Annotated in this window: 49 protein-coding genes and 1 tRNA gene (1 of these 50 only partly in view); 27 read left to right on the forward strand and 23 right to left on the reverse strand. The window is 61.1% G+C overall.

The genetic code is table 11. The features are described 5' to 3' along the window. Window positions 1-368, reverse strand: the beginning of a protein-coding gene (locus tag ACVWYF_RS12510; protein ID WP_457068431.1) for a membrane-binding protein. Its footprint begins 574 nt before the window's first position; only the first 368 of its 942 coding nucleotides appear in the window; the start codon lies at window positions 366-368; its stop codon lies off the left edge, out of view. A gap of 379 nt (window positions 369-747) precedes the next feature. Between ACVWYF_RS12510 and ACVWYF_RS12515 the strand changes: the two genes are divergently transcribed. From ACVWYF_RS12515 to ACVWYF_RS12530, 4 genes are all read left to right on the forward strand, one after another. After that, window positions 748-1212, forward strand: a complete 465-nt coding sequence (locus ACVWYF_RS12515; RefSeq protein WP_457068433.1) for a hypothetical protein — start codon at window positions 748-750, stop codon at window positions 1210-1212. A gap of 31 nt (window positions 1213-1243) precedes the next feature. Next, window positions 1244-1759 (forward strand): MOSC domain-containing protein, encoded by a 516-nt coding sequence (locus tag ACVWYF_RS12520; RefSeq protein WP_457068435.1) that lies wholly within the window; start codon window positions 1244-1246, stop codon window positions 1757-1759. A gap of 83 nt (window positions 1760-1842) precedes the next feature. Next, entirely contained in the window at window positions 1843-3060 is a 1218-nt protein-coding gene (locus ACVWYF_RS12525; RefSeq protein WP_457068437.1) for a DUF4394 domain-containing protein, read from the forward strand. 284 nt (window positions 3061-3344) lie between these two features. Continuing rightward, window positions 3345-6239 carry a DUF4394 domain-containing protein gene (locus ACVWYF_RS12530; protein WP_457068439.1) on the forward strand — a complete coding sequence of 965 codons (2895 nt, stop codon included), beginning with the start codon at window positions 3345-3347 and terminating at the stop codon, window positions 6237-6239. A gap of 213 nt (window positions 6240-6452) precedes the next feature. On the opposite strand, the gene ACVWYF_RS12535 is transcribed toward ACVWYF_RS12530, so the two are convergent. Both ACVWYF_RS12535 and ACVWYF_RS12540 read right to left on the reverse strand, forming a co-directional pair. Then, complete coding sequence (locus ACVWYF_RS12535) at window positions 6453-7853, reverse strand: RtcB family protein (protein WP_457068441.1); 1401 nt, start codon at window positions 7851-7853, stop codon at window positions 6453-6455. A gap of 597 nt (window positions 7854-8450) precedes the next feature. After that, window positions 8451-9974 carry a TROVE domain-containing protein gene (locus ACVWYF_RS12540; protein WP_457068443.1) on the reverse strand — a complete coding sequence of 508 codons (1524 nt, stop codon included), beginning with the start codon at window positions 9972-9974 and terminating at the stop codon, window positions 8451-8453. Between the two features lie 752 nt (window positions 9975-10726). Between ACVWYF_RS12540 and ACVWYF_RS12545 the strand changes: the two genes are divergently transcribed. After that, on the forward strand, window positions 10727-11629 hold the full coding sequence (locus tag ACVWYF_RS12545; RefSeq protein ID WP_457068445.1) for a histone deacetylase family protein: 903 nt from the start codon (window positions 10727-10729) through the stop codon (window positions 11627-11629). A gap of 94 nt (window positions 11630-11723) precedes the next feature. Next, entirely contained in the window at window positions 11724-12737 is a 1014-nt protein-coding gene (locus ACVWYF_RS12550; RefSeq protein ID WP_457068447.1) for a J domain-containing protein, read from the forward strand. A 143-nt stretch (window positions 12738-12880) separates the two neighbouring features. Here ACVWYF_RS12550 and ACVWYF_RS12555 read toward each other — a convergent pair whose 3' ends face one another. The 4 genes from ACVWYF_RS12555 to ACVWYF_RS12570 form a co-directional block, all read right to left on the reverse strand. Next, entirely contained in the window at window positions 12881-13177 is a 297-nt protein-coding gene (locus ACVWYF_RS12555) for a putative quinol monooxygenase (protein WP_070730927.1), read from the reverse strand. Between the two features lie 71 nt (window positions 13178-13248). Next, window positions 13249-14172 (reverse strand): alpha/beta fold hydrolase, encoded by a 924-nt coding sequence (locus ACVWYF_RS12560; protein ID WP_457068449.1) that lies wholly within the window; start codon window positions 14170-14172, stop codon window positions 13249-13251. Between the two features lie 110 nt (window positions 14173-14282). Then, window positions 14283-14876, reverse strand: coding sequence for a TetR/AcrR family transcriptional regulator (locus ACVWYF_RS12565; protein WP_457068451.1), 594 nt, complete (start codon window positions 14874-14876; stop codon window positions 14283-14285). 124 nt (window positions 14877-15000) lie between these two features. Continuing rightward, the gene (locus ACVWYF_RS12570; RefSeq protein WP_457068453.1) at window positions 15001-15726 is read right to left on the reverse strand and encodes a PD-(D/E)XK nuclease-like domain-containing protein; all 726 of its coding nucleotides are present in this window, start codon (window positions 15724-15726) and stop codon (window positions 15001-15003) included. Between the two features lie 175 nt (window positions 15727-15901). Here ACVWYF_RS12570 and ACVWYF_RS12575 point away from each other — a divergent pair, with 175 nt between their 5' ends. Beyond that, window positions 15902-16324: an EamA family transporter gene (locus ACVWYF_RS12575; RefSeq protein ID WP_457068455.1), complete on the forward strand. Its 423-nt coding sequence runs from the start codon at window positions 15902-15904 to the stop codon at window positions 16322-16324. 74 nt (window positions 16325-16398) lie between these two features. Here ACVWYF_RS12575 and ACVWYF_RS12580 read toward each other — a convergent pair whose 3' ends face one another. The 4 genes from ACVWYF_RS12580 to argB form a co-directional block, all read right to left on the reverse strand. Further along, on the reverse strand, window positions 16399-18621 hold the full coding sequence (locus tag ACVWYF_RS12580; protein WP_457068457.1) for a TonB-dependent receptor: 2223 nt from the start codon (window positions 18619-18621) through the stop codon (window positions 16399-16401). 189 nt (window positions 18622-18810) lie between these two features. Beyond that, window positions 18811-20112, reverse strand: coding sequence for an argininosuccinate lyase (argH, locus tag ACVWYF_RS12585; RefSeq protein WP_457068459.1), 1302 nt, complete (start codon window positions 20110-20112; stop codon window positions 18811-18813). 15 nt (window positions 20113-20127) lie between these two features. Then, on the reverse strand, window positions 20128-21195 hold the full coding sequence (locus tag ACVWYF_RS12590) for a M20 family metallo-hydrolase (RefSeq protein WP_457068461.1): 1068 nt from the start codon (window positions 21193-21195) through the stop codon (window positions 20128-20130). Then, window positions 21183-21965: an acetylglutamate kinase gene (gene argB / locus ACVWYF_RS12595; RefSeq protein ID WP_457069707.1), complete on the reverse strand. Its 783-nt coding sequence runs from the start codon at window positions 21963-21965 to the stop codon at window positions 21183-21185. The genes ACVWYF_RS12590 and argB overlap by 13 nt, the downstream gene beginning before the upstream one ends. 426 nt (window positions 21966-22391) lie before the next feature. Between argB and ACVWYF_RS12600 the strand changes: the two genes are divergently transcribed. The 11 genes from ACVWYF_RS12600 to ACVWYF_RS12650 all read left to right on the forward strand — a co-directional run bounded on the left by ACVWYF_RS12600 (window position 22392) and on the right by ACVWYF_RS12650 (window position 33963). Further along, window positions 22392-22976, forward strand: a complete 585-nt coding sequence (locus ACVWYF_RS12600; protein ID WP_457068463.1) for a GNAT family N-acetyltransferase — start codon at window positions 22392-22394, stop codon at window positions 22974-22976. Window positions 22977-23059: 83 nt separating this feature from the next. Further along, entirely contained in the window at window positions 23060-24250 is a 1191-nt protein-coding gene (gene argG / locus ACVWYF_RS12605; protein ID WP_457068465.1) for an argininosuccinate synthase, read from the forward strand. After that, entirely contained in the window at window positions 24240-25220 is a 981-nt protein-coding gene (gene argC, locus ACVWYF_RS12610; protein ID WP_457068467.1) for an N-acetyl-gamma-glutamyl-phosphate reductase, read from the forward strand. Before argG ends, argC begins: the two co-directional genes overlap by 11 nt. A 527-nt stretch (window positions 25221-25747) precedes the next feature. Further along, window positions 25748-26890 carry an aspartate aminotransferase family protein gene (locus tag ACVWYF_RS12615; protein ID WP_457068469.1) on the forward strand — a complete coding sequence of 381 codons (1143 nt, stop codon included), beginning with the start codon at window positions 25748-25750 and terminating at the stop codon, window positions 26888-26890. A 122-nt stretch (window positions 26891-27012) separates the two neighbouring features. Continuing rightward, a complete protein-coding gene (carA, locus tag ACVWYF_RS12620) occupies window positions 27013-28092 on the forward strand; it encodes a glutamine-hydrolyzing carbamoyl-phosphate synthase small subunit (RefSeq protein WP_457068471.1) in 1080 nt (359 codons plus the stop codon). A gap of 93 nt (window positions 28093-28185) precedes the next feature. Continuing rightward, window positions 28186-28602: an Imm50 family immunity protein gene (locus ACVWYF_RS12625; protein ID WP_457068473.1), complete on the forward strand. Its 417-nt coding sequence runs from the start codon at window positions 28186-28188 to the stop codon at window positions 28600-28602. Window positions 28603-28647: 45 nt separating this feature from the next. Beyond that, on the forward strand, window positions 28648-28938 hold the full coding sequence (locus ACVWYF_RS12630) for a GIY-YIG nuclease family protein (protein ID WP_457068475.1): 291 nt from the start codon (window positions 28648-28650) through the stop codon (window positions 28936-28938). 94 nt (window positions 28939-29032) lie between these two features. Next, window positions 29033-32263, forward strand: a complete 3231-nt coding sequence (carB, locus tag ACVWYF_RS12635; RefSeq protein ID WP_457068477.1) for a carbamoyl-phosphate synthase (glutamine-hydrolyzing) large subunit — start codon at window positions 29033-29035, stop codon at window positions 32261-32263. Window positions 32264-32297: 34 nt separating this feature from the next. Beyond that, a complete protein-coding gene (locus ACVWYF_RS12640) occupies window positions 32298-32573 on the forward strand; it encodes a hypothetical protein (RefSeq protein ID WP_457068478.1) in 276 nt (91 codons plus the stop codon). Beyond that, window positions 32570-32974 carry a hypothetical protein gene (locus ACVWYF_RS12645; RefSeq protein WP_457068480.1) on the forward strand — a complete coding sequence of 135 codons (405 nt, stop codon included), beginning with the start codon at window positions 32570-32572 and terminating at the stop codon, window positions 32972-32974. Before ACVWYF_RS12640 ends, ACVWYF_RS12645 begins: the two co-directional genes overlap by 4 nt. Before the next feature lie 44 nt (window positions 32975-33018). Then, window positions 33019-33963 carry an N-acetylornithine carbamoyltransferase gene (locus ACVWYF_RS12650; protein WP_457068482.1) on the forward strand — a complete coding sequence of 315 codons (945 nt, stop codon included), beginning with the start codon at window positions 33019-33021 and terminating at the stop codon, window positions 33961-33963. A gap of 230 nt (window positions 33964-34193) precedes the next feature. Here the strand turns inward: ACVWYF_RS12650 and ACVWYF_RS12655 are convergent. Continuing rightward, a tRNA-Lys gene (locus tag ACVWYF_RS12655) sits at window positions 34194-34266 on the reverse strand. A 324-nt stretch (window positions 34267-34590) separates the two neighbouring features. On the opposite strand from ACVWYF_RS12655, the gene ACVWYF_RS12660 reads away from it, so the two are divergent. The 3 genes from ACVWYF_RS12660 (at window position 34591) to ACVWYF_RS12670 (ending at window position 36752) form a co-directional block, all read left to right on the forward strand. Next, window positions 34591-35109 carry a hypothetical protein gene (locus tag ACVWYF_RS12660; RefSeq protein WP_457068484.1) on the forward strand — a complete coding sequence of 173 codons (519 nt, stop codon included), beginning with the start codon at window positions 34591-34593 and terminating at the stop codon, window positions 35107-35109. 55 nt (window positions 35110-35164) lie between these two features. Beyond that, the gene (locus tag ACVWYF_RS12665; protein ID WP_457068486.1) at window positions 35165-35989 is read left to right on the forward strand and encodes an MOSC domain-containing protein; all 825 of its coding nucleotides are present in this window, start codon (window positions 35165-35167) and stop codon (window positions 35987-35989) included. Between the two features lie 73 nt (window positions 35990-36062). Continuing rightward, entirely contained in the window at window positions 36063-36752 is a 690-nt protein-coding gene (locus ACVWYF_RS12670; RefSeq protein ID WP_457068488.1) for a DUF2461 domain-containing protein, read from the forward strand. A gap of 170 nt (window positions 36753-36922) precedes the next feature. Here the strand turns inward: ACVWYF_RS12670 and ACVWYF_RS12675 are convergent, their stop codons facing one another. Next, a complete protein-coding gene (locus tag ACVWYF_RS12675; RefSeq protein WP_457068490.1) occupies window positions 36923-37546 on the reverse strand; it encodes a deoxynucleoside kinase in 624 nt (207 codons plus the stop codon). Window positions 37547-37672: 126 nt separating this feature from the next. Here ACVWYF_RS12675 and ACVWYF_RS12680 point away from each other — a divergent pair, with 126 nt between their 5' ends. Next, on the forward strand, window positions 37673-38098 hold the full coding sequence (locus ACVWYF_RS12680) for a hypothetical protein (RefSeq protein WP_457068492.1): 426 nt from the start codon (window positions 37673-37675) through the stop codon (window positions 38096-38098). Between the two features lie 91 nt (window positions 38099-38189). Here the strand turns inward: ACVWYF_RS12680 and ACVWYF_RS12685 are convergent, their stop codons facing one another. Continuing rightward, window positions 38190-38648 (reverse strand): hypothetical protein, encoded by a 459-nt coding sequence (locus ACVWYF_RS12685; protein WP_457068494.1) that lies wholly within the window; start codon window positions 38646-38648, stop codon window positions 38190-38192. 118 nt (window positions 38649-38766) lie between these two features. Here ACVWYF_RS12685 and ACVWYF_RS12690 point away from each other — a divergent pair, with 118 nt between their 5' ends. Further along, complete coding sequence (locus tag ACVWYF_RS12690) at window positions 38767-39294, forward strand: N-acetyltransferase family protein (protein WP_457068496.1); 528 nt, start codon at window positions 38767-38769, stop codon at window positions 39292-39294. 118 nt (window positions 39295-39412) lie between these two features. Beyond that, complete coding sequence (locus ACVWYF_RS12695) at window positions 39413-39643, forward strand: CDGSH iron-sulfur domain-containing protein (RefSeq protein ID WP_457068498.1); 231 nt, start codon at window positions 39413-39415, stop codon at window positions 39641-39643. A gap of 78 nt (window positions 39644-39721) precedes the next feature. On the opposite strand, the gene ACVWYF_RS12700 is transcribed toward ACVWYF_RS12695, so the two are convergent. The 5 genes from ACVWYF_RS12700 to ACVWYF_RS12720 form a co-directional block, all read right to left on the reverse strand. Continuing rightward, window positions 39722-42346 carry a T9SS type A sorting domain-containing protein gene (locus ACVWYF_RS12700; protein WP_457068500.1) on the reverse strand — a complete coding sequence of 875 codons (2625 nt, stop codon included), beginning with the start codon at window positions 42344-42346 and terminating at the stop codon, window positions 39722-39724. Window positions 42347-42408: 62 nt separating this feature from the next. Further along, a complete protein-coding gene (locus tag ACVWYF_RS12705; protein ID WP_457068502.1) occupies window positions 42409-45054 on the reverse strand; it encodes a hypothetical protein in 2646 nt (881 codons plus the stop codon). 108 nt (window positions 45055-45162) lie between these two features. Next, window positions 45163-45840, reverse strand: a complete 678-nt coding sequence (locus ACVWYF_RS12710) for a hypothetical protein (protein WP_457068504.1) — start codon at window positions 45838-45840, stop codon at window positions 45163-45165. Between the two features lie 288 nt (window positions 45841-46128). Continuing rightward, window positions 46129-47169, reverse strand: a complete 1041-nt coding sequence (locus ACVWYF_RS12715; protein ID WP_457068506.1) for a hypothetical protein — start codon at window positions 47167-47169, stop codon at window positions 46129-46131. A gap of 111 nt (window positions 47170-47280) precedes the next feature. Beyond that, window positions 47281-47535, reverse strand: coding sequence for an acyl-CoA-binding protein (locus tag ACVWYF_RS12720; protein WP_457068508.1), 255 nt, complete (start codon window positions 47533-47535; stop codon window positions 47281-47283). 73 nt (window positions 47536-47608) lie between these two features. Between ACVWYF_RS12720 and ACVWYF_RS12725 the strand changes: the two genes are divergently transcribed. Then, on the forward strand, window positions 47609-48907 hold the full coding sequence (locus ACVWYF_RS12725) for an amidohydrolase family protein (protein WP_457068510.1): 1299 nt from the start codon (window positions 47609-47611) through the stop codon (window positions 48905-48907). Between the two features lie 10 nt (window positions 48908-48917). Here the strand turns inward: ACVWYF_RS12725 and ACVWYF_RS12730 are convergent, their stop codons facing one another. Beyond that, complete coding sequence (locus ACVWYF_RS12730; protein ID WP_457068512.1) at window positions 48918-49499, reverse strand: hypothetical protein; 582 nt, start codon at window positions 49497-49499, stop codon at window positions 48918-48920. A 138-nt stretch (window positions 49500-49637) separates the two neighbouring features. Between ACVWYF_RS12730 and ACVWYF_RS12735 the strand changes: the two genes are divergently transcribed. Continuing rightward, the gene (locus tag ACVWYF_RS12735; protein WP_457068514.1) at window positions 49638-50843 is read left to right on the forward strand and encodes a zinc dependent phospholipase C family protein; all 1206 of its coding nucleotides are present in this window, start codon (window positions 49638-49640) and stop codon (window positions 50841-50843) included. Between the two features lie 295 nt (window positions 50844-51138). Continuing rightward, window positions 51139-51879: a peptidylprolyl isomerase gene (locus ACVWYF_RS12740; RefSeq protein ID WP_457068516.1), complete on the forward strand. Its 741-nt coding sequence runs from the start codon at window positions 51139-51141 to the stop codon at window positions 51877-51879. 38 nt (window positions 51880-51917) lie between these two features. On the opposite strand, the gene ACVWYF_RS12745 is transcribed toward ACVWYF_RS12740, so the two are convergent. From ACVWYF_RS12745 to ACVWYF_RS12755, 3 genes are all read right to left on the reverse strand, one after another. Next, window positions 51918-52319 carry a BLUF domain-containing protein gene (locus tag ACVWYF_RS12745; RefSeq protein ID WP_457068518.1) on the reverse strand — a complete coding sequence of 134 codons (402 nt, stop codon included), beginning with the start codon at window positions 52317-52319 and terminating at the stop codon, window positions 51918-51920. A 185-nt stretch (window positions 52320-52504) separates the two neighbouring features. Beyond that, window positions 52505-54607 (reverse strand): M13 family metallopeptidase, encoded by a 2103-nt coding sequence (locus ACVWYF_RS12750; protein WP_457068520.1) that lies wholly within the window; start codon window positions 54605-54607, stop codon window positions 52505-52507. Window positions 54608-54760: 153 nt separating this feature from the next. After that, complete coding sequence (locus ACVWYF_RS12755) at window positions 54761-56833, reverse strand: M13 family metallopeptidase (RefSeq protein WP_457068522.1); 2073 nt, start codon at window positions 56831-56833, stop codon at window positions 54761-54763. Between the last annotated feature and the right edge of the window lie 49 nt (window positions 56834-56882).

Genomic DNA, 56882 nt, shown 5'->3' on the forward strand with positions numbered 1-56882 from the left:
TCCAGCTCATCGGCGGGCTGCGAGCCGCCGGCGCGCAGGGTGTGGCCGTTGAGGTGATGCCCCATTTCGTGGGCCAGAATGCTGATGCCAGCCCAGTCGGTGTGGCCGGCGCGGTTCACGGCGTTCAGAAAATCGGGGTTGTAGAGCAGGTAGCGCTGGCCGTCGTAGACCACGGCGGCGGCGTTGTCGACCTCGCGGGTGGCCCGCAGTTGGAAACGCGCCTTGAGGCCCACGGCATCGGTGATTTCGCGGATGACGTCGGTGGGCGCGGGGGCAGTTTGGGCCTGCGCGGGAGCGGCCAGGGCCAGCGGCAGCGCGAGCAGCAGCGGGGCCGCCAGGCGGCTGAGAAAACGGGGAAGGAAAGCCATATCGAAGAAGGGCAAGGAAGATGACTGTTAATTCAAACCTAAAGGCAAGCGCAATGCCAAAAGCAAGCGCAGAAACTCAGCAGTTGTCGCCAGCCACTACCAGCCGGAACAACGGCCGGGGCCGGATTTTAGCGCAGCAACAATCAAACGCATACTCTAGCAACGGCGGAGCGTTGCTTTGTCGCTTTTTTGCTGCCAACAACCCGCCCGCGAGCGGCGTCTGCCCGGCTATTGAAATAACGATTTTGCCCCGCTGGCAGTTCATTAAGTAAGAGTCGGGGCCGGGCCGAAAGGGTTGCGTGATTCTGGCCGCGCCCCGGCCCGCAGTAGCTTTGCGCCCCGGCCGCCGTAGCCCGGCCAATTTTTTCGTTTCGCGTTGATGAACCAAGCTCACCTGCACCTCATTGTCAACCATGTGCCCATCGTGGGCAGCCTTTTTGCCGCCGTGCTGCTGGGGGCGGGCGTGCTGAAGCACAACCTCGACCTGACCAGAGCCGGCCTGGTAGCGGTGCTGGCCGCCGGCCTGCTGTGCCTGCCGGCTCAGCTCACGGGCGAGGGCGCGGCGGCCATTGCCCAAAACCTGCCCCGCGTGAGCCGCGCCCTCATCCATAACCACGCGGAAGCGGCGGAGCTGGGTTTCTGGGTGCTGGAAGCGGCGGCGGCGCTGGCGTTGTTCGGACTGCTGCTGCTGAAAAGTGCTTCGCCCAAAGCCCGTCTGGTGGCCCTGCTGGCGCTGGTGGCCGCCGTGCTCAGCTTCGGCCTGCTGGCCCGCGCCGGCAACCTGGGCGGCCAGATTCGGCACACTGAAATCCGCGAGGGGTTTGGCACGCCCGACGAGTTATAATTTCCCCAAAACCAAGCCCCTACCCTTCCGCATGGCTTTTCCCTTTTTTGGCGACGATAAATCGACCGTGGCGCGCCTGCTGGCCACCCTTCCCCAAACCGGCACCCTGGCTTGGATTGGCCAGCGCCCGGTGCGCCGCGAGCCACTCGTATCAGTACCCGAGGCGGAGTTGAAAACCGACTCGCACCTGCTCGGCGACCACGCCCGGCCCAAAGCCGGCGGCAAGCGGCAGATTACGCTCATTCAGCACGAACACCTGGCGGCGGTGGCGGGCTACCTGGGGCTGGATGCGCCGCTGGACCCGGCCCGCCTGCGCCGCAACCTGGTGGTGCGCGGCCTCAACCTGCTGGCCCTGAAAAACCGCCAGATTCGCATCGGCGACGAAGTTATTCTCGACATCACCGGCGAATGCCACCCCTGCTCGCGCATGGAAGAGGAGCTGGGCCCGGGCGGCTACAACGCCATGCGCGGGCACGGCGGCCTCACGGCCCACATTGCGCAGGGCGGCCTCATTCGGGTGGGCGACGCGGTGCGGGTAGTGGCGTAGCCAGCGCGGTCCAGGGCCAATAACTTTCGGGCGCGGACAGCCGTTTGCAAGCCAGACACTTCACCCGTTATTCCTTGATTTTTATGGCTTCAACCTTACGTTCGTTTGCTGCGCTGGTCCGCTGCTCGGCGGGTATTTCGCTGGGCCTGGCGCTGCTGGCCGGCCCCGCCGCCCAAGCCCAGACGGTGTATGCACTTGGCACACTCACGGCTTCATACCTGGGGTCGCCGGCCGGGTCGCAGGGCTTGGTTACCATCAATGCGGCAAATGGCGTGGCCGTGGGCACGCCCGCTACCGTGGCTGGCGTGGCGGCCGGCCAGAGCCTGGTGGGCCTGGATTTCCGGCCCGCCAATGCCCAGCTCTACGCCCTGGGCTACGACACGGCCGCCTTGGCCCCCGCCCCCAACACCCAGCTCTACACCCTGGACCTGACCAGCGGGGCCGCCACGCCGGTGGGGGCGGCCGTGCGCCTGGAGTTGGGCCGCCGCACGGCCCGCATTGGCTTCGACTTCAACCCCGTAGCCGACCTGATTCGGGTGGTGAGCACCACCCGCGCCAACTACCGCCTCAGCCCCGTTACCGGCGCGCTGGCCGGCACCGATACCAACCTGGCCTACTCCAGCGGCACGCCGGCCACGCCCGGCATTGGCGCGGTGGCTTACACCAACGCCTTTCCCGGCGCAACCAGCACCACCCTCTACGCCTTTGATGAGCTGAATAATGGCTTGCTTTCCATCGTGAATCTGCCCAACGGCGGCGTGCTCACGGCCCCGGTTTCGGTGATGTTTCAGGTGCCGTCGGGCACCTACGGCATTGGGTCGCCGCAGGCCATTGACTTCGATATCTATGCCAATGCCAGCCTCAACCGCAACGAGGGGTTTCTGATGGAGGTAACGGCCGGCGGCAGCAGCAATTTCTACCGCTTCAACCTGAATACCGGCCTGGCTACGCTGGTGGGCAACACGGTACCAGCGGCGCTGCCCTTCGTTATCCGCGACATTGCGGTGGGCGTTGGGGCACCGCTGGCTACGGCCCCGGCCGCGCTGGCGCAGTTGGCGGCGGTGTACCCCAACCCGGCCCGGGGCACGGCCACCCTGCTCCTGCCCGCCGCCCTGCGCGGCAGCCAGCCCGCTTTCGTGGTGCTGGCCGACAACCTGGGCCGCCCGGTACTCACGCGCACCCTGCCAGCCGGCCCCGCCGAAACCCTGGATTTGCCCCTGGTGAACCTGGCTCCCGGCATTTATACCGTACTGGCCACCACTGCCGCCGGCCGCGTGGCCAAGCGCCTGGTGGTGGAGTAATCCTCCCCGCCCAACGGCCCGGCCACCGGTTAATGCCCCGCTAACGCATAGCCTGGGGCATTGCGACGGAAAACGTTTAGCAAGCACCTGTAAATTAGGATATAGATATGAAAAAATCATAACTATAACGATGCTGCCTGCACCGCTTTTTTTATTTTCCAAAAGCTAATCCAATAGTCTTGGGAGCCGTACACGGCCGCACATCAATGCCACGGTTTTTCTAAGTATCTTGAAGATGCTTTGGCAGCAGCGACCATTTGGTAATTATCCTTACAGTCAATATCATGCAAAAATTCCTACAACTTGTTGCCACCGTGCCCGCTCGCCTGGGCCGCTGGGGTTTTTTGAGTTCGTTCGGCCTAATGCTCATGGCTGTACCGGCCGCTACGCAGGCGCAAACGATTCTGGGCCTGGGCACCATCACGGGGCCGAACATTCGGAACGCGCCGGTGGGCTCGCAGGGGCTCATCCTCATCGACCCCAACAACGGCTCGACTCAGAACCTTGTGCCGGTGGCCATCACTGGCATTGCGGCCGGGCAAACGCTGATTGGCATGGACTACCGGCCGGTCGACAACCTGCTCTACGCGCTGGGCTACGACGCCAGCACCGCCGGCCCAAACACACAGCTGTACATTCTGAACCCCGGGCTTAACCAGGTGTTTCCGGTGGGCGCGCTGCAGCGGCTGGAGCTGGGCGGCCCCACCGAGAAGATTGGCTTCGATTTCAACCCCACGGTTGACCGCATCCGGGTGGTGAGTACCAACCGCGCTAACTACCGCCTCAACCCCACCACCGGGACCATTGCCAGCACCGATGGCCTGTTGGCATACGCTGGGGGTACGCCGGCTACAGCGGGCGTAAACGCAGTGGCTTACACTAACCCGTTTTTGGGCAGCATCAGCACCACGCTCTACGACTTCGACATCCGCAACAACGGCTTGCTTTCCATCCAGAATCCGCCCAACAACGGCACCCTAACTAACCCCGTGACGGTGATGCTGCAGGGCCCCGGCGGCACCTACGGCATTGGCAACGCCGCCGATTTCGGCCTGGATATCTACTTTAACCCCAGCACCGGGCTGAACGTGGGCTACCTCACCGAGGTGACGGAGCCCCGCGCCGACCGCGGCGGAGCCCGTGCCAGCAACACCTACCGCCTTAACCTGAACACCGGCTTGGCCACGCTGATAGGCAACACCGTGCCCGCCAGCCAGCTCTTCAACTTTGAGGTGCGTGACCTGGCCGTGGCCATTGCGCCCGTGCCCGTGATTACCTGGAACGGCTCGGTAAGCACCGACTGGCGCAACGCCGCCAACTGGACACCCAACGCAGTACCCGGCCCCCAGAACGACGTCATCATTCCCGGCGGGGTGCCCAACCAGCCCACCGTGACCCAGCCGCAGCAAACGCACGCCGTCACGCTCACCGGCGGCACCATCACGCTGGCCGACGGCAGCTTCCTGGTGGTGGGCGGCGACTTCACCAACAACGGCGGCAACCTGGCCGAAAGCGGCACGGGTACGGGCACCGTGGTGCTAAATCTGAACACTCCGCAAATCATTGGCGGCACCTCGGTCACTACCTTCCCTAATCTGATTATTGGCGTGGGCACGGCCAGCCTGGCGCCTACTGCTTCGCTGGCCGCCCCGGCCGCCGTGCGGCGCCTGCTCACGCTTTATGGCAATCTGACGGTGACCGGCCAGACGTTCACACTGCTCTCGGATGCCACGGCCACGGCGCAGGTGGTGAACACCGGCGGCATGGTGGTGGGCGCGGCTACGGTGCAGCGCTATATCACGCCCACCTTCAACGGCACGGGCTACCGCCACTACTCGCCGCCCGTGAGCGGCAGCACCGTGGATGACCTGACCACGGCCGGCTACACGCCGGTTATTAACCCGAGCTTCAACACCGTCGGCAAATCGGTGCGGCCCTTCCCCACGGTGTATAGCTACGACGAGACGCGCGTGAGCAGCAGCGGCAGCGCCGGCACCATTGATTTCGACAAGGGCTACCTGTCACCCGGCTCACTCTCGGATGCCCTCAACCCTACGCAGGGCTACACGGTGAACATCTCGGCGGCGGCCAACGTGGACTTTGTGGGCACCCTCAACAACGGCAACTACACGGCCGGCAGCCTCACCCGTGGCCCGTACACCGACAGCGGCTGGCACTTCCGCGGCAACCCCTACCCCGCCCCGCTCGACTGGCAGGCCATGATTAACGCCGGCCGCCTGACCAATGTTGAAAATGCTCTTTACGTCTTCAAAAGCAATGGCTTATACACTGGCACGTATGCCAGCTACATCAATGGGGTGAGCGCCAATGGCGGCACCAATATCCTGCCGTCGTCGCAGGGCTTTGTCATCCGCACCATTGCGGCCGGGCAGGTGGGCAGCATCGCCTTCACCAACGCCGAGCGCCTCACCACTTACAACAACACGCCCTTCCAGCGCGGCACCGCCGATACCCGTCCCCAGCTCACGCTGAGCCTGCACAACCTTGCCGCCGCCACCCAAACGGCCGTTTATTTCGAGCAGGGCGCTACCGTTGGGTACGATGCCGCCTTTGATGCCGTAGCGCTGCCCTCTTCCAACGGCCTGACCCTCGCCACCGATGCCGACGGCCAAACCGCCTCCATCAATGGCCTGCCCAACTTGGCCGGCACCGCCGATGTGCTGCTGCCCCTGTACCTGAGCGCGGCTACCACCGGCGCGTACACGCTCGGCGTTGACAACATGGCCAACCTGCCCGCCGGCTACCACGCCTACCTGCGCGATGCCCTCACCGGCACCTACACCGACCTGACCACTACCCCGGCCATCAGCCTGAATCTGACTGCCAATGCCGCCGCCGCAGGCCGCTATGCCGTGCTGTTCACCACGCAGGCCCGCGTGCTGGCTACTGCGCCCGCCGCCCTGGCCCGTCTGGCCAGCGTGTATCCCAACCCGGCCCACGGCTCGGCCACTCTGCTGCTGCCAATGGCCCTGCGCGGCACGACGGCCACGGCCGTCTCTGTAGTCGACAACCTGGGCCGCACGGTGCTCACCCGCATCCTGGCCGCCGGCACCGCCGAAACCCTGGATTTGCCTTTGACGGGCCTAGCCCCCGGCATCTACTCGGTGCAGGCCCGTACAGCAGCTGGCCTCGTGGCAAAGCGCCTGGTGGTACAATAAAGGCACTTTTCCCTTTGCTTTTGAGGATAAAAAACACAAAGCCCCGGCCGTTACGGCCGGGGCTTTGTGTTTTGGGGTAACCCTTTTACCCCGAATTTAAAAAAACCTCCCACCAAGGGCGAGAGGCTTTCCAAGCTATGAAAACAACTGTCCCCTGTAAGAGACACGCAGTTATGTACGCACGGCACCGGGCGTTTGGATTGCCGGGCGGCATTAAGCCCCGTCCATTCGCACGATTTTGGGGGTGAAGGAGCCGAGCACGTCCACCAGCTCGCGCTGGCTGGCCATCACGGCGCGGATGTCCTTGTAGGCCATCGGAGCTTCGTCCAGCCCGCCACCGATGAGCTCGATGCCGTGGTCGGCGAGGTACTTGCGCACCTGGCTTTCGCCCAGCTCGGCCTTGGCGCGGGTGCGCGACATGAGCCGGCCCGCCCCGTGCGAGGCCGAAGCCAGCGACCCGGCCCCGTTCCGCCCCCGCACGATGAAGCCGGGGGCCGTCATCGAACCGGGGATGATACCGAGCACGCCCGCGCCGGCCGGCGTGGCCCCTTTGCGGTGGGTGATGACCTCACGGCCATCGGCCAGCCGCTCTTTCCAGGCGAAGTTGTGGTGGTTTTCCACTTTCGCCAGGGGCTTTTCGCCGAGGGCTTTGGCCAGGCGACGGTGAATCTGCTCGTGGCAGGCCGAGGCGTAGTCGCCGGCCAGGGTCATGGCGGCCCAGTATTCCTGGCCGGCTTCGGTGTCGAGGCCGAGCCAAGCGAGGTGCTGGGCTTCGCCGGGCAGCTGGCACACGTCCTTGGCCAGCTTGGTGTAGCGTTCGGCAATACCCGCGCCCAGCCCCCGCGAGCCGGAGTGCGAGAGCACGCCCAAATATTGGCCCACGGGCACGCCCAGCTCGTTTTCCACTTCGGTGATTTCGACAATGCCGAATTCCACAAAGTGGTTGCCGGAACCGGAAGTTCCCACCTGCTCGGCCGCTTTGTCGAGCTTGTTCTTCAGAAAAGGGATTTCCTGAAATTCGGCTCGGTCAAGCACGGCATGGTCCAGGCGCTGGCCCCGCTCCCAGCCCCGGCCGGAGCCAAAGCGGGTGTTTTCGAGCAGCAGGCTGCGCAGCTCCTGGGTGCGCTGGGTAAGGTACTTGGGCGGCAAGTCATACACCGACAAGGCCATCCGGCAGCCGATGTCCACGCCCACGGCGTAGGGAATCACCGCGTTATCGGTGGCCAGCACGCCGCCGATGGGCAGGCCGTAGCCGTGGTGCGCGTCGGGCATGAGCGCACCGGCCACGGTCACGGGTAGTTTCATCGCAATTTCCATTTGATGAATGGCCCCCTGCTCGATGTGCTCGGCCCCGAATACGGCGTATTCTTTGCGCTCGACCAGGGCAATGTGCCGGTTGGGCGGGGGCAGTAGCGCGGCGGCCGTGTGGCTCCAGTCGAGGTGCGTGAGGTAGTCGGTGGGGTGGGCAATGAGTTGGCCCAGCAACGCCAGCTGGTCGGTTTGGGAGAGTTTCTTGAGGTGCTTGCGCTGCAATTGTGCCAGCGCGAGCCCAATGGCCCGGCCTTCGGGAAACCCGAGGTTTCGAAGGTCGTTGCCGCGTAGTATGTTGGCCATAAAAATGGTTTTTGCACGGGGCTGAGGCGCATATTTGGGCCTCAGTCGTTGATGAAAAGAAAAATAAAACGGGCCGGGCAACGGGGCGCATCGCCATCATTTGCTCTAACCAACTGAGCTACCATCGGCAAGCCGGCGGGCGGGTATTGAAGCCGCGACCCAATGAATCGAAGTAAGGAGGTGCTACGGCACCAGCGCGTTTTATTCAAAAAAACCGGAGCAACAAGCGGCCCGCGCAACGGGCCCGAAGGCCCGACGTGATAGGGTCGGAGTAGCGCGCACCTACGGCATCCGGCAGGTTGTTTAACATTCGGCTTTCTCCGAAAATTCGGGGCAACAGGCGGCGGGCGTATCAACCGCAGCCAAGGCTACGGAGGGGGATTCGAACCCGAGAAACTGCCCGTAGGGCAATTCTTTCACCAGCGAAGTAACGCCTGCCTACGGCACCCGAACTATACGGAGTTGGCCGAGGTGGGACGGGTCACAAAGCGGCCCCGTCCCGGTCGGCGACTGCCCTAATTGGGCAGCCGTCTTCCTCATGTCAGCAGCATTACGGCCGGGGATTCCGCTTTATTGCCCGGCCGGGCAGTTAAATGTTTACAAATCAATTTTCTCGATTTCGGTGAGGGCCGAGCCGCCGTTATCCAGCGCGCTCAGCACGTCGAATACCTTATCGGACCAGCCGGCGATAAGGGCCACGCCCGTTTCGGGGCGCACCTCCAGCGGCACGGTGCCGTGCCCGGCCAGGTCGAAGAGGTAGAGACGGGCGTGGGGGGCCACGGTGCGGCGGTACCCGGCCCATTCCTGAGCCAAGCTTCCACTGTCGCCGGTGCTGTGCCACAGCTGCACGTCGGTGAATAGCATCACCTTATCCACCACCTCGCGCCGTTCGCGCAAGTCCTTGATGACCAGATGCCCGTTGGTGGAGTAGCCCACCTCGCCTTCGCGGCGGTAGAACTCTTCCACGTTGCGCAACACCGGCCCACGGGGCAGGATGATGCGCTTCCACACATCACCAAACATGCCGGTGATGACGTTCTCGCAACGGCTCTGGAGCAGCATCCCCAGCACCAGGCTCACGTCGTAGAGCAGCACTTTGCTGCGCGGCGAAATGGCCTTTTGCATGGAGCTGGAGACGTCGCAGGCCACCACCACGCGGGTGTCGTGCCCAAAACCGCGCAGGTTCACAGCGCTGTGCGCAATGGCCGTTTCCAGCGCCGCCAGCACGCCGGCGACGTGGCTACTGGGCAAGGCTTTCACCTCGCGGTAAGCGGCCAGGAAACGGAACGGCAGCTGCTTGCTGCGCGCCACCGCAAACCGGTCGGCTAGGGTATCGCACACCCGCTCCATCGCCACCGCCGAAACGTTGGCTTCCAGAATATTGCGCAGGTTGCGCAACAGAGCCATGTAGCCGAGCCTGCCGCTGGTAATCAGCGCTTCCCAGGTGGTGCGAATGGCCGTTTGCCGGTCCGCATCGGTGGCGTAAGTCTCCTGCCCAACCGCCGACAGCTCGGTTTCCCAAGTGTAGGGCGTGGGCAGCTCGCCGCGTACCAATTGATTGAACAGGGCTTGCTGGGACTTGTCCTTGGCATTGGGATGCACCAGGAAAAGGGCATCGCGCAGGCGCACGGCCCCGTCGCGGTCGTACTTGGCCAGCTGATAGCCGTCGAAACGGTTGAAGCTGAGGGCTAGGCCTTTTTGCAACTGCTTGGACAGGCGATTGAGGATTTTAGTCCCACCGCGACCGTTGGCCTGGGCGTAAAAGGCCAGCAATTCGGTGATTTCATCGGGGCGCTGCACCACGCGGGCCACCAGGCGGCTCAGGAGGCTATCGCCCCGGTGCAGCTGGGCCAGTTCAACGCACAGCACCAGCGGCACCGAGCGCAGATTCAGCACTTCTCGGGCATAAATGGCTAATTGGGCCACGAATCGGGGGTTGTTTTTCGCCACCAGGTCGCGCAAACGCAGCAAGCGGGCATCGGCCGTTTCGTAGAACTGGTCGCTGAGCGCGGCGGTCGCTACGGCGGCGTACAGCTCCAGCTGGGGCGTGAGGGTGAAGGCGGGTGCGCCCTCGTGGTTGACGGTGGGCGCGCTGGTCCGGGAGAAGAAGTTGAAGCGCATATTGGGGGAATTTTGGGATGCGAAATGGATGATTTGAAATATTTGGCCAAGTCGAAATTAAATAGCTACCCAATTATTATTTTTGGGTAATTAATTTTCAATTTGAATTAGACGCACCTCTTTCGGTCAAATAAAAACAGGTTTTTATTTGGAAATTAATGGCACGAAAAAGCCCGGCTTTTGCGGGCCGGGCTTTTCTATTTCGCGTGACTTGCGCCGGGATTACCGACACATCCAACAAAGAAGAAAAGCACGACCCCACCGCTTATCCTGGCCGCAATCGGACCGGAATTGTTTCGGCGCTGGCTGGTAATTGGGGCGAATGAAAGGCATGGATTGAATGGGTAAGCGGTTGATACACCGACGAACAACAAAAAACCCGAGCTTGTGGGCTCGGGCGTGGCGGGTTTTAGCAAGAGCTAAAATCAGGCAAACGTACCGAGCGGAGACAGCCGTTCTGGCTGCATCTTATCCGAATTGCTGGTAAATGTGAAGTGGCGGTACATGGTTGTTTGCTTTTGGTGCGACAAAGGTTAGCTATTAATTTTAATTACGCAAATAATTTTTTAAAATAATTATCAATTACTTCTGCAAAGTTTAATTCAACAGAAATTAACCGCTTTTCATAGGCAATTAATTCTGCCGCCTGGCAATTCTCTATTCCCTTGTAATGACACCACAGGCACTGTTGGGGCCGTTGTTGCGTAAGCACAGAGCGGGCAGTGCTATTTGCAGCCTGCGCTTTTTTATTTATGCCCCGCCTTGCCACTTCCGACCACTATACCCTCGACCTGCCCGCCGGCCACCGCTTCCCCATCGCCAAATACGCCCTGATTCGGGAGCAGCTCCTGTGGCAGGGCATTGCCGAGCCTACCGATTTCTACGAGCCCGGCCTCTGCGCCGAGGAAGAAGTGCTGCGCGTGCATACGCCCGCCTACTGGCACCGCGTGCGCGACCTCCAGCTCACGCCCCGTGAGGTGCGCAACCTGGGCCTGCCGCAAAGCCCGCAGCTGGTGCGCCGCTCGCTGAGCAGCAGCGCGGGCACGCTGCAATCGGCTCTGAATGCGTTGCGCGACGGCATTGGCCTGAACCTGGCCGGCGGCACCCACCACGCCTTTGCCGACCGAGGCGAAGGATTTTGCGTGCTGAACGACCAGGCCATTGCCGCCGCGCACCTGCTGGCGCGCGGGCTGGCCCGGCATATTTTGATTGTGGATTTGGATGTGCATCAGGGCGATGGCACGGCTGCCATTTTCCGGGATGAGCCGCGCGTATTCACGTTTTCGATGCACGCCGGGGCCAATTATCCGCTGCGCAAGGAGCAGTCGGACCTGGATATTCCGCTGGCACTGGGCACCGGTGATGCGGAGTATCTGGCGCAGCTAGCGGCCACGCTGGAACCGCTGGTAGCGCGGGTGCGGCCCGATTTCATCTTTTACCAGGCGGGCGTAGATGTGCTGGCAACGGATAAATTGGGCAAGCTGGCGCTCACGCCGGCCGGCTGCCGGCAGCGCGACGAACTGGTACTGGGCCTATGCCGCGCCCGCCACCTGCCGGTGGCCGTGAGCATGGGCGGTGGCTACTCGGAAAAGCTGGCTGATATCGTGGACGCGCACTGCAACACGTTTCGAGTAGCCTTTGAGCTGTGGCCGTAGGGACGAGGTTTGCCCCGCCCGTTTGTTGAACGGCTGACGCTGGCCTCGTTCAACGACGGGCGGGGGCAGGCCCCGCCCCTACCTTTGTAATGAAATGAAAAAAGCCGATTCCGCACATCCCGACCGTATTACCGTCCCGGTGCTGACTACTGAGCAGCCCACGGGGACACTCGCGCAACAAGCGTTCCGGCAGGCTATTTTGGACGTGGAGAACCTGCGCGAGCGGCTGCGCGACCTGCGCGCCGAGCAGGCCGAGGCCCGGCGGCGCTACTGGCAGCAGGTGGGACCGGCAGCCACGGCCGTGGTGGCGGCCCGCCACGCGCTGTATGCACCGCTGGAGGAAGCCCTGCTGCTGAGCTACTTCAGCCGCTTGGAGGAAGCCCAGATTACTGGCGTGATTCTGGGCAATGCCCACAACCTGGAAGACCGGTTTGGAGAAGACGAGGCGGCCATTATCCGCAAATACGCTCCGGCCGGGCACCGTCCGGCAGCGGCCAAAACTGCCGCTGAGCGCCAAACGCCCCAGAATTTGCCCCCGGAATTCATCCCCGACCCTACCCTGCCGCCGCACGAGCAAGCCGCCGCCGCTGCCCGCGCCCGCCGCAAAACCAAGGCCCAGCGCCAGCAGGAGGCTGCCGCGCAGGCCGACCAAAAGCAGCTCGAAACCAACGCCAAAACCATTTACCGCCAGCTGGCCCGCACCCACCACCCCGACCTGGAGCGCGACCCCGCAAAGCAAGCCGACAAAACCGCCCAGATGCAGCGCATCACCGAGGCCTACGAGGCCGACGACCTCTATACGCTGCTACAATTGCTGGCCGAATCCGGCCCGACCGACGCGGCCGCCGACGACGTGCTGGCCCGCTACACCCGCGCCCTGCTCCAGCAGCAAACCCAGCTGAAACAGGAAATGAACGAGCTGAAATACGGCCCCAATGGCTTCGTCACGGCCTCGGGCAAAAAGCAGGAGCTGGAGCTGCGACAGCTCAAGCGCGACCTGCGGGCCGAGGCCGAGTACGTGGCGCACATCGGCCGGATGCTGCTGGACACCGATGGGCTGCGCGAAGTGCTGCGGCAGTTGGCGGCGGAGGGGATGGAGACGGTTTAGATTCGCCGCGAAATGGCTTGCGTCTTTACCTGTTTGCTGGCAAACCACTTCTTGATAAGTATAGCCATAAAAAGAGGAGGTCATGCCGTTATTCAGCATGACCTCCTCTTTAGTTATCTGAATACCGCAACAGCAGTGGTCACTTAGGCACCTTTCGAGGCCAGAATATCTACCATTTCGATATGGGGCGGGCTGGCCCACAAATCGGCGTGGGTACCAAGGGCGGCAGCTACCTGCCCGGCGAGGTGGGCTTTGCGACCAGCTTCATCGGGGAAAGTATCGAAAATACCGAACGTAGACGGGCCCAGGCGCAGGGCATACCAAGTGGTAGTGGCGGGCTCGGCTTCTACAATGGGCAGGGCCCCGGCCAGAAAATCGGCAACGGTCTGCTCATGACCGGGTTTCACTTCGAGGCGAACTAACAGCGCAACTTTTACCATGACAGGAGGAAAATGAGTGAAATATCCTTTACAACAAAAGCTACGTCATTTCGGCGGTGAAGGGCTGAAAACTACGCGATAAATCGCACCACGGATTGCACCACGTCGGCATCGCGCAGAATGCGGTTGTGGCCCAGGCCGCGCGTGGCGTGCAGCACCGCGCCCGGCCAGGCGGCCACAATCTGCCGGCTTTCGACGAAGGGAATGATTTCGTCGGCCTCGTCGTGCAGCACGAGCACCTTTTCGGCCCCAATGGCTGGCCCCGAGGCGGCAGCGGCAAAGGAATCGGCGGGCCGGCCGGTGCTCTGTTCAATGTGGGCCGCAAACCGCGCCACCAACTCGTGGGGCAGGCGCAGGAACTCGGCAAACCGCTCGGCCACCACCCGTGGCCCCACCGGCGCGCTAATGAGCACGAGGCGCGGCAGCGCGGCCCCGGCCGGCAGCCGTACCGGCAGCCCCGCCACCGAAGCCGCCCCAAACGAGTGCGCCACGATGGCCCGCACCGCACCCAGCGTATTCACCACCGCCTGCACGGCCCCGCCGAAATCGGTGAGCGTGGCCTGCCGGCCGCTTGATGCGCCGTGCGCGGGGCCGTCCAGGGCCACCACGCGGTAGCCGGCTGCCAGCAGCGGCGCTACCCAGGCCCGCCAGAAGCTGGCCCGGTGCTCCCAACCGTGTACCAATAATATGGCGGGCGCGGCGGCCGGCCCCCACTCATACACGGCCACAGTGCCGGTGGCGGCCGCCACGGTGCGGCGGCGGGCATCGGCCAGGGCGGGGGCTTCCCAGGCTTTGAGGGGTAGGCGGCGCGGCGTCACAAACAGCTTCCACGCCTGCCGAAACGCCAGCGCCGGGGCCACGGCCCATTTCAACCGCAGCTGCCAGCGCAGCCAGCGTAAGCCGGCCGGCGGCGAAGGGTAGCGAATTTTTGGAGCTACGGGCGGCGGGGCATCGGCCATGCACAGGGTATGAGCCGGAGAATAGGTATTGGTCATGGGTGAGAAAATGTAGCACATGCCTCTGCTTGTGCGGCGACTGGATAAACAACTAATTATTATACAGATAGTTAGTAGATAAGCTAAAGCGTGCGCTAAAGCTATTGGAACTAAGCCAGCAGCTCAAGCCGCAGCTGGCCTACTATGACCTGAAACGGGGTTTCGTCATGCACGCGGGCCACTTGCAACGCCCCGGCCAGCGTGGTGAGCACCTGCGCCGCCTTGGCCGCCGGGCTGCCCACGAAGCGCAGGGTACCCGTGGCCCGGCCCACGGCCAGCACCTGGGCCAGCCACTCGGTCAGCTCGCGGTTGAAGGTGCGCAGTTCGGCCTGCATGGGCGCGGGCAGGGTCCGAAAATCGGCCGCCAGGGCACCGAACAGGCACACGCGACGCTCGTGGCCAAGATGCGTGTCGTACACCGCCAGCAGGGCTTCGAACTGAGCAGCGGGTGGCAGGTCGGCCACGCGGGGCAGGTCGCGCCACTTGCGCAGGCGGCGCAGCTGCCGGGCCACAATGGCCGTGCCAAGGTCGTCCTTGCTCGGGTAGTGGTAATGAATGGCCGCCGGCTTCACCCCCAGCTCCTTGGCCAGATGCTGGTAGCTAAAGGCATTAAAGCCACGCTCCAGCAGCAGCTCTTCCGCTAGGTCGAGAATGCGGGTGCGGGTATCGGGGGGCAGCGTAGGAGGCGGGATTGGAGATAGCATGGTGGGACAAATATAGATTTTTTACTTACTAACTAGTAAGTAAGTTTTAAGTTGTCTGTATTTGAACAAAAAAATCCCCGCCTGAACCGGGCGGGGATTTAGACACAACAGCCTTTGGGCCAAGCTATTCGTCGTCCGAATGTTGTCCCAGCGCATCCACGGCAGCCTGCACGGCTTCGGCGCGGTAGGCGGGCGCGGTGCCGGGCGCTTTCAGCAGGCGCAGGAGGCGCTGGTATTTCTGGCGGCCCTCGGCCAGCATCTGCTCGCTCACCTCGATGGTGAAGACGCCGAAGGGCTCGTTTTTTTGCACACCTACCAATAGGAACCGCTCGGCGCGCAGGGCATCGGTGTAAAAGGCGGCCTGTCGGTCGTAGTCGTAGGCCGAGCACTGCCAGAGGAAGTGGTCGGCATCGCGGGCACCGGTGGTTTTAAAGTCGATAATGGTGAAGGGCTCGTCGGGATGAGCCACCACAAGGTCGGCGCGCAGCTTGCAGAGCGTATCGGTTTCGGGCTCGGTGAAGAGTACGCTCACTTCGGGCGTGCCGCGCTCCAGTAGGCTGGCCAGGTGAGTGTTGAGCTTCACGCCCTCCACCAGCCACCACACCAGCGTATCATTGAGGCCGGGCTGGCCGGGCACGTAGTCGGCGGGCTCCAGCAGGGCGGTATGGAAGGCGGTGCCAAAACTCAGGGCGCCTTCGTTGGCGCTGGTTTGAGGGCGGGGCGGGCGGCCATCAAGGGCATCGCGCAGGCGCGAGAGGTCGGAATTGGCAATGGCCGGCAGGGCGCGGTAGGTGTCGTAGTCGAGGCGCAGCAGGTCGGGCCGGCGGAAGGAGGAGGCAGATTCGGGCACAGGATTTGGGATGGGTCGAAAAGAGGATGGGTCGAAAAGGTAACAGAAAAATGCGCGAAATGGCTTCATCACCCGGCGATTTTGCCCGGCTCTCAGCGCTGGTGCGTCGGCTTACGTACCCCTGAAATCGACGGTCATCCGGACCGTCATTAGCGACAATTTCACTCCCTTCCTCATGGCTGCCTGGATTCCTTACGCCCTGCTCTCGGCCCTGTTTGCGGCCCTTACCGCCATTTTTGCCAAAATTGGCATCAAGGGCGTTGATTCGGATTTGGCCACGGCCATCCGCACGGTGGTAATTTTGCTGCTGGCCTGGGGCATCGCCATCGCGCGCGGGGCCACGGCCGGGCTGCCGGCCCTCACGGGGCGGACCTGGCTGTTTCTGGTACTGTCGGGGGTGGCCACGGGGGCCTCATGGCTGTGCTATTTCCGCGCCTTGAAGCTGGGACCAGTAACCAAAGTGGCCCCGGTCGATAAGCTGAGCGTGGCGCTGGCCATGCTGCTGGCGGTGGCGTTCCTGGGTGAAACCATTAGCCTGAAAGGGGCGCTGGGCGCGGGGCTGATTCTGGCCGGCACCGTAGTGCTGGTGTGGGCGTAGCTAGTGGTTAACGATTAATGGTTAATGGTTTTTCCATCAATCATCAACCACTAATCGTTAACCACTAATCATGTTCACATGCGCCACGTCAGCGACACGTTGAATACGCGGCCTTCCACGGGGGCCCACAGCTCGCGGAAAGCGGGGTTATCCAATGGGGCGAGCACTACTTTTTCCCGGCGCGTCTGGCGGTAGTCGAGCAGGTTTTCGCCGTTCAACGCCAGGGTGAAACGGCCCGTATGGTAGCGTAGCAGCGCCGCGAACAGCGGGTAGCCGGGAGTGGTGCGGCCATCGGACAGAAATTGCTGGCCGATGTAGGAGGCTTCGAGGCCAGCGCTGAACTGTTCGGTGAATTCAACCAGGCCCACCGCCGCAAATTTGTGCCGGGCGGCCAGCGGCAGGTGCTGGTTGGCGGCGTCGTACTGCCGGCGGGCATCGGTGAACACGTAGCCCAGGTAAAGCTCAGTTTCGTCGGCCCGCAGACGCACGTAGGTTTCGAGGCCACGCGTGGAAAGGGGCGCAGCCGCGTTTTGCCAAGTAAGGTAATTAGCCTGAAACGGCCCGGAGAACCCCAGCCCACTCAGCACCAGCGGATTGCTGAGGCGGGTGTAGAAGAAAGACTGGTTGAGGCTCAGCACCAGCGGCTCGTCAAACCCATCAAACGTGCGCTGGTAGTTCACGTCGCCGTTCAGGCCGAAGGAAGTTTCGGCGCTCACGCCTTGCAGGGCCTTCACCAGGGGATAATCCCGCTCGTCGAGGCTGTTGATGTAGGGCACCGGGGCGCGGTAGCCCAGGCCGCCGTTGAGGCGGGCCGTCACGGCCGCGCTGGCCCGGAACAGCAGCGCGAGGCGCGGCAGCAGGAAACTGCCGTACTGGTTGTGGTGGTCGAGGCGCAGGCCCGTTTGCAGGCTCAGGCGCGGGTTTAAGCGCCAGTCATCCTGCACAAATGCGCCCAGCGTGTGGTAGGTGTAGGGGCTGCGCAACGGCGTGGCGCTGCGGTTGAAGGACGCCAACTGCTCACCGTTGGCATTCAGGCCCACCACTACGGTATGGCGCGGGCCGGCCGCGTGCAGGTAGCTGGCCTCGGTGTAATAGGTGGTCTGGTAGGCGGTGAAGGCGTTGGAATTGGTGTTCACATCGCGGATAAAATCCGTGATGGTGCCCTTGAGAGTGAGGTGACCGCCGGCCAGGCTGTCGTTGGAATAGAGCAGGTCGGCGGTGTTGCGCAGGCTGGTGTTATCGACGAAAAAAACGTGGCCGCTCACCGGGTCGAAGCCCTTTTTGAGGACCTCCAGGTCGCCGGCACGGCGGCTTTCCAGGGTGCCGGTGTAGCCCAGCGCCACCTGGCTGTGGGCATTGGGGTAGAAAAACAGGCGCGGGTGCAGGTTGAGGTTGCGCACCCGGGGCACATCCACGAAGCCGTCGCCGTCCACGTCCTTTTCCTTCTGGTTCACGAGCCCCACGAAGGCCGAATAGCCCCAGCGCCGCCCCCGCCGGGCCGCGAAACCGTTCAAATCGGTTTCGCGCAACGTGGTCTGGTTGAGGCTGGCGGCGTACTGCGGCGTACCCAGCGTAGGCGTTTTGCTCACCAAGTTCACCAGCCCGGCAATGGCCCCGCCGCCGTACAGCGTCGAGTTCGAGCCCTTAATTAATTCGACCTGCCGCAAATCGAGCGGCGGCACCGTGAGCAGCCCGAACGAGCCCGCGAAGCCACCGTACAGCGGCACGCCATCGCGCAAAATCTGGGTGTACTGCCCCGGCAGGCCTTGCAGGCGCAGGTCCAGGTTGCCGGTGGTGGGCGAAGTAGGCTGAATCTGAGTGCCCGCGATGTCGCCAAACAGGCTGGCGATGCTGGCCGGCTTGATGCTGCTTTCCTCCTCCATTTCCTCGGCTCCGAGCACTTCTACCCGCGTGGGCAGGTCCTCGATGCGCGAGTTGGTGCGGGTGGCCGTCACCAGCACTTCTTCTTCGATTTCGACACCGCCCGGCGCGAGTAGCAGCGCCAGCCCTACTCCTGCCGCCGGAGCCGCCACGAAGCGCGGCCGATAGCCCAGCGCCGTGATGCGCAGGCGCGTGCCAGCGGCCGGGGCCGGCGCGAGTACGGCCGTGCCCGTTGCATCAGTGGCGGCTCCAATGCCTGAGCCTGGCACCGATATACTGGCTCCAACCAGCGGCTCGTGCCGCAGCGAGTCGCGCACCTGCACATGCAGGGCCTGAGCACAGCTAGCCGTCGGCAACCCAGCCGCCACCAGCACCACCAGCACCACCAGCCAGCAGCTACTAAACCACCAAACCATAAATCGAGAAACCATACCAGAATTGCCTGCGGAATAATCTGTAAAAGTACAGCGCGTTATTAGCCCAATTCTGTGCGGAATCTGTCACGATTTAGCCGAAAAACAATAGCTCCAATACACTTCCGCACCGGAGTTGCACAGGAATTCACCAACGCTGCCGAAGGCACCTCACCGACAGGTTTCTTCTGCTTATTTAAACAGTTCGCTTCCCTCATGCCACTGCCTCACCTTGGCCGCGATTTCGGCCAGCCCCAGGTTGTGAATACTGCCCAGATGCGTGGTCTGAAACTCGCGGTGCGGCACGTAGCTGCCATCTTCCACGGCGCGGCCCACCTGCTGGTACGCATCGCGAAACGGCACGCCAGCAATAATTAATTGATTGATATTCTCAACGGAAAATATCGGGTCATATTTCGCCTGCTCAATCACGCCGGGCTTTATCTTGATTTCGGGCAGCGCAAACAGCAGGATATCCAGCAAATCAGCAAACTGCATCATCGGCCCAAACAGCAGTTCCTTCAGCAACTGGAAGTCGCGGTGGTAGCCGCTGGGCAGGTTGCTGGTGGCCAGGATAATGTCGTTGGGCAGCGCCTGGAGGCGGTTGGCGTGGCCGCGCACCAGCTCAAATACATCGGGGTTTTTCTTGTGCGGCATGATGCTGGACCCGGTCGTAAATTCCTTGGGCAGGTTCACGAAACCCAAATCCTGGCTGTTGTACAGCACCAAATCATATGCCAGCTTGCCCAACGTGCCGGCCGCGCCCGCAATGGCAAAGGCCAGCGTTTTCTCGGTTTTGCCGCGTAGCATCTGCGCGCCCACGCTGCTCACGGCCACGCTGCCAAAACCCATTTCCCGGGTGGTCATCTCCCGGTCAATCGGAAAGCTACTGCCGAAACCCGCCCCCGAGCCCAGCGGGTTCTGGTCGGCCACCTTATGCGCCGCCTCAAACAGGGCCAAATCCAGCAGCAAATGCTCGGCATACGCCGAAAACCACAGCCCGAAGCTGCTCGGCATTGCCGCCTGAAAGTGCGTGTAGCCCGGCAGCAGGTCGGTTTTATGCGACTCGGCCTTGTGCAGCAGCACTTCCACCAATGCCACTATTTTGGCCGAAATCTGCTCGGTATAATCTTTCAGAAACAGCTGCATAGCCGTCAAAACCTGGTCGTTTCGCGAGCGGGCCGTGTGAATTTTCTTGCCCGCATCACCGAATTTTTCGGTCAGGTAATGTTCGATTTTGGAATGCACGTCCTCAAAACCCTCCTCAATCTGAAACGTACCCGCCGCCACCTGCGCCAGCAATTCATCCAGGCCCGTAACGAGTTGTTGTCGTTCCGTTTCCGAAATCAATCCAACCTTAGCCAGCATATTAGCCTGCGCTTTTGAAGCCCGCATATCGAACGGCGCGAGGTGCATATCCAGCACCCGGTCCTGGCCCACAGTGAATTTTTCGATGGTATCGTTGACCGAAAAGCCTTTTTCCCAAATTTTCATAGCGTACTCCGGTAATTAAAATCTAAAATCAGTCAGCAGCTCAATGTAATCCCGAATACCCGCTCGTATTTCGCTCACCAGACTAAACTCATTCGGCGTATGTGAGCGGGCACTTTCGCCCGGCCCCATTTTCAGGGTTTCAAAAGGCATCATTGACTGGTCCGACAGCGTAGGCGAGCCGTAAATCATCTTTCCCATTAACACGCCTTTTTTCACCAGCGGATGATTTTCGCTAATCCGTGAGGAATTCAGATGTGTAGAGCGCGGCACAATTTCCGATTGCAACTTCTCACGCAGGAAATCAACAATTTCCTGGTTCTGGTACAGCTCGTTTGTCCGCACATCAATCACAAACTGGCAGCGGTCGGGTACCACGTTATGCTGCGTCCCCGCGCTCAACTGCGTCACCGTCGTTTTCACCGGTCCCAGCAGCGTCGAAACCTTCGGAAAGCAGAGGCCTCGAAGCCATTGAATATCATCCAAGGCCTTATAAAGGGCATTTTCGCCCTCGTCGCGGGCAGCGTGGCCGGTTTTGCCGTGCGCAGTGCAGTCCAGCACAATCAGGCCTTTTTCGGCGATGGCGAGGTTCATTCCCGTAGGCTCACCCACAATTCCCAGGTCGATTTTATCGAATTCTGGCAGCACGCTACGGATGCCATTTACGCCCGAAATTTCCTCCTCGGCTGTAATGGCGCAGATTAAATTAAACGCATTTACCTTGTCTTGAAAATACAGGAACGTCGCCAGCAAACTCACCGCCGATGCCCCGGCATCATTACTGCCAAGACCTGTCAATCTATCACCTTCCAGCACGGCTCCGAAAGGGTCGTATTTCCAGCCGGCACCCGGCTTCACCGTGTCGTGGTGCGAGTTGAGCAAGACCGTCGGCTTGTTTGCGTCGAAGTGCTGGGAAACGGCCCACACGTTGTTCTGCTGGCGTTGCGCCGCCACGCCATGCGCCCCCAGAAACGCCTCAATCAATGTCGCCGTCCCGTCCTCTTCCCGCGAAAACGAAGGCGTTTTAATTAGCCGGATTAATAAGTCAACGGCATCATTGCTTAGTTGCTCAATTAATTCAGCCATAGCGTCGTTTTCAATTCCTCGTTGATGTGCAAGGCGTGTTCGATAATGACTTTATCCACGCCAAACTGCAGGGCATCAAATGCGTTTTCGAGTTTGGGCAGCATTCCATCGGCAATTATGCCGCTTTCCTTCAGTTCACCATAATTGGCAAGCGTAATTTTCTCAATCACTGAATTATCGTCGGTAACATCGACTAATACGCCTCGTTTCTCGAAGCAAAAATGGAGGGCTACCGCGTATTTACCACTCAATGCTTTGGCTACGGATGCCGCAATAGTATCCGCATTCGTATTTAATAATTGGCCGTGGCCATCATGGTTTATGGCACAGAACACCGGCATCAGACCAATGCTCAGGAACTGATGAATTAGCTCGGCATCAACGCTGGCTTCGCTCAAATCGCCCACGAACCCATAGTCCACATCGCGCACGGGACGTTTCGTGGCCTGAATCACATTTCCATCAGCCCCGCTGAGGCCCAGGGCGTTGACGCCCCGACTTTGCAATGCGGCCACCAGCTGCTTGTTGGTTTTACCGGCGTAAAACATGGTCACAATGTCCAGCGTCACGGCATCGGTGATGCGGCGGCCATTTATCATACGCGGTGCAATGCCCAGACTAGCCATCATTTCGCTGGCCCCTTTGCCGCCACCATGCACGAGAATTTTTGGGCCGCTTATTTCGGAAAACAAGCGCACGAATTCCAACAAGTCGGCCTCGCTATCAATTATACCGCCGCCAATTTTAAATATTTTTAATTCGGGCTTCATCACTGCTTCACATACGCGCAAACCCGGCGTTGGGCCAGCGCCATTTCAAAAAAACCACGGGAAATGTTGCAGGCAAAAGTAGGGGCTTTTACCTTTGCTGCAGAATTGAACCACTTGGTTCGCTGCTTCGTTGAAGCGGCGAATCGACTCAGGACTTAGTTTTCGCCATGCCTCTCTCCGTTTCCACGTCTTCGATGCTCGCCCCTGCCGCCTGGCCGGGTGTAGCCGGCGTGTGCAAAACGGCCTGTGCGCTGGTGCGACGACCCTAGCGGCTTCAGCAGCCGCATGTTGGCCCCTTGGCCAGCCCCTTTGAGCCGGGCTAGTATCCGCTCAACTTACAGACAGGTTTGGGCTTTAGCAGGAATTATCCGCACGAAACGGATGGTCCGGACAGCCGCGCATCTATCCCTAAGTATTTTATAATCAATGACAATTCGGGTTGCAACTTCAGCGGATGCTCAGTACGCTGAACAATTATGCCAGTGGTACGTCGAGTCGGCCAAAACGCGCGGCACCGGCATCGCCAAGCGCGAGCCGGCCTATGTGGCCACCAAAATGGCCAGCGGCGACGGCATTATCGCCTTCGTCGATGACGAGTTGGCGGGCTTCTGCTACATCGAAACGTTTGACGACAAGACCTTTGTCGTCAACTCGGGCCTGATTGTGAACGCAGAAATCCGCAAGGGCGGCGTGGGCAAGGCCATCAAGCAGGCCGTGTTTGAGCTGTCGCGCAGCAAGTACCCGCAGGCTAAGATTTTCGGCATCACAACCAGCTTGGCCGTGATGAAAATCAACACCGACCTCGGCTATGAGCCCGTCACGTTCTCGGAGCTGACCACCAGCGAAGACTTCTGGAAAGGCTGCAAAAGCTGCAAAAACTACAGCATCCTGATGGAGAACGAGCGCAAGCTGTGCCTCTGCACCGGCATGCTCTACGATACGCCTGAGAAGCAACTGGTGCAGCTGCAGGTGCCTGATTTTAATGTTGCCGCCACTGATTCCGACGCCTAGAATTTTGTGCGGTAAGCTTTAGCTTGCCGTGTTTCGAATTACCCATTTAATGTAACGGCAAGCAAAAGCTTACCTCACTAAAAATGAAGAAAAAAGCCATTCTCGCCTATAGCGGCGGCCTCGACACCTCGTTTTGCGCCGTATATCTGTCGCGCGACCTTGACCTGGAAGTGCATACCGTCATTGTCAATTCTGGTGGCTTCACGGCCGAAGAATTAACTGCTATTGAGAAGCGCGCTTATGAATTGGGCTCGGTGAAGCACGAGGTAATTGACGTGACCACGCGCTTTTACCAGAATTGCCTGCGCTACTTGCTGTTCGGCAACGTGCTGAAAAACGACACCTACCCACTGAGCGTGAGCGCCGAGCGCATGTTTCAGTCGCTGGCCATTGCCGAGTATGCCCGCGCCAACGAGGCCGACTACATTGTACACGGCAGCACCGGGGCCGGCAACGACCAGGTGCGTTTCGATGTGGCTTTTTCGGTCATTTCGCCCAAAACGGAAATTCTGACGCCCATCCGCGACCTGAAACTGTCGCGCCAGGCCGAGATTGAATACCTGCAAAAACAGGGCTTCGAAATGAGCTGGGAGAAGGCAAAGTATTCCATTAACAAGGGCATCTGGGGTACCAGCGTGGGCGGCGTGGAAACGCTAACTTCGCACGAGGCTTTGCCCGAAAGCGCCTACCCCTCGCAATTGCAGCGGCAGGATTCGGAGCGCATGGAAATCACCTTCGAAAAAGGCGAGCCGGTGGCGCTAAATGGCGAAACGATGGCCCCCATCGAGCTTATTCAGAAGCTGAACGAGCTGGGCGCGGCCTTCGCCATCGGCCGCGACACGCACGTGGGCGATACCATTCTGGGCATCAAGGGCCGCGTGGGGTTTGAGGCGCCCGCGCCGCTCATCCTCATCAAGGCGCACCATTTGTTGGAGAAGCATACCAGCACTCGCTGGCAGCTGCTGCATAAGGACTACATCGCCAACTGGTATGGCACGCTGCTGCACGAGGCGCAGTACCTCGACCCGGTGATGCGCGACATGGAAGCCTTCCTGGAATCGTCGCAGCAGCACGTTTCGGGCAAGGTGTTCGTGCAGCTCAAGCCGTATCAGTTCGACTTGCTCGGCATCGAATCAAAGTATGATATGATGCAGTCGAAGGTGGCCACCTACGGCGAGGAAAACAACGCCTGGGATGCCCGCGATGCGAAGGGTTTTATCAAGATTTTCGGCAACCAGCTGAAGATTAGCGCCAGCCTGCACGATGAAAATTAAGGCCGGCATCGTGGGTGGGGCCGGCTACACGGCCGGCGAGTTGATTCGCATTCTGCTGCACCACGAGTTTGTGGAGCTGGGCGGCATCGTGAGTTCGTCGAACGCGGGCAACCCGGTGCATCAGGTCCACGACGACTTGGTAGGCGAAACCGACCTGACCTTCGCCGCCGAGCTGGCCGGCGACGAGGACGTGGTGTTTCTGTGCCTGGGCCACGGCAATTCCAAAGCCTGGCTGCACAAAAACACCCTGCCCGAAACCACCCACGTTATCGACCTGAGCAACGACTTCCGCCTGACGGCCGATGCCGAGTTTGCAGGCCGCGAGTTCGTGTACGGCCTGCCGGAGCTGAACAAAAGCCGCATCCAGCAGGCCCAGAGCATTGCTAATCCCGGCTGCTTTGCCACAGCCATTCAGCTGGCGCTGCTGCCGCTGGCGAAGGCCGGCCGGCTCACCGACGACATCCACGTTTCGGCCATCACCGGCTCGACCGGCGCGGGCCAGGGCCTGTCGGAAACGGTGCATTTCTCGTGGCGCACCAACAACGTGTCCATCTACAAGCCCTTCACGCACCAGCACCTCGGCGAAATCGGCGAGAGTCTGGCGCAGCTGCAGCCGCAATCAAATGCCGAGATGCACTTCATCCCCTACCGCGGCAATTTCGCGCGGGGCATTTTTGCCAGCGTCTACACGCCCTCGGATTTGACGCAGGACGAGGCGCGGGAACTGTATAAGCAGTTTTATTCCGGCGCGCCGTTTACCACGGTTTCGGACAAGGAAATTCACCTCAAGCAGGTGGTGAATACCAACAAATGCCTGCTGCACGTGCAAAAGCAGGGCAAGCAATTATTAATTACCTCGGTGATTGATAATCTGGTGAAAGGCGCGTCGGGCCAGGCAGTGCAGAATATGAACTTGCTGTTTGGGCTGCCGGAAACGACGGGTTTGATGAGTAAGGCTTCGTTCTTCTAAACCGGAACGTCATGCTGAGCTTATCGAAGCATCTCTACCGCTTCGTTAAATAGTGAATTGTCATTTATCAACAACTTACTTTTTGTCAATATGGCACCAATAGCACAAGCAGGAAGTACTAGAGCGGATATTGTAAAATATTATAAAAAAGCCACTTATAGTTACTTGATACCGCTTGGATTTATGCTGTTCGGGTTTCTATGGGACTCCTTTATACCCCTCGCCTTCCTTGCAATTCTACCCTGTAGCATAATTGGACTTTACTTCACACGAAACGGATTTAAACTGGCTAGTAAACAGGGCGACTCAAAGAAAAGGGATGTTGGCTATGCGAATATGTGGCTAGGAATAATTCTGCTTGTACTTGGTATTTTGGGTGCTGGTTTTACTTACGTAGCGACTAGTTAAATGAGTTTCCTTATGCTACGCCTACTACTTAGAATATTATCCAGCCAAGATGCTTCGACAAGCTCAGCATGACGTTCTTTTTCTGAGTTCTAAGCTCTAACATCTGACTTCTATTTCACATGGACCTCTTCAACGTTTATCCCCTCGTCAACATCACGCCCGTGCGGGCGCTCGGTGCTAAGCTGTGGGACGACCAAGGCCAGGAATACCTGGATTTCTACGGTGGCCACGCCGTTATTTCCATCGGCCACAGCCACCCGCACTACGTGCAGCGCCTCACTGAGCAGCTGCAAAACATCGGTTTCTACTCCAACTCGGTGCAGATTCCGATTCAGCGCGAGCTGGCCGAGAAGCTGGGCCGTGTGTCGGGCTACCCGGATTACTCATTGTTTCTGTGCAACTCCGGGGCAGAGGCCAACGAAAATGCGCTGAAGCTGGCCTCGTTCCACACCGGTAAAAAGCGGGTCATTGCCTTCCGGGGCGCGTTTCACGGCCGCACCTCGGGCGCGGTAGCCGCCACCGACAACCCCAAAATCGTGGCCCCCTTCAACGCTGACCACGCCATTTCCTTCGTCGATTACGACCTGCAAGCGGTGGCCGAAATTCTGCGCGGCGGCGACGTGTGCGCCGTCATCATCGAGCCGATTCAGGGCGTGGGCGGCATCATCAGGCCCTCCGATGAGTTTCTGCAGGGCCTGTCGCTGCTGTGCGGCGCGCACAACACCTTGCTGATTGCTGACGAGGTGCAGAGCGGCTACGGCCGCAGCGGCAAATTTTTCGCCCACCAGCACGCCGGCATCCGGCCCGATATCATTTCCGTTGCCAAGGGCATGGGCAACGGCTTTCCCATCGGCGGCATCCTGATTTCGCCGTCGCTGCAAGCCTCCTACGGCCTGCTGGGCACCACCTTCGGCGGCAACCACCTAGCCTGCGCCGCCGCGCTGGCCGTGCTCGAAGTCATCGAGGACGAGCACCTGCTGGCCCACGCCACTGAGCTGGGCAACTACCTGCTCACAGAGCTGCTGGCCCACGCCGGGGCCGAAGAAATTCGCGGCCGGGGCCTAATGGTGGGCATCAAATATGACTTCCCCATCAAGGCAATCCGCGACAAACTGCTGTCGGAATTCCACATTTTTGTAGGCAACGCTTCGGACCCTACGGTGCTCCGGCTGCTGCCGCCGCTGAATATCACGCGGGCGGAGGTTGACCGGTTTTTGGAGGCGCTATATGCGCTGGTGCCGGTAGTAGTCAGAACGATGTAGAGACGCAATATTTTGCGTCTCGTCGTTGAACGGCTTGTGCCATAACGACGACGCGGCTTAAACAACGTCAGCAACGATTGAGACGCAAAATATTGCATCTCTACATTTCCTAATATCGATAGATGTCTCAAACAGTAACCATAACCCTCGAAGACGGCACCTCCATCGAGGGCGAATCCTTCGGCGCGTTCACCTCCGCCGCGGGCGAAGTAGTATTTAGCACGGCCATGACCGGCTACCCCGAAAACCTCACCGACCCGTCCTTCGCCGGCCAGATTCTAGTGCTCACCACCCCCATGGTGGGCAACTACGGCGTGCCCGGCGAGGAGCTATACGAGTCGATTTCCAGGATTTTCGAGTCCGACAAAATTCACATTGCCGGGCTGGTGGTGAATTACTACTCCGAGGAGCACAGCCACTGGAACGCTGCCAAGAGCCTCGGCGACTGGCTCAAGGAGTACAACATCCCCGGCATTTTCGGCGTCGATACCCGGATGCTCACTAAGAAGCTGCGCGAGAAAGGTGCGATGCTGGGCAAAATTGTGGCCGAAACCGACGTACCCTTCCACGACCCCAACCTCGATAACCTGGTGGCGCAGGTGAGCCAGCCCGGCGTACAGCACTTCGGCAGTGGCCGGCACAAAATCGTGCTCGTGGACTGCGGTACCAAAACCAACATCATCCGCTGCTTCCTGGAGCGCGACGTAGAGCTGATTCGCGTGCCCTGGGATTACGATTTCACGACCCTCGACTACGACGGCCTGTTCCTGAGCAACGGCCCCGGCGACCCCAAAATGTGCGAGGCCACCATCCAACACCTGCAAAAGGCCCTGGCCCAGGACAAGCCCATTTTCGGCATCTGTCTGGGCAGCCAGCTCATGGGCCTGGCGGCAGGCGGCGATACCTTCAAGCTGAAATACGGCCACCGCAGCCACAACCAGCCCGTGAAACTCACCGGCACCCAGCGCTGCTACATCACCAGCCAGAACCACGGCTTCGCGGTGGACACCGAAACGCTACCCGCCGAGTGGCAGATGCTGTTCGAGAACCTGAACGACGGCACCTGCGAAGGCATCAAGCACACATCCAAGCCGTTCTTCTCCACGCAGTTTCACCCCGAAGCCGCCGGCGGGCCGGAGGATACGGAGTTTCTGTTTGATGACTTTTTGAAAGCGGTGGTGAAGTATAAGGCTGGTAGATAGCAGAACGACAAAATCAGAACGTCATGCTGAGCGGAGCGCAGCGAAGTCGAAGCATCTCTACCGCTTCGTTGCACCTTTATTCAATTATGCGCTATGGAAAGTGAAATACGAGCAATTCGCAGAATAATTAACGCCGAAATTGTTTTTCAACATTTCAGTTATTGGCCGGATTTTCTCGACTCTAAAATTACCAAAGTGACTTTTAAAACTCACCCAACCGGACGGTATTCAGTCACTTTTGTAGTAGCAGTTTTTGAAATAACGAAGGAGAAAGATGAAAGTGGTTTTTACAATCACACGCTTACAAAGCATTGTGATGTTGAACTTCAACTTATTGGGATAAAAGAAATGAAGTTTGACTCCTTTAGTAGCCAAAACGTCATTCTCGATTTGGAGTTCGGAGAGTGTAGAGGCGATATTGAGTGCATAGTCAATTCCTCCACTGGAGTGGAATTCGCAATAGTCGCTGAAGAAGCATTGGTGTTAAGCCTTACGCCAACGAAGCGGTAGAAATGCTTATGCTTCGCTCAGCGTAACGTTCTAAAGTCCATCAGCATGTACGTCTACATCCTGACCAATCAAACCCAAACTGTTTTATATATCGGTGTCACCAACGACCTCACGCGACGACTTTACGAGCACAGCAACGGCCGGGGTGACGCCGGAAAATTCACCGGACGGTATCAGGCTGATTTGCTGGTATACTTTGAAATAGCACCCGATGCAACGCAGGCCATAGCAAGAGAGAAGCAACTGAAAGGCTGGACGCGGCGGAAGAAAGACGCATTGATTACCACGTTTAATCCAACTTGGAAAGCTATTGATTTAGAAACCTGGGAAGGCTGATTACTCCTTCAACGAAGCGGTAGAGATGTTTCGACTCTGCTGCGCTCCGCTCAACATGACGGTCAAGCCGTTCAAAAAGAACAGTACCCTTAGAATGAACAAACCCAACAAAGTACTCATCCTTGGTTCCGGCGCGCTGAAAATTGGCGAGGCCGGGGAGTTCGATTATTCCGGCTCGCAGGCCCTCAAGGCGCTGAAGGAGGAAGGCATCCGCACCATCCTCATCAACCCCAACATTGCCACCGTGCAGACCTCCGACGGCATGGCCGACGACGTGTACTTCCTGCCCGTGACGCCCTACTTCGTGGAGGAGGTCATCAAAAAAGAGCGGCCCGATGGCATTCTGGTGGCCTTTGGCGGCCAAACGGCCCTGAACTGCGCCGTGGCCCTGTACCGCGCCGGCGTGTTTGAGCAGTACAACGTGCAGGTGCTGGGCACGCCCGTGCAAAGCATCATCGACACCGAGGACCGGGAGATTTTCAAGGTTAAGCTCGACCAGATTGGGGTACTCTCGGCCCGCAGCGTGGCCTGCACCAGCATGGCCGAGGCCCTGGCCGCCGGCGAAACCATCGGCTTCCCCATCATCGTGCGGGCCGCGTTTGCGCTGGGCGGGCTGGGCAGCGGCTTCGCCAACAACATGGACGAGCTGCGGGCCCTGGCCCGGCAGGCTTTCACGACGTCGGACCAGATTCTGGTGGAAGAATCGCTGAAGGGCTGGAAGGAAGTGGAGTACGAAGTAGTGCGCGACCAGTTTGATAACTGCATCACGGTCTGCAACATGGAGAACTTCGACCCCATCGGCATCCACACCGGCGAGAGCATCGTGGTGGCCCCGTCCCAAACGCTGAGCAACCGCGAGTACCACAAGCTGCGCACCATCGGCATCAAAACCATCCGGCACCTGGGCATCGTGGGCGAGTGCAACATTCAGTACGCCCTCGACCCCGTTTCCGAAGATTACCGCGTGATTGAGGTGAATGCGCGCCTCTCGCGCTCGTCGGCGCTGGCCTCGAAAGCGACGGGCTACCCGCTGGCTTTCGTGGCCGCCAAGCTGAGTTTGGGCTACTCGCTGGCCGAGCTGAAAAACAGCGTCACGCAGACGACTTCGGCCTTTTTCGAGCCCGCCCTCGACTACGTGGTGGTGAAGCTGCCGCGCTGGGACCTGGGCAAATTCTCGGGCGTGAACCGCCAGATTGGCTCGGCCATGAAGAGCGTGGGCGAGGTAATGGCCATCGGAAAATCGTTCGAGGAAGCCATTCAGAAGGGCCTGCGGATGCTCGATACCGGCAAGCGCGGCTTCGTGGCCAACCGGCCCGAAAATATCGAAAAAGATACCATCGATAAGCTCCTGAGTGAGCCCAATGAGGAGCGCATTTTCGCCATCAACAGCGCCTTCGAGGCCGGCTACACGCTGGAGCAGGTGCATCAATTGACCAAGATTGACCACTGGTTTTTGCAGCGCCTGTTCACCATTTTCGAGCTGGGCCAGCAGCTGGCCGCCGGCCGCGCCACGGGCTTGGATTCGCTGGAAACCAAGCTGCTGCGCGAGGTGAAGAAAGCCGGTTTTTCGGACCAGCAGATTGCCGTGCAGCTGCTGGGCGAGGGCGACGTGAAGGCCGACGAGCTGCGCGTGCGCGCCCGCCGCAAGGCTTTGGGCGTGCTGCCGGTGGTGAAGCAGATTGACACGCTGGCCGCCGAATTCCCGGCCAAAACCAACTACCTCTACACCACCTACCACGGCACCGAAAACGACCTGGCCCGCGAAACCGCGAAGTCCATCGTAGTGCTGGGCTCGGGCGTATACCGTATCGGCTCGTCGGTCGAGTTCGACTGGTGCGGCGTGCAGGCCGTGCAAACGGCCGCCGAAGAGGGCTACAAAACCATCCTCATCAACTACAACCCCGAAACCGTTTCGACCGACTACGACGTGAGCGACCGGCTCTACTTTGAGGAGCTAAGCTTCGAGCGGGTGATGGACATTCTGGATTTTGAGCAGCCCGGCGGCGTAATTCTGAGCACCGGCGGCCAGATTCCCAACAACTTAGCCATGCGCCTCGAAGAGGCCCACGCGCCCATTCTGGGCACCACAGCCGCGCACATTGACGAAGCTGAGAACCGCCACAAGTTCAGCAGCATCATGGACGAGCTGGGCATTGCCCAGCCGCGCTGGAAGGAGCTGACCTCGCTGGAGGCCATGAACGAGTTTGTGCGCGAAGTGGGCTACCCGGTGCTCATACGGCCGAGCTACGTGCTGTCGGGCGCGGCCATGAACGTAGTTTCCAACGCCTTCGAGCTGGAAGAATTCCTGAAAGCCGCCAAGGAAGTGAGCGCCGAATACCCGGTAGTAGTGTCCGAATTCATGCAGGAAGCCAAGGAAATCGAGCTGGACGCGGTGGCCGACAAGGGCGAAATCGTGAGCTACGCCATTTCCGAGCACGTCGAGTTTGCCGGCGTGCATTCCGGCGACGCCACCATGTACTACCCGCCCCAACGGGTGTACGTGGGCACCATCCGCAAGCTAAAAATCATCGCCGAAAAGATAGCCAAACGCTACGAAATCAGCGGCCCGTTCAACATCCAGTTTCTGGAAAAAAACGGGGCTATCAGCGTGATTGAGTGTAACCTGCGCGCCTCGCGCAGCTACCCCTTCGTGTCGAAAATCTCGGGCAACAACCTCATCAAAAAGGCCACCCAAGTGCTGCTGGGCAAGCAGGTAGCCCGCGATGAAAGCGAGCGAGTGTACGACCTGCCTTTCGTGGGCGTGAAGGCCCCGCAGTTCTCCTTCACCCGCCTGCCCGGCGCCGACCCGGTGATGCGCGTCGACATGGTGAGCACCGGCGAAGTCGGTTGCCTGGGCGATACCGCCGAGGAAGCCCTGCTGAAATCGATGCTGAGCGTGGGCTACAAAATCCCCGCGAAAACGGTGCTTATTTCCGGCGGTCCCATCCAGTCGAAAGTAGCGCTGCTCTCCGCCACCGAGCTGCTGGTGAAGCGCGGCTACCAGATTTACGCCACCCAGGGCACGCACCGCTTCTTCGCCGAAAACAACGTGCCATCCAGCCTCCTCTTCTGGCCCGATGACATGCAAGAGCCCAACGTCCTGACGTATTTAAAGGAAAAGAAAATCGACCTCGTCATCAACATCCCGAAAAACCTCTCCAAAGGCGAGCTAGATAACGACTACAAAATCCGCCGCACCGCCGTGGATTCCGGCGTGCCGCTGCTGACGAATGCGCGGTTGGCGAAGGCCTTTATTAAGGCGTTTTGTACGCTGGGGATGAAGGATTTGAAAATTAAGAGCTGGAACGAGTATCGTACGATGTAGCGCAGACTTTGCAGTCCGCGTATAGTTCAACATTATGCAAAGCACAGATTTGCCAGAGCGCTGGAAATTGAAGCTTCAAGAGTATCTAATTGCCAAAGGAAGCATTAGGCCCGACAAGCTTAGTGCTTCTGATTTTCCGTTAGAAACCACCGTTAGTATTCGGTTTGAAGATGATTCACACGTCGAATTCAGATACGCTTTTGTAATTGAAGCCCCTGATTTTCGAGAAGTAGCCGTTTTTACGGAGCACTGCGGCTATCATCTTTTTCCGCTATATGATGGGCTTGAATTGACAATCGGAAATGTATGAAACTCAAAAATCTCAAATCGGTCGGGCATAATGCAGCGCATTCTTTCTTGAGTACGCTCGGCCATATAGGTGAAATGTATGCGAGCACGTACTTGCATAGACTCGCTTTAAAAAGCGGTTTATCTGCCATTGAGATTGACGTTTTGAACGCATCTATTTCTGGATTCGCGCCAGTTGATGAGGTTACAAATTCACTGCAAGGATTACGGGCGCAATTCCTGGAATTATTGCAAAAAGAAGGAATTCCGGCCGAAGCAGTAAAAGCATACAAGCTTTCTATTAAACTAATTGGCGACAGAATCGACGTAATTGACATTCAGTGCAAACCCCTCTTAATTGACTTGAATGACAAGGTTTATGACTGCGCGTTAATTACAGAAAAATACCCAGAGCCAGTTTAACATAAGCAACTCGCGGACCATCAGAGTCCACGCTACACCTCATTATGAAAAACTTTACCTCCTTCGCCGATGCGGGCGACTACAAAGCCCTGTTGCAGCAAGCCCTGGAAATCAAGGCCAATCCCTACGGCTACCAGCACATCGGGCGCAACAAAACCGTCGGCCTCATCTTCTTCAATCCCAGCCTGCGCACCCGGCTCAGCTCCATCAAGGCGGCCTATAACCTGGGCGCGCAAGCCTGGGTACTCAATGCCGGAGCCGACTCCTGGACCCTGGAAATGGCCGATGGCGCGGTGATGAACGGCGGCACCCAGGAGCACATCAAGGACGCCATCGCCGTGATGAGCCAGTATTGCGACGTGCTGGGCGTGCGCACGTTTCCTACCCTCAAGGACAAGGCCGAGGACTATGGCGAAGTCGTGTTCAATAAAATTCTGCAATACGCTACCGTGCCCGTCATTAGCCTGGAAAGCGCCACTCTGCACCCGCTGCAGTCGTTCGCCGACCTGATTACGGTGGCCGAAACCAAGCAAAAGGAGCGCGTGAAAGTGGTGCTCACCTGGGCTCCGCATGTGCGCGCCTTGCCCCAGTGCGTGCCCAACTCCTTCGCCGACTGGTTCTCGGAAATCGACTGGGTGGATTTCGTCATCACCCACCCCGAAGGCTACGAGTTGGCCGAGCAGTTCACCAAGGGCGCCCGCATCGAGTACGACCAAAAGAAAGCCTTCGAGGGGGCCGACTACATCTACGCCAAGAACTGGAGCAGCTACCGCGACTACGGCCAAATCCTCAGCTCCGACCCCGCCTGGATGGTGAGCGAAACCCACATGGCCCTCACCGACAACGGCAAGTTTATGCACTGCCTGCCCGTGCGCCGCAACGTGGTGGTGAGTGATGCCGTGCTCGATTCGCCCAATTCCCTCATCGTACGGGAAGCCGGCAACCGCACGTTCTCGATGCAAACAGTACTGCACGAGTTGCTGAAGTAGCAGAAGCGCGGCGGCCGACAGTAGCCGTTGTCGGGAAAACGGTTAGCTGGCGGGCAGCAATCTGCTATTAGTCCAAGTCAGGGCCCATGCCCATTAGCTCAAGCTTAATGGCTGTGGGCCTTTTCATACGCCGGCCGGCGCACGAAAAATCCTTCTCCCCGAAGCAGTGGTAGCTGGACCCACGCCAATGAAAAAGCCCCATCCTGTTTCCAGAATGAGGCTTTTTGCTGTGATCCCGCTGGGATTCGAACCCAGGACCCGTACATTAAAAGTGTACTGCTCTACCAGCTGAGCTACAGAATCGGTACCTTTACTTTGGAAGGGCGTTTCCTTCTTTGGTGGTACAAAAGTACTATAGCATTCGGAACTACACAACCCTGACTTTAAAAAAAAGTCACCCTCATTGCTGTGCGAACCCTTTTTCTCCTCTTAATCTTCCTGCCTATCTGCGCCTTGAGTGCAAATTTGCCCACAAAAAAAAAATTCCCAACAGCAGCTTTGGCATCGACTACAGACCTGCGCCAAGCCGATTCACTTTTTGCGGCGGGGCAATACGAGACTGCTTTTCCCGATTATCGGCAGCAGGTATGGCAAAAACGCCGGGTGTCACCGGAATTGTTGCTTAAAATGGCTTACGCGCAGCAGCAGCTGGAGCACTACCCGGCGGCACTGCTCTACCTGAGCATGGCGCAGGCGCGGCAGCCCAGGGTGCGCACGTGGCGGCAGCTGGTGGCTCTGGCCACCCAGCACCGGCTGGTGGGCTACCCCGCTACCTGGCAGCAGGAGCTGCGGGTGCAGGTGCAGCGCTATTTCTACCCGGGCCTGCAGTTATTGTTGGCGGGGGCGGTGGCGGGGGCCATCGTGCTGCTGTGGCGCCGGAGCCCGCGCGGGGCATGGCTGGGCTATGCCGGATACATCGCACTAATGGGAGCCTACCTGCATTTTCTGCGGCCGATGCCGACGGGGCTGGTGGCGCGCTCGGGGGCAGCGCTGATGGACGGGCCGGCCGCAGGGTCCACATGGCTGAGCACGGCCGCTATGGGCGACCGGCTGCCCGTGCTGGGCCGCCAGGACATCTGGTACCGGGTGCAGTGGCAGCAGCGCGTGGCTTTTGTGCGGGCCGCCGATTTGCTGGTGGTAGAATAACCTTCCCGGAGCCAGCGGGCGGCGCAGTTGCGGCGGGGCCGGTACTTTTGTGGCTATGTCTGCTCTCCTTTCCCTCACCGGCCTGTACCTGTACCCTGTCAAATCCCTCGGCGGGTACGCCGTGGCCGAAGCCGAGGTGACGGCCCGTGGCCTGCGCCACGACCGCCGCTGGCTGCTGGTGGACGAGCGTAACCGTTTCATGACGCAGCGGCAGCAGCCGGAGCTGGCCCTGCTGGCGGTGGCCCCGGCCTACAACGGCTTCCTGATTTCGCACCGCCAGCGGCCCGATTTGCTGCCGTTGTTCATCCCGTTCGAGGCCACGCCTGACTGCACCCTGTTTGTGACGGTGTGGGACGATATTCTATGGGCCTGGCGTGGCACGCCCGAGGCCGATGAGTGGCTGGCCGAGGCGCTGGGCCGCCCCTGCCGGCTGGTATATATGTCGGACATGGTGCGGCGCGACGTGGAGCCGGAGTTCAACCCCAAAGGTCAGCTGGTTAGCTTCGCCGACGGCTACCCTTTCCTGCTGACCGGCGAGGCTGCGCTGGCCGACCTGAATACCCGCCTGGCCGAGCCGGTACCGATGAATCGGTTTCGGCCCAACCTCGTGTTTGGGGGTGGGGCGGCGTATGAGGACGATGCCTGGGAGCAGTTTCAGATTGGCGAGGTGCCGTTTCGGGCGGTGCGGGGCTGCGGGCGGTGCGTGCTCACCACCATCGACCAGGACACGGCCCTCAAAAGCCCGGTGGGCGAGCCGCTGCGCACGCTGGCCACCTACCGGAAGGCCGAGAACAGCACGCTATTTGGCCAGAACGTGACCGGGCCGGGCCGGGGCCACCTGCGCGTGGGCGATGCCGTGACGGTACTCAGCCGGAAATAATACCGGTAGGATTCACTGGCTGCAATTTTGCAACTCCCGCCCCAGCAGGCGCGTTGGTAGAAAACCGGGCCGAATGCCCGGCTTTTTTATGGAACTGGAATACCTGCTGAATTTTCTGGCTGAATTAGCGGCCAATAATACCACGGCCTGGATGGCCGAACACCGCCCCGACTACCAGCGCGCCCGCGCCGCCTGCACCGAGCTGGTGCGTCAGGTGCTGGACCGCGTTGCGGCTACTGACCCCGATTTGGCCAGCCTCACGCCGAGCGATGTGCTGTTTCGGCTGCACAAAAACGACCGGAGCCAGCGCGACCCGGAGCCCTACAAGCGCCGCATGGGGGCCGGCCTGAAGCGCGGGGGCCGCCACGCGCCCCGGGCGGGCTATTTCCTGGCCATTCAGCCGGAGGGGCGCAGCTGGCTGGGGGCGGGCACCTGGTGGCCAACCCCGGAGCTGCTGGCGGCCATCCGGCAGGAAATCCACTACAGCGGCGACGAGTTTCACCGGCTGCGGCAGGCCCCGGAGCTGCTGCGCTACTTCCCCAGCGGCCTCGACACCACCGGGCCGCAGCTGACCCGGCCGCCGCGCGGCTATGCTGCTACCGACCCGGATGTGGCCTGGCTGCGGCTCAAGACGTTTGGGGTGGGCCGCTTCTACACGGATGCCGAAGTGCTGGCCTCCGGCTTCGTGGATGAAGTGGTGGCGGGCATGGCGGCGGCCCGGCCGCTGGTCGATTTTTTCAATGGGGCGCTTGTGAGCGGATGATGACCAGCGCCGGAGTGAGGAACCAAAACAGAACGTCATGCTGAGCGCAGCTGAAGCATCTCTACCGTTCAGCTAATCCAATCGATAGGGGTTACTACTGCGGTAGACATGCTTCGGCTGCGTTCAGTATGACGTTCTTTTTAGCGCCATTACAGCGCCAGAAATAGCTCCTAAAACAGTCCGTACAGCGTGTTGTCAATCTTCTCGATGATGGTACCCAGGTCCTCCGGGTTGCGCACGTAGTCGAGTTCGTTCACGTCGATGATGAGGCTGCGGCCGGCATCGTAGGTGCCAATCCACTTCTCGTAGTGCTCGTTGAGGTTTTTGAGGTACTCGATGCTGATGGTGTTTTCGTAGTCGCGGCCGCGCTTATCAATCTGGCCGATGAGCTTGGGCAGGTCGGCGCGGAGGTAGAGCAGCAGGTCGGGCGGGGCTACGAGGTCCACCATCGACTCAAACAGGGCGTAGTAGTTGTTGTAGTCGCGGGTTTCGAGCAGACCGGACTGGTGCAGGTTGGCCGCGAAGATGTGGGCATCTTCGTAGATGGTGCGGTCCTGAATGATGCCTTTGCCAGCCTTTTGCAGCTCCTTGATGTGCTGCGTTTGACGGAAGCGGCCGTTGAGAAAATAGACTTGCAGGTGAAAAGCCCACCGGGGCATATCGTGGTAAAAATCCTTGAGGTAAGGATTGTCGTCCACGTCTTCCAGAAATACTTCCCAACGGAAATGCTGGGCCAACTTATGGGCCAGCGTGGTTTTACCGGCCCCAATGTTGCCGACGATGGCAATGTGCATGCGCTACGAACGAATAAAGACGAGTGAAAAGCAGAACCCCAAAGGTAGCAGCGCGGCCCGCATTGGCTCAATCATTTAAGCACGTATTATGTAGTATGTTTGGTATGTAACCTTGCTCTCTCTGCCATGCTAACCGCCGAAGCCGTTCTGCTGACCACCCTGGCCGATGGCTACGGGGCACCGTTGGCCGAATATTATTTTTTCCCGGACCATGCGTCCCTCTACATCTGCTGGCACGGCCAGCTCACGGCCGCCGAAGTAATCCGCGGAGTGCGGGAAGGAACGCGCCTGCTGGAGCAACACTCGTTTCAGCGGGTGCTCAACGACAAGCGCGACACCGGCGGCGACTGGAGCGAGGCCCTGCCCTGGCTCGAATACGAATGGCTGCCCATGGCCGTGGCGGTCGGTCTGCGGGCCATCGCCTACATCCTGTCGCCCAACCTGGAAGCCCAGATTGTGAGCCACACTTTCGTGGAAGCGGTGCAGAGTCAAATTCAGATTTCGCTGTTTACCAATGAAGAAGATGCGCAGCATTGGCTGGAAACGACGTAGCGGAGGCTAATTCCTTTCCGAGGAAGGAGGAATCCGAGAAAATCTGTTGAACGGTTTTTCCCAAATGCCTCCTTCGTTGGGAGAACAGGTTTTAGTCGAGTTTGTCCTTCACCTGCCGGGCACCGCGCAAGGTGTGAAACTCGCCCTGAAACGAACGGACGCGGAGGCGTTCTTCGAGGGGCAGGGTGGTGCGGACCTGCTCGTAGCGCTCGTTGAGACGGGCCAGGACCTGGCCGGCGGCGTCCCACTGCTCGTAGGTCCAGGCGCGGCTCTCGTCGCGGGTGGTGGTGATGAACCGCTCGTAGAGGTTGGGAAGCTGGTCGGCGCGGGCCTGGGCCAGGTTCACGTCGGTTTGCAGCAGGTGCTGCTGCACGGGGTCGGCGGCAGCGGTGGTGGCGGCTTGGCGGGCCTGGCGGGCCTGGCTCCGGGCGGTGGTGGAGGGGCGGGAGCCGGTGAGTTCGCCGCGCCGCAGCAGCTCGGCCTGTGTGGTGGCTTGGGCGTGGCCGGCGAAGGGCAGGCCGGCGAGCAATAGAACGAATGTAGATTTCATGGTCAGAACGAAGAAAAAAACGGAGGTTTGCGGGCTTAAACGCAAGGAACGGGCCAACCGTATCAGGGCGGGTGGGCCGGTTTCGGTTTTTTCGCCGCAATTTCGTGTTTTACCGCTTATGACTTCTGACGCCCCTACCGCGCCGCCGCGCATTGAGCCCGCCACGCTCAACGATATTCCGACCATTATTCAGCTGGCCGAGGCTACCTGGGAGCCTACCTACCGCTTCATCATTTCGGAGGAGCAACTGGAATATATGTACCGGGTGATATACTCGCCGGCCGCCCTGAAACGGCAGATGGAGGAGCAGCACCACGTATTCCTGCTGGCGCGGGTGGAAGGCGAGCCGGCCGGCTTTGCCTCCTTCGGCCCGCTGCCGGCCGAGGACGGCCCCGGCCCCGGCTACAAGCTGCACAAGATATACGTGCTGCCCACGCGCCAGGGCCAGGGCCTGGGCGTGCATCTCATCGAGGCCGTGGAAAACGCCGCCCGCATTGCCGGCGGCCAGTTCCTGGACCTGAACGTGAACCGCTACAACCCCGCCATTGCCTTCTACGAGCGGCGCGGCTTTGCCCGCCAAAGCGAGGTGGACGTGCCCATCGGCCCGTACTTTATGAACGACTACATCATGCGAAAAGCGCTTTGAAGGGCTGGGTTTTGAGGGGTGAATTTTCCGTTCGGCAACTCAATATTCACCCCTCAAAACCCAACCTTTCTATCTTCCATAAATTAACATTCAACCCTCAAAACTCAACCCTCAAAATATGGCTACTAAACTCACCGTCCTTTCCAATGGCTCCCTCCGCGTAGAGGGCGAAAACATTGAACTCGTGGATGCCCAGGGCCAGCCCTACGGCCTCGGCGGCCGCGAGCGCATCAGCATCTGTCGCTGCGGGCTGTCCAAGCAGAAACCCTTCTGCGACGGCTCGCACAAAGGCCACTTCGAGCACGACGCTACAGCGTTTGACCTGCCCGCGCCCAAGCCAGCCGTGTAGTCCAGCATTCGTGTCGCAATGAAAAAGCCCGCTGACCAATTGGCCAGCGGGCTTTTTCGGCTTTAGATGAATCTTTCCCTACTCCACCACCAGACGCTGGCTGATGCTGCCGCAACGCACCACATACACCCCGGCGGGCAGGCCGCGCAGGTCCAGCTCGGCATCGGAGCCAGCCGCCGGGGCGGGGTAGCGGCGCACGGTGCGGCCCAGCGCATCGGTTAGGGTCAGGGGCTGGCGGGGCGCACCGGCGGGCAGGCGCAGGGTGGCCGTGCCGTGCGCCGGGTTGGGAAAGAGCTGCGCGGCGGGGGCGGCGCGGGCGGCGGTAGTAGCTAGCATGGCATTGGGGTCGTAGATGCCGAAGTGGAAAGTAACTTTGCTGCCGTCGCCGGTGGTGGCAAAGTCGCCACCCACGTAAACTTGGCCGGTGGGGCCGCAGGCTATGCTGAAGGCCATTTTGTTTAACCCGGTGCCCAGGCTGCTCCACGCCGTGCCGTTCCATTTGGCTAAAGAGTAAAGCTCTACCCTGCCACCAGAACCATAGTAGAGGCTGGTACCTGCGTATACTTCCCCCGTGCTCGCCACAGCCAAGGACATAACGGCATAGGGCGCGCCATTGGTATTGCCCGTGCCCAGGCTGCTCCACGCCGTGCCGTCCCATTTGGCCACGTAGTTGGCCGATACTCCGCCCGCCCGGGTGAAGTCGCCGCCCACGTACACCTCGCCCGTGCTCGCCACGGCCACCGCGTTGACGGAACGCGCGTTGACGGCGACATCCACGCCCGTGCCCAGGCTACTCCAGGCCGTACCATTCCATTTGGCTACAAAGTTGGCCGGCACCCCGCCGGCCTGAGTAAAGACACCGCCCGCATACACCTCCCCACTACCGGCAACCGCCAGAGCCTTCACGGTACCGTTCACGCCATTGGCTGAGCCCGTGCCCAGGCTGCTCCACGCCGTGCCGTTCCATTTGGCCACCCGGCTGGCCGGCACCCCACCCGCCTGGGCGAAATCACCGCCCACGTACACTTCGCCCGTGCTGGCTACGGCCACTGCGTTGATGGTGCTCACCAGGTCGAAGCCCGTGCCCAGGCTGCTCCAGTTGGCCCCGTTCCATTTGGCCACTCTGGTAGCCAGCACCCCGCCCGCCTGGGTGAAGTCGCCGCCCACATATACCTCGCCCGTGCTGGCTACGGCCACCGCGCTGACAGGCCCGCTCACGCCGTTGGCAGTACCCGTACCCAGGCTGCTCCACGCCGTGCCGTTCCATTTGGCCACGTAATTGGCCGGCACTCCGCCCACCCGGATGAAAGAGCCGCCCACATATACCTCGCCCGTACTGGCTACGGCCACCGCGCTGACAACCCCGCTCACGCCGTTGGCGGTACCGGTGCCCAAGCTGCTCCACGCCGTGCCGTTCCATTTGGCCACGCAACTGGCCGGCATCCCGCCGGCCTGGGTAAAGACACCCCCGGCATACACCTCGCCCGTGCTGGCTACGGCCAGCCCATTGGCGGCACCAGCCAAGCCATTGCCTACCCCGCTCCAGGATGTCCCGTTCCATTTGGCTATAGAGTTGGCATACGTCGCGCCGGCGGAGTTGAACCCGCCGCTTAGGTACACCTCTCCACTACTTGCCACGGCAAGAACAAAGACAGGACCGTTCATGCCATTGGCATTGCCGGTGCCCAAGCTGCTCCAGGCCGTGCCATCCCATTTGGCTACAAAGTTGGCCCGCACCCCACCGGCTTGGTTGAATTCACCACCGGCGTACACCTCGCCGGTGCTGGCTACGGCCAGTGCGTTCACGTAGCCATTCACGCCGTTGGCGGTACCGGTGCTCAGGCTGCTCCACGCCGTGCCGTTCCATTTGGCCACGCAGTTGGCTATTGCTCCGCCAGCCAGGTTAAAGTAGCCCCCTACGTACACTTCCCCGTTGCCAGCCACGGCCAGCGTTTTGACCGTCCCGTTCACGCCGTTGGCGGACCCCGTGTCTAGGCTGCTCCACGCCGTGCCGTTCCATTTGGCTACCCGGCCGGCCGGCACCCCACCCGCCTGGGTAAATTCACCGCCCACGTATACGTCCCCGCTACTGGCCACAGCCAGCGCGTTCACGGTAAAGTTTACGCCGTTGGCGGAGCCCGTGCCCAAGCTGCTCCACGCCGTGCCGTTCCATTTGGCCACCCGGTTAGCCAGCAAGCCGCCCGCTTGTGTGAAGACGCCACCTACGTACACTTCCCCGGTACTAGTCACGGCCATCGTTTTGACCGTCCCGTTCACGCCATTGGCGGAGCCCGTGCCCAGGCTGCTCCACGCCGTGCCGTTCCATTTGGCCACCCGGATGGCTGCTACGTCGCCGGCTATCGAGAAATCTCCTCCAACGTAGGTATTGGCTCCGGCCTGCACCACTACGGATACCGGCCTGTCCACACCATTCGGCAGCCCAAACCCATCGGCCCACCGCTCATCCCCCGCCCCGGCCACGCCGGCCGGCCGGAACACCGGCCGCCCATCCGGCGCAGTCCCCATCCGAAAGGCGCGGGCATCGAACGAGCCATTCAGGCCGGTTTTCAGGGTGCCGTTGGGGTTCAGGGCTTCGGCCAAGGAGCGGCCGGGGGCGGGCGGCGGGGTAACGGCGCGGGCCGGGCCGCACAGGCCCAGCAACAGAAGTAGCGCCAGCAGCGAATGCAGCAGGTTATTTTTCATCGGTAATGTGGAAAAAATGGAAGGAAAAGCGGTAAATAAGGAGCGATAAAAACACACTGCCCCTACTCCACCACCAGACGCTGGCTGATGATGCCGCAACGCACCACGTAGGTGCCGGCGTGCAGACCGCGCAGGTCCAACTCGGCATCGGAGCCAGCCGCCGGGGCGGGGTAGCGGCGTACGGTGCGGCCCAGTGCATCGGTCAGGGTCAGGGGCTGGCGGGGCGCACCGGCGGGCAAGCGCAGCGTGGCCGTGCCGTGGGCTGGGTTAGGAAAGAGCGCGGCGGGTGTGGTGCGGGCTGCGGCCGTGGTGGCAAGCGGGGCGTTGGGGTCGTAGATACCGAAGCGGGCCATGAGCTTGCTGCCATCGCCGGTGGCGGTGAAAAACCCACCAGCGTAGAGCTTGCCAGTTGGCCCGGTGGCCAGTGCATATATAAATCCATTGGTGCCTGTGCCCAAACCGCTCCAAGCTGTGCCGTTCCATTTGGCCACGTTGTTGGCCGCCACCCCGCCTAACTGCGTGAAATAGCCGCCCGCGTAAACGTCCCCATTGCCGGCCATTGCCAGGGCATAGACACGGCCGCTCGCCCCGTTGATGAGGCCCGTGCCCAGACTGCTCCAGGCCGTACCGTTCCACTTAGCTACATAGTCGACCGATGCCCCGGCAGTCTGGATGAAGCTTACGCCCGCGTACACGTCTCCGTTGCCGGCCACTGCCAGCGCCATGACAGTGTTGTCCGTACCCGTGCCTAGGCTACTCCAGGCCGTACCGTCCCACTTGGCTATGTAGTTGGCCGCCACTCCGCCGGCCTGCGTGAAGCCTCCGCCCACGTACACGTCCCCGTTACCAGCTACCGCCAGCGCCTTAACAGCTGCGAGCGAGCCACCCCGCCCGCCCGTACCTGTGCCCAGGCTACTCCAGGCCGTGCCGTTCCACTTGGCTATGTAGTTGGCCGCCGCCCCGCCGGCCTGCGTGAAGTCGCCGCCCACATACACGTCTCCGTTGCCGGCCACCGCCAGCGCCGTGACAGCTGTTACAGATTGGGAGCCACTTACCCCGTTGTCCGTACCCGTGCCCAGGCTGCTCCAGGCCGTGCCGTCCCACCTAGCTATGCAGTTGGCCGCCGCCCCGCCGGCCTGCGTGAACTGTCCGCCCGCATACACGTCCCCATTGCCGGCTACTGCCAGCGCACGGATACGGCCACTCACCCCGTTGGCGGTGCCCGTGCCCAGGCTGCTCCAAGCCGTGCCGTTCCACCTGGCTATGTAGTTGGCCGCCGCCCCGCCGGCCTGCGTGAAGTCGCCGCCCACATACACGTCCCCATTGTCGGCTACCGCCAGCGCCTGGACAGGGAAGTTTAGCCCGTTACCCGTGCCCAGACTGCTCCAGGCTGTGCCGCTCCACTTGGCTACGTAATCGGCCGCCGCCCCGCCAGCTTGCTGAAAAAGTCCGCCCGCGTACACATCGCCGTTGCCGGCCACCGCCAGCGCTTTGACAACGTCGTTCACCCCGTTGCCCGTGCCCGTGCTCAGGCTGCTCCAAGCCGTGCCGTTCCAGCGAGCCACCCGGTTGGCCGCCGCCCCGCTGGCTTGCGAGAATTCTCCACCCGCGTATATGTCTCCGTTGCCAGCCAGTGCCAATGCATTGACGGGGCCGTTCAACACGTTGCTCGTGCCCGTGCCCAGGCCACTCCAAGCCGTGCCGTTCCACTTAGCCACCCGGCTAGCCACCACCCCGCCAGCGTAAGAGAAGTTTCCGCCCACGTACACGTCCCCGTTGCCAGCCACCGCCAGCGCCTGGACACGGTCACCTACCCCGTTGGTGATGCCCGTGCCCAGACTATTCCAAGCCGTGCCGTCCCAGCGAGCCACCCGGTTGGCTTGCCCGCCGCTATTAATGAATGTGAAAAATCCGCCCACATACACGTCCCCGTTGCCGGCCACCACCAGCGCCATGACACGGTCGTTCAACCCGTTGGCAGTTCCCGTACCCAGACTGCTCCAGGCCGTGCCATTCCAGCGGGCTACATGATTGGCCGTGGCCCCGCCAGCTTGCTGGAAAAGTCCGCCCGCATACACGTCTCCGTTGCCGGCCACCGCCAGCGCGTAGACCGCGTTGCCCGCCATGCCCACCCCGTTGGCGGTACCCGTGCCCAAGCTGCTCCAGGCTGTACCGTTCCAGCGAGCCACCCGGTTGGCCGCCGCCCCGCCGGCTTGCGAGAAGTCGCCGCCCGCGTACACATCTCCGTTGCCGGCCACTGCCAGCGCATAAACAGTGCCGTTCACTCCGTTGGCGGTACCCACCCCCAAGCTGCTCCAAGCCGTACCGTTCCACTTAGCCACGCCGTTGGCCTTAATGTTACCAACTGCACCGAAGCCGCCCCCAACGTAAACGTCCGTTCCCGACCGTACCAGTGTTGCTACTGATTTATCAGCACCCGCCAATCCAAACCCGTCCGTCCACCGCTCATCGCCGGCCCCGGCCGTACCCGCCGGCCGGAACACCGGCCGCCCATCGGGCGCGGTCCGCATCCGAAACGCGCGGGCATCAAAGGAGCCATTCAGGCCCGCTTTCAACGTACCGTCCGGGTTGAGGGCTTCGGCTAGGGGGCGGCCGGTAGTGGGCGGTGGGGTGGCGGCGCGGACCGGGCCGGCCAGGCCCAGTACCATCAGCAGCGAAAGCAGCGCGGGCAGTAGATTTTTCTTCATCGGTGACAACAAGTGAAAAGGAATTAAAATGAATGGGAAAGATACGCGGCCCCGATAGCAACGCCCCCGACCACGGGGCCAGGGGCGTTGCTATCCGCCCAGCCGGGCTTACTTGGCCGTAGCGTCCTTCGGCCCATGCCCGGCATCCACGATGATGCGGGCTTTCTTGTACTGCGCCACCAGCTCGGGCAGGTCGTCTACCAGGTTGGGCACCCGCACGTCGAGGCGTTTCAGGGCCTTGCGGGCCGCCCCCAGCGAGGCCACCGACTGTTCGCGCAGCACCGAGCCGGCCGTGGAAGCTTGGCGCGGCGCACCCAGCAGCAACGCAAATGCCGCTGTTTTGTCCGTGAAGGACTTTAGCTGCGCAGCCGTCACCCGCTCTTCTTCCAGCGCCTTGGCGTGGGCCTGGGCCTGCCTGGCCAGCTCGCGCAGGGCATCCACCTGGGGCTGGCCCCGCAGGTGGTCGAGGGTGGTGCGGGTGTGGGCCGCCAGCGGGGCCAGCACCGGGTCGGGCGCATCGAGCTGCAAGGCCTTCACGCCCCGCAAAACGGGCATGGCCGCGTCCAGCATGGCAATTTCAGCCAGGTCCTTGGCGTCGGTGTAGCCGGTGCTGCCGCCGCTGGCCAGCGCCTGCGCCTGCGTACCCACCGCCCCCAAGGCCGAATCGAGGGCCACGAAATCGGGCAGCATCTTCGCATACAGCGGTGCCCATTGCGGCCGGGCATCGGCCAGCAGCTGGCGCACCGCCAGGGCCATGGTCTGGAAATTAATCTGGTCGTCGGTCATCCGAAAAAGGGGTTAAAAGGTGATAGAAGCCATTTCTGCCTGCCGAGCACCGATTCCTACCCCCAAAGCAGGATTTAACCGATACCAATCAGGATTTAACACAGCCTGATTAGGATTTCCTTCGGTCCGAGTAGGCTTTCCTTTAGGCCATCGGCAATTTCTGTCCGCTCGGTAGGATTTTCTCCACCGCGAGTAGGATTTTATTCGTAGCGAGCACTGTGGGATGCCCGCCGCGTAGCCGTTTGTTAGGTCAATACTACTTAAAAAAACCGCACTTTACCCGCTCCCCTATCCGCCCGCCGGCCGGATGCTGCCGCCCAGCATCTGCCACAGGTTCTGGCGCACGATGTCGCCCATCGAATCGCAGGCATCGAAGGCGTCGGTGTGGTGGTAGCGGTTGAGCTCGGCCTTGAGCTGGGCCACTTTTTCGGGCGGGGCCAGGTCGTGGCGGCGCATGGCCTCCAGCAGGTCGCGCAGGCGGTGGCGCTCGGCGCGGGCGCGGCGGGCCATCAGGGCGCGCTCCTCGGTCTGGTACTGCCGGATGGCTTCGGGCTTGAGGTGGCGGGCGCACATGGCCACCACGGCCGCGTTGTCCTTGAAAAACTGGGGCAGGTACATGGCCCGGCGGCCCTCGTAGCTCTGCTGGTCGAAGTCGATGGCCTTCACCCGGTACTGCTCGTTCTCGAAGTCGGGTGTCACGGCGATGACGTAATTATAGGCCCGCATATCGCCCAGCAGCCGCACGAAGCAGCGCTCGTTGAACTTCACAAACTCCTTGGCCAGGCGCACTTGGTTGAGGTGGGGCAAGTTGAGGCGCTGCCGGATAAAGTCATCGCCGGGAATGCCCACGATGTGTTCCTCAATGAGCGTGTCGCCGCTTACCAGGAAGTTCATCGAGTTGGGCGAGAGCAAATGCTCCAGCTCCAGGCCGTAGAGGCGCGAGGCGTCGGCCTGCTTCACGTAGAAGTAGTCGTAGTTGTCGTTGAGCTGGTTCACGATGCGGACCCGGAACGGCCGCGAGTTGCCGAACTCGCAGTAGTCGATGCGGTCGGCCACGAGGTGCTCGGAGAAGGACAGGTCGCCGGCCGTTTTCAGCAGCGCGTACACCTCCGTGAGCCCCTGGCCGAGCTCGCGCAGCATCTGCGGCTCGAAATACACGGTTTGCCAGAGCGTGTCCTTCCCCGTGCGGTCCAGCAGCGGAAACGAGCCCGTGAACTGCCGCAAGTCGGCGTAGGTCACGGGCAGCAGGGTTTCACGGTCGTAGGCGCGCAGGTACTGGCGCAGGGCCGGCGTGATGGGGTACGGCGGCTTTTTGCGGGAGATGTCCATGTGGCAGGCTGGATGGTAGCAGGAAGAAAAAGAACCTTGGACTGAAACAGAGAACGTCATGCTGAGCTGCGCTCAGCATGACGTTCTGTTGGCTTGGATATCCCAAAGCCCCTACCCCGCCAATTCCGCTACCAGCTCCACGTATTGCTGGCGGGCGGCTTCCTGGCTGAGGCCCTTCAGGCCGTTCCAGGCGTCGAACTTGGCAATGGCTTTGAAGTCGAAGCCGCCGGGGCGGGTGCCGGAAATGTCGCCGTCGGTGGCCTGCTTGTAGAGGGCGTAAAGCTGGAGCAGCACCATGTTGCTGGGCTTGCCGGGCAGCTGCTGGGCGCGCTGGCTGGCCGCGTCAAATTCTTCTTGCGTGGTCATAATAAAAGGGAGAAATGCTGTGGGTTTAACCGGAACGCGCCGTTGTACCTTGGCGGCTCATTCACACAAACGTATGACGCGCAAATCTATTCCCGCTCTGGCCACGGCCGTGTTTTTGCTGGCCGCTCCCGCCGCTTTCGCCCAGAAAACCTACCTGCACTGCGGCCACCTGCTGGACGTGCGCAGCGGCAAGCTGCTGGCCCAGCAAACCATCGTGGTTGAGCGCGACCGGATTACGGCCGTGCAAAGCGGCTACACCACCGCCAGCGGCCCCCAGGATAAGGTCATCAACCTCGAAAACCGCACCGTGCTGCCCGGCCTCATCGACTGCCACGTTCACCTCGAATCGGAGTCGAGCCGCAACAATTTCCGCGAGCAGTTCACCCTCAACCCCGCCGACGTGGCCTACCGCGCCCAAGGCTATGCCCTTACCACGCTGCGGGCCGGCTTCACCACGGTGCGCGACTGCGGCGGCTCGGGCGTGAACACCAGCCTGCGCAACGCCGTGGCGCAGGGCCTGGTGCCGGGGCCGCGCATCTTCTCGGCGGGCATGGCCATCTCGGCCACCGGCGGGCACATGGACGAAACCGACGGCCTCAACGAGGACCAGCTTACCAAGGCCGGCCACCCCATCTACCTCGCCAACGGCCCCGACCAGTGCCGCCAGGCCGTGCGCGAGCAGTTCAAGCGCGGGGCCGACCTCATCAAGATTGCCAGCACCGGCGGCGTGCTCGACCTGAGCAAGGACGGCACCGGCGCGCAGTATACCGAAGAAGAAATCCGCGCCGTGGTGGAAACGGCCAAGGATTTGGGCATGCGCGTGGCCTGCCACGCCCACGGGGCCGAGGGCATCAAGCGGGCCGTGCGGGCCGGCGTAACCAGCATCGACCACGGCTCGCTGATGGACGACGAGGCCATCCAGCTCATGGCCAAAAGCCGGACCTGGTACGTGCCCACGCTCATCGCCGGCAAGTCGGTGGCCGACACCACCCGCACACACCCCGGCTACTTCCCGCCCGTCATCGCCGCCAAGGCCCTGAACGTGGGCACCAAGATGCAGGGCACCTTTGCCCGCGCCATCAAGGGTGGCGTACGGGTGGCGTTTGGCACCGATGCGGGCGTGTACCGCCACGGCCAGAACGCCAAGGAGTTCGGCTACATGACGGAGGCTGGCATGAGCCCGCTCGACGCCATCCGCACGGCCACCCTCAACGCCGCTGAGCTGCTGGGCGAAACCACCGACCTCGGGGCCATCGAAGCCGGCAAAATGGCCGACATCGTGGCCCTCGACGGCGACCCGCTACAGGATATTTCGGCCCTGATGCGGCCCAAATTCGTGATGAAAGCCGGCGTGGCCTACCGGCAGGAATAGCCGGACGGCGCTATTTGCCGGCCGCGTCCCGGTACAGCGTGGTCACGCGGAACAGGCCGGTTTTGCGGTCGAAATCCACCAGGCTCTGGTCGAGGCGCAGCTTGCCGATGGCGGCAATGAAGCCGGGGTTGCCGGCTTCGTAGGCTTCGCGCAGGTAGCGCGTGGTGAGGGGAAAAACCAGTCCGTTGAGGCCCCGGCTGAAGAAATAGCGCGTGCCCGCGCCGCTGGTGCCGCCCAGCGCCGCGTTCACGGTGGTGGAGTTCTGGGTGTACACGCACAGCGTGTCGGCGTGTTCGAGGCGGTATTCTTCGTTGCGAAACAGGCGGGACGTGCGGCCCTTGCCCGACACGTAGCCCCACACGCTGTCGGGGGCCACGCGCAACTTCGTGGTTTTGGGGCCACGCGGCACCACTACCACAAGCTGGCCGCGCTTGTCGGGGTAAAAGGCATCGAGGCCGGCGGGCTGGGGCTGCTTGCGGTGGTAGGCCGCCGCCGTGCGGTAGGCCCCCGGCGGGATGGTGAATATCTGGGCAGCCACCGGGCCGGCCAGTAAACTCAACAACGCCCAGAAAGAGCAACGTGCGAACTTCATATCAGTGATTTGAACCGTGAAGGTACGGGCCGCTCCCACCCCGATGGCATGGCCCGGCACCGGGACTTCTGAATGTGGCGGCCAGTGCCGAACTTTGGCCAGGGGAACTGTCCTTCGCCCCTATTCATTCCTGCATCTATGAAAAAAACGTTGTTGCCGCTGCTGCTCGCGGCCCTCATCCTGGCCCACGGCACCGCGAGCGGCTGGGGCTTTTTCGGCCACCGGACCATCACGCAGATTGCCGTGTACGAGCTACCGTCCACCATGCAGGGGTTCTATTTCCGCAACATGGCCGAAATCGTGCGCCTGAGCACGGCCCCCGACGAGCGCCGCAACGACGACCCCACCGAGGCCCCCAAGCACTTCATCGACATGGACCATTACTCCGAAAGCAACCCTTTCGCGAAGATGCCGCACCAATACGATGAGGCCGTGGCCAAGTTCTCGGCCGATACACTTAAGAAGTACGGCACCGTGCCGTGGGTGATTCTGGAGATGAAAAACAACCTGACCGAGGCTTTCCGCCAGCGCGACACGCTGAACATCGTGAAGTACTCGGCCGAGCTGAGCCACTACGTGGGCGACTCGTTTGTGCCGCTGCACACCACCATCAACTACGACGGCCAGCTCACCGACCAGAAGGGCCTGCACAGCCTCTGGGAAAGCCAGCTGCCCGAGAAGTACATCAACGACTACAACCTCACCGCCGAGAACGCCAAGTACATCAAAGACCCGCAAGACGCCGTCTGGACCACGCTGCAGCACAGCTACGGCTTCCTGGGCGAAACCTTTGACCGGGCCAGTAAAATTGAGAAAGTGATGAAGCCCGACGTGCGCTTCACGTTTTCGCACAGGTACGGCAAAACCAGCCGCCGCTACTCCGACGCCTTCGCGGCCGAGTACGAAAAAGAAGTGGGCGGCATGGTCGATAACCGCCTCAAAGAGGCCACCACCATGGTGTCGTCGCTCTGGCTCACGGCCTGGCAGGATGCCGGCAAGCCCGACCTCAGCGGCATGATGACGCCCAACAAGCCCACCAAGGACGAAAAAGAGAAGCTGAACACCGAAGTTTCGGCCTGGAAAAAGAACACCCTGGCCCAGGACCAACTCCTGCTGGCCCAGCAGAAGGTGAAAAAGGTGGAAACCGTGGACGAAATTAAATCGGCCAAGGACATGGCCGAGCCGCCCGCCGAAGCTCCCGAACCCGCCGCTGCACCTGCTGCCCCGGCACCGGCCACCGCCGCCACACCGCCCGCCGCGCCCATAGACAAGGTAAAAGTGAAGGTAAAAACCAAGGCCGGCAGCGACAAAACCAAGCAGAAAGCCGGCACCCTATCCTGGTAAGCCCATCGAAGGATTAGTGCCCCCACCAGCAGCCCGCGCCCCGCAGCCTTGGCTTTACCCCAAAACTATTTGGCTACCGTCTGACGGCTGCTTAACGGTCTGGTCTGACTGGTTAAAGCACCACCGCTTTTGACCGCACGACAACCGGTCAGACCGCCTAGGGCAGTCAGACCGGAGCAACGACCGCAGATTTGGGGAAGGACAAGGCCCCGCAGCGCGGGCTTTTTGGGGCCGGCACTCAACCGGCGGGGCCGGCGCACCGTCTTACCTTGGCTCACTTTTCGGCCCTACCGCTATGCGTATATCCGTTTCTTCTGCCAGCTGCCTACTGCTCTGCCTGAGCCTGCTGGCTGCCTGCAACCAGGCCCCGCCGGCCACTGCGCCCGCCACTACCAGGCCCGTGGTGCCCGGCCCCGACCTGGCCACCCTCACCGACAGCGCCGCCCCGGCCGCGCTGCTGGCCTACGGCAAGCAATATCCCGGCTCCGAAGTGCTGATTAAGACGCGCCTGGGCAACATCCGGGTGCGGCTCTATGATGACACGCCCATCCACCGGGCCAATTTCCTGCTGCTGGCCCGCAAAGGGGTGTTCGATGAAACCATGTTCAACCGCGTGGTGCAGAATTTCGCCGTGCAGGGCGGCCAGACCTACAACGCCCGCACCATCCGGCTGAAGCGCTACCGCCTGCCGCCCGAAATCCGGCCCGGGCACTTCCACCACAAAGGGGCCCTCGGCATGGCTCGCTACGACGACGAGCAGAACCCCGGCCGCCTGTCCTCCAACACCGATTTCTACTTCGTGGTGGGTGAAAAGATGGCCCCCTTCCAGTCGCAGGCCATGGCCGGCCGCAAGCTCACGCCCGCGCAGGTGCAGGCCTATGCCACCACGGGCGGCGTGCCTTCCCTCGATGGCCAGTACACGGTTTTCGGCGAAGTAATCGAAGGTCAGGACGTGGTGGACAAGATTTCCAACGAGCCCGTGGAATCCGATAAGTGGCCGGTACAAGACATCACCATGAAAGTGGAAGTGAAGTAGGTACGAAGCGGCGCTTCGCACTACCCCTTCTTGCACCCCTAACCCAGCGGCTCCTCCACCATGAAGGCCTCAAGCAGCAGCACGAGGTTGCGGATGTGCTCCGGCGTGGCATCGGGGCGGGGCGTGAGGCGCGAGAAATCGGCCGGGCCAATGCTGCGAAACCGCATCGACCAGTCGGCAAAGGCCCGGCCGGGCACGGGGCCGTCGGACAGTTTCAGCACGTTGCGGTGCCGGACATCGGCGGCAATTACAGCGAAGAGCTGGTGTACCAGCGTGGCATCGCCCTCCAGCACCTGCATGATGTTGCCCTCGGTGCTGAACAGCAGCAGGCCGGTGATGTTGAGGCTGGCGTTGGTGCTGCGCCAGTGGCCCAACTGCTGCTGCAAGGCGGCTTCGGTGAGGCCAATGTTGGCAGTGCTGGAATAAACAATGTGGTGCATAACTAGAGCCTGAACGATAGTACGGACTCCAAAGCTAGAATTTTACGCAAAGTCCTGCAACCTCAACCATAGGATTCCGGGCCTGGGGCCATTAAAAAGGCCCGCCCCCAGGGGGAGCGGACCTTCTCGTATCGGGCGCGGAAACAATTTTCCGTGCGTGATTCAAATAACCCTAAGCAAACAGCTTACCAGATTTTGGCGCGGTCGGCGGCGGGGCGCACCATGTTGTCGCCATCCTTGCAGCCAAAAGCCTGGTGAAACTCCGGCATGTTCTGCAGTGGGCCGTTGGTGCGGTACTGGCCGGGCGAGTGCGGGTCGGTCTGAATTTGCTGGCGCATGGCTTCCGGGCGCTGGTTCGAGCGCCAGATTTGGGCGTAGCCCAAGAAGAAGCGCTGCTCCGGCGTGAAGCCATCAATCGACTTACCGGCCTTGGCCTGCGCCGTTTTCTGGAACGCCTGGTGCGCGATGGTAAGGCCCCCGAGGTCGGCCAGGTTTTCGCCCATCGTCAGGTTGCCGTTCACATGCACCGAATCCATGGGCGAGAACGCGTCGAACTGCTTGCCCACCACGGCGGCTTTGGCCATAAATTTCTCGCCGTCTTCCTTGGTCCACCAGTCGCGCAGGTTGCCGCTGGCGTCCGACTTGCGGCCCTGGTCATCAAAGCCGTGGGTCATTTCGTGGCCAATCACGGCCCCGATGCCGCCGTAGTTCACCGCGTCATCGGCCTTGGGGTCGTAGAACGGGGGCTGCAGAATGCCGGCCGGGAACACAATCTCATTCATGCTTGAGTTGTAGTAGGCGTTCACCGTGGGCGGGGTCATGCCCCACTCGCCGCGGTCAATGGGCTTGCCGAACTTGCCCAGGTTATCTTTTGAGCCCCATTCGGCCGTAGCAAACAGGTTGTTCAGCGCGCTCTCGCGCGAGATTTTTAGGGCCGAATAGTCTTTCCACTTGTCGGGGTAGCCAATTTTTACGGCGAAGGCGTTGAGTTTTTTCAGAGCCTCGGCTTTGGTTTCGGCGCTCATCCACTCGGTGGCCTGAATGCGTTCGGCGTAGGCAGCGCGCAGGTTTTCCACCATCACCTTGGCGCGGGCCTTGGCGGCGGGGCTGAAGGCCTCATCTACGTAGAGCTGGCCGAAGGCTTCGCCCAGCGCGCCATCGGTGGCACGCAAGGCGCGCTTCCAGCGGGGCTGCTGCTGCTTGGCCCCGCTCAGCACCTGCGAGAAATGGAAAGCCTCGTCGCCGTAAGCCTTGGGCAGAGCCGAGGTCACGCCGCTCACCAGGTGCCAGCGCAAGTACTGCTTCTGGTCGGCCAGGGGCTCTTCCTTGAACATGGTGCTCACTTCTTTCAGGAACTCAGGCTGGCCCACAATGATATCCTGCACGTTGTTCAGCCCGCTGTCCTTGAGCAGCAGCGGAATGTTCAGGTTCGGGTAGTCGGCCGAAGCCTGGGCCACCGTCATCTTGTTGTAGTTTTTTTCGCGTTCGCGCAGCGCCACGCGGCTGCGGCTGGTTTTGGCGAGGCGCGTTTCGATGCGCGTAACGGCAGCGGCGTTTTTCTCGGCCGTGGCCTGGTCGTCGCCCAGCATCTTAAACACGTTCACCTGATAGGTCTGGTAGGCCGTGCGAATGGCTTTCGAACGGGCATCATCCTTCAAGTAGTAGTCGCGGTCGGGCAGCGTAAGGCCGCCCTGGCCCATCCGCACGGCGTATTGTGTGCTGTTCTTGCTGTCCTGGGCCACACCGAAGCCGTACCAGCCGGTCCCGAACGAGCGCGGGTCGGCCAGGTAGTGCTGCATGGTGGGCAGGTCGTTGATGGCGGCAATCTGGCTCAGGCGCGGCTGCAAATACTTCAGGCCGGCTTTTTCGATGCCCATCGAATCCATGGCGGCGGCGTAGAAATCGCCCACCTTCTGGAGGTTGGTGCCGGGCTTGGCCATGCGGTCGTTGGCGGCTTTCTCCAGAATGCGGCGCTCAATGGCCTGGTTGCGGTCAGCCAGCTCGTTGAACGCGCCCCAGCGGGTTTCGGCAGCCGGAATGGGGTTGTTTTTCAGCCAGGTACCCGAGGCAAACTGGAAGAAGTTGTCGCAGGGCGACACCGACTTGTCCATATTCGCCAGCGAGATGCCGGTACCCATCTGGCCCACGTTAGCCGGCACGGTGGTCTTGTGCTTGCCATCGGTGTCCGACTTGGTTTTGATTTTGGTCTGGGCCTGCGCCGCGCCGGCGGCCAGACTCAGCACCGCCGCCGAAAGCGCCACGCGGCCGGCAAAAAATGATTTAGACATATGACAAGGAAAAGGGGAAACTGTTATTGACCTGCAATTTAGGAAGGCTTTTTACTGATAAAAAGCACAACAAATAAAAAGGAAGAATGAAAGAGTGACCATTTGACGTCGCTCTCCCATTCTTCCTTTCAGCATTGTGCTACTCCGCCGGACCTACCAGATTTTGGACCGGTCGGCCGAGGCGCGCATCATCTTGTTGCCGTCCTGGCAGCCGAAGGCTTTGTAGAACTCGGGCATGTTCATCAGCGGGCCGTTGGTGCGGTACTGGGCCGGCGAGTGCGGGTCGACCTGCACCTGCTGGCGGATGTACTCGGGCCGCACGTTGGTACGCCAGATTTGGGCGTAAGCCAGAAAGAAGCGCTGCTCCGGCGTGAAGCCGTCGATTTTGGTTTGGGCCTTGGCCTGCGGGGTTTTCTCAAACGCCTGATAAGCAATAGTCAGACCGCCGAGGTCGGCGAGGTTTTCGCCCATGGTCAGCTTGCCGTTCACATGCACCGAATCCAGCGGCGAGAAGGCATCGTACTGCTTGCCCACGATGGCGGCTTTGGCGTTGAACTTGTCGGCATCCTCCTTGGTCCACCAGTCTTTCAGGTTGCCTTCGGAGTTGTACTGCCGGCCCTGGTCGTCGAAGCCGTGGGTCATTTCGTGGCCAATCACGGCCCCGATGCCGCCGTAGTTCACCGCGTCATCGGCCTTGGGGTCGTAGAACGGGGGCTGCAGAATGCCGGCCGGGAACACAATCTCGTTCATCGGCGGGTTGTAGTAAGCGTTCACCGTGGGCGGGGTCATGCCCCACTCGTTGCGGTCAATCGGCTTGCCGAAGTGGCTGATTTCGTCCTTGCTGGCCCACTCCCGGGCGGCCAGGATGTTGTTCAGGTACGACTCGCGCGAGATGGTCAGGGCCGAATAGTCTTTCCACTTATCCGGGTAGCCAATTTTCACCGTGAAGGCGTTGAGCTTTTTCAGGGCCTCCGTTTTGGTGGCGGCGCTCATCCAGTCGGTGGCCTTGATGCGCTCGCCGTAGGCCACGCGCAGGTTCTCAATCATCTGCTTGGCACGAGCCTTGGCAGCGGGCGAAAAAGCCTTGTCCACGTACAGCTGGCCGAAAGCCTCGCCCAGGGCGCGGTCCGTCGAGCCCAGCATGCGCTTCCAGCGGGGCTGCTGCTTTTTGGCCCCGCTCAGCACCTGCGAAAAGCGGAAAGCCTCGTCGCCAAAAGCCTTGGGCAAAGCCGGTACCACACTGCTCACCAAGTGAAAGCGCAGGTACTGCTGCTGGTCGGCAATGGGCTCTTCCTTGAGCATGGCACTCACTTCCTTGAGGAAATCGGGCTGGCCGATGATAACCTCTTTGGCCGCGCCCAGGCCGTTTTCCTTCAGCGCGAGCGGCAGGGCCAGGTTGGGGTAAGCAGCGTCGGCCTCAGCCAGCGTCATCTTATTGTAGTTGGCGTAGGGGTCGCGCAGGTCCACGCGGCCTTTGCTGGCCTTGGCCAGGCGCGTTTCGATGCGCTGCACGGTAGCGGCATTGGTCTTGGCCGTAGCCTCGTTGTCACCGAGCATCTTGAAGGTGTTCACCAGATACGTGTCATAGGCCGTACGGATGGCTTTCGAGCGGGCGTCGTCCTTCAGGTAGTAGTCGCGGTCGGGCAGCGAGAGGCCGCCCTGGCCCATCTGCACGGCATATTGAGAGCTGATTTTATCGTCCTGGCCCACGCCCATGCCGTACCACACGCTGCCCGAATGGGCCTTGGGGTCGGCGAGGAAGCGCTGCATCCCACCCAAATCCTTGATAGCCGCGATGCGGTTCAGGTGGGGCTGGAGGTACTTGAGGCCGGCGGCCTCAATAGCGGCCGAGTCCATGGCCGAGGCGTAGAAGTCGCCCACTTTCTGCGCGTTAGAGCCTTTGGCAGCTTTCGGCGCATTCTTGGCGGCATCGTTCAGGATGGCGCGCAGGGTGGCGTTGTTGTGGTCAGCCAGTTCGTTGAAGGCCCCCCAGCGCGACTCAGCGGCCGGAATCGGGTTGTTTTTCAGCCAGTTGCCAGAAGCGTAGTGAAAGAAATCCTCGCAGGGCTTCACCGATGGGTCGATGTTGGCGATATTAATGCCGACGCCCTTCTGCGGAGGCGTAGGGGCGGTTTTGGTGGGGGGGCCGGCGGCTACTACCGCAGCAGCGCTGCCCAGACCGAGGGCGGCCAGACTCAGCCGCCGCACAAGAGAAGTTGAAAACATGAAGAGAAGTGTTGGGTTGGGAGTTGATGCCGTGAAGGTACAGACGCGG

The organism is Hymenobacter sp. UYAg731 (assembly GCF_054061335.1).

What these genes read in the sequence shown, in the direction of transcription:
- ACVWYF_RS12515 (WP_457068433.1), top strand. Translation starts at nt 748, where the DNA reads ATGAACCAAGCTCACCTGCACCTCATTGTCAACCATGTGCCCATCGTG.
- ACVWYF_RS12520 (WP_457068435.1), top strand. Translation starts at nt 1,244, where the DNA reads ATGGCTTTTCCCTTTTTTGGCGACGATAAATCGACCGTGGCGCGCCTG.
- ACVWYF_RS12525 (WP_457068437.1), top strand. Translation starts at nt 1,843, where the DNA reads ATGGCTTCAACCTTACGTTCGTTTGCTGCGCTGGTCCGCTGCTCGGCG.
- ACVWYF_RS12530 (WP_457068439.1), top strand. Translation starts at nt 3,345, where the DNA reads ATGCAAAAATTCCTACAACTTGTTGCCACCGTGCCCGCTCGCCTGGGC.
- ACVWYF_RS12535 (WP_457068441.1), bottom strand. Translation starts at nt 7,853, where the DNA reads ATGGCCAACATACTACGCGGCAACGACCTTCGAAACCTCGGGTTTCCC.
- ACVWYF_RS12540 (WP_457068443.1), bottom strand. Translation starts at nt 9,974, where the DNA reads ATGCGCTTCAACTTCTTCTCCCGGACCAGCGCGCCCACCGTCAACCAC.
- ACVWYF_RS12545 (WP_457068445.1), top strand. Translation starts at nt 10,727, where the DNA reads ATGCCCCGCCTTGCCACTTCCGACCACTATACCCTCGACCTGCCCGCC.
- ACVWYF_RS12550 (WP_457068447.1), top strand. Translation starts at nt 11,724, where the DNA reads ATGAAAAAAGCCGATTCCGCACATCCCGACCGTATTACCGTCCCGGTG.
- ACVWYF_RS12555 (WP_070730927.1), bottom strand. Translation starts at nt 13,177, where the DNA reads ATGGTAAAAGTTGCGCTGTTAGTTCGCCTCGAAGTGAAACCCGGTCAT.
- ACVWYF_RS12560 (WP_457068449.1), bottom strand. Translation starts at nt 14,172, where the DNA reads ATGACCAATACCTATTCTCCGGCTCATACCCTGTGCATGGCCGATGCC.
- ACVWYF_RS12565 (WP_457068451.1), bottom strand. Translation starts at nt 14,876, where the DNA reads ATGCTATCTCCAATCCCGCCTCCTACGCTGCCCCCCGATACCCGCACC.
- ACVWYF_RS12575 (WP_457068455.1), top strand. Translation starts at nt 15,902, where the DNA reads ATGGCTGCCTGGATTCCTTACGCCCTGCTCTCGGCCCTGTTTGCGGCC.
- ACVWYF_RS12580 (WP_457068457.1), bottom strand. Translation starts at nt 18,621, where the DNA reads ATGGTTTGGTGGTTTAGTAGCTGCTGGCTGGTGGTGCTGGTGGTGCTG.
- argH (WP_457068459.1), bottom strand. Translation starts at nt 20,112, where the DNA reads ATGAAAATTTGGGAAAAAGGCTTTTCGGTCAACGATACCATCGAAAAA.
- ACVWYF_RS12590 (WP_457068461.1), bottom strand. Translation starts at nt 21,195, where the DNA reads ATGGCTGAATTAATTGAGCAACTAAGCAATGATGCCGTTGACTTATTA.
- argB (WP_457069707.1), bottom strand. Translation starts at nt 21,965, where the DNA reads ATGAAGCCCGAATTAAAAATATTTAAAATTGGCGGCGGTATAATTGAT.
- ACVWYF_RS12600 (WP_457068463.1), top strand. Translation starts at nt 22,392, where the DNA reads ATGACAATTCGGGTTGCAACTTCAGCGGATGCTCAGTACGCTGAACAA.
- argG (WP_457068465.1), top strand. Translation starts at nt 23,060, where the DNA reads ATGAAGAAAAAAGCCATTCTCGCCTATAGCGGCGGCCTCGACACCTCG.
- argC (WP_457068467.1), top strand. Translation starts at nt 24,240, where the DNA reads ATGAAAATTAAGGCCGGCATCGTGGGTGGGGCCGGCTACACGGCCGGC.
- ACVWYF_RS12615 (WP_457068469.1), top strand. Translation starts at nt 25,748, where the DNA reads ATGGACCTCTTCAACGTTTATCCCCTCGTCAACATCACGCCCGTGCGG.
- carA (WP_457068471.1), top strand. Translation starts at nt 27,013, where the DNA reads ATGTCTCAAACAGTAACCATAACCCTCGAAGACGGCACCTCCATCGAG.
- ACVWYF_RS12625 (WP_457068473.1), top strand. Translation starts at nt 28,186, where the DNA reads ATGGAAAGTGAAATACGAGCAATTCGCAGAATAATTAACGCCGAAATT.
- ACVWYF_RS12630 (WP_457068475.1), top strand. Translation starts at nt 28,648, where the DNA reads ATGTACGTCTACATCCTGACCAATCAAACCCAAACTGTTTTATATATC.
- carB (WP_457068477.1), top strand. Translation starts at nt 29,033, where the DNA reads ATGAACAAACCCAACAAAGTACTCATCCTTGGTTCCGGCGCGCTGAAA.
- ACVWYF_RS12640 (WP_457068478.1), top strand. Translation starts at nt 32,298, where the DNA reads ATGCAAAGCACAGATTTGCCAGAGCGCTGGAAATTGAAGCTTCAAGAG.
- ACVWYF_RS12645 (WP_457068480.1), top strand. Translation starts at nt 32,570, where the DNA reads ATGAAACTCAAAAATCTCAAATCGGTCGGGCATAATGCAGCGCATTCT.
- ACVWYF_RS12650 (WP_457068482.1), top strand. Translation starts at nt 33,019, where the DNA reads ATGAAAAACTTTACCTCCTTCGCCGATGCGGGCGACTACAAAGCCCTG.
- ACVWYF_RS12660 (WP_457068484.1), top strand. Translation starts at nt 34,591, where the DNA reads ATGGCTTACGCGCAGCAGCAGCTGGAGCACTACCCGGCGGCACTGCTC.
- ACVWYF_RS12665 (WP_457068486.1), top strand. Translation starts at nt 35,165, where the DNA reads ATGTCTGCTCTCCTTTCCCTCACCGGCCTGTACCTGTACCCTGTCAAA.
- ACVWYF_RS12670 (WP_457068488.1), top strand. Translation starts at nt 36,063, where the DNA reads ATGCCCGGCTTTTTTATGGAACTGGAATACCTGCTGAATTTTCTGGCT.
- ACVWYF_RS12675 (WP_457068490.1), bottom strand. Translation starts at nt 37,546, where the DNA reads ATGCACATTGCCATCGTCGGCAACATTGGGGCCGGTAAAACCACGCTG.
- ACVWYF_RS12680 (WP_457068492.1), top strand. Translation starts at nt 37,673, where the DNA reads ATGCTAACCGCCGAAGCCGTTCTGCTGACCACCCTGGCCGATGGCTAC.
- ACVWYF_RS12685 (WP_457068494.1), bottom strand. Translation starts at nt 38,648, where the DNA reads ATGAAATCTACATTCGTTCTATTGCTCGCCGGCCTGCCCTTCGCCGGC.
- ACVWYF_RS12690 (WP_457068496.1), top strand. Translation starts at nt 38,767, where the DNA reads ATGACTTCTGACGCCCCTACCGCGCCGCCGCGCATTGAGCCCGCCACG.
- ACVWYF_RS12695 (WP_457068498.1), top strand. Translation starts at nt 39,413, where the DNA reads ATGGCTACTAAACTCACCGTCCTTTCCAATGGCTCCCTCCGCGTAGAG.
- ACVWYF_RS12700 (WP_457068500.1), bottom strand. Translation starts at nt 42,346, where the DNA reads ATGAAAAATAACCTGCTGCATTCGCTGCTGGCGCTACTTCTGTTGCTG.
- ACVWYF_RS12705 (WP_457068502.1), bottom strand. Translation starts at nt 45,054, where the DNA reads ATGAAGAAAAATCTACTGCCCGCGCTGCTTTCGCTGCTGATGGTACTG.
- ACVWYF_RS12710 (WP_457068504.1), bottom strand. Translation starts at nt 45,840, where the DNA reads ATGACCGACGACCAGATTAATTTCCAGACCATGGCCCTGGCGGTGCGC.
- ACVWYF_RS12715 (WP_457068506.1), bottom strand. Translation starts at nt 47,169, where the DNA reads ATGGACATCTCCCGCAAAAAGCCGCCGTACCCCATCACGCCGGCCCTG.
- ACVWYF_RS12720 (WP_457068508.1), bottom strand. Translation starts at nt 47,535, where the DNA reads ATGACCACGCAAGAAGAATTTGACGCGGCCAGCCAGCGCGCCCAGCAG.
- ACVWYF_RS12725 (WP_457068510.1), top strand. Translation starts at nt 47,609, where the DNA reads ATGACGCGCAAATCTATTCCCGCTCTGGCCACGGCCGTGTTTTTGCTG.
- ACVWYF_RS12730 (WP_457068512.1), bottom strand. Translation starts at nt 49,499, where the DNA reads ATGAAGTTCGCACGTTGCTCTTTCTGGGCGTTGTTGAGTTTACTGGCC.
- ACVWYF_RS12735 (WP_457068514.1), top strand. Translation starts at nt 49,638, where the DNA reads ATGAAAAAAACGTTGTTGCCGCTGCTGCTCGCGGCCCTCATCCTGGCC.
- ACVWYF_RS12740 (WP_457068516.1), top strand. Translation starts at nt 51,139, where the DNA reads ATGCGTATATCCGTTTCTTCTGCCAGCTGCCTACTGCTCTGCCTGAGC.
- ACVWYF_RS12745 (WP_457068518.1), bottom strand. Translation starts at nt 52,319, where the DNA reads ATGCACCACATTGTTTATTCCAGCACTGCCAACATTGGCCTCACCGAA.
- ACVWYF_RS12750 (WP_457068520.1), bottom strand. Translation starts at nt 54,607, where the DNA reads ATGTCTAAATCATTTTTTGCCGGCCGCGTGGCGCTTTCGGCGGCGGTG.
- ACVWYF_RS12755 (WP_457068522.1), bottom strand. Translation starts at nt 56,833, where the DNA reads ATGTTTTCAACTTCTCTTGTGCGGCGGCTGAGTCTGGCCGCCCTCGGT.